At 39.1% G+C, this 57,671-nt stretch carries 46 protein-coding genes (2 of these 46 only partly in view); 16 read left to right on the top strand and 30 right to left on the bottom strand.

Features of this window, described 5'->3' with window-relative positions:
- The 4 genes from A9P82_RS13235 to A9P82_RS13220 all read left to right on the top strand — a co-directional run.
- Positions 1-1,423, top strand: partial view of a POTRA domain-containing protein gene (locus A9P82_RS13235; protein WP_066208576.1) — the 3' portion only. 353 nt of this gene lie to the left of the window's left edge; only the last 1,423 of its 1,776 coding nucleotides appear in the window; its start codon lies beyond the left edge, outside the window; the stop codon is at positions 1,421-1,423.
- Between the two features lie 104 nt (positions 1,424-1,527).
- Positions 1,528-2,202: a hypothetical protein gene (locus tag A9P82_RS13230; RefSeq protein WP_066208575.1), complete on the top strand. Its 675-nt coding sequence runs from the start codon at positions 1,528-1,530 to the stop codon at positions 2,200-2,202.
- Between the two features lie 87 nt (positions 2,203-2,289).
- Positions 2,290-4,395 (top strand): ATP-dependent DNA helicase RecG, encoded by a 2,106-nt coding sequence (gene recG, locus A9P82_RS13225; RefSeq protein WP_066208574.1) that lies wholly within the window; start codon positions 2,290-2,292, stop codon positions 4,393-4,395.
- A gap of 72 nt (positions 4,396-4,467) precedes the next feature.
- Positions 4,468-6,036, top strand: coding sequence for a CotH kinase family protein (locus tag A9P82_RS13220; RefSeq protein ID WP_066208572.1), 1,569 nt, complete (start codon positions 4,468-4,470; stop codon positions 6,034-6,036).
- A gap of 3 nt (positions 6,037-6,039) precedes the next feature.
- Here the strand turns inward: A9P82_RS13220 and bshC are convergent, their stop codons facing one another.
- From bshC to A9P82_RS13205, 3 genes are all read right to left on the bottom strand, one after another.
- Entirely contained in the window at positions 6,040-7,644 is a 1,605-nt protein-coding gene (gene bshC / locus A9P82_RS13215; RefSeq protein ID WP_066208570.1) for a bacillithiol biosynthesis cysteine-adding enzyme BshC, read from the bottom strand.
- Between the two features lie 289 nt (positions 7,645-7,933).
- On the bottom strand, positions 7,934-9,241 hold the full coding sequence (gene rimO / locus A9P82_RS13210; protein WP_066208569.1) for a 30S ribosomal protein S12 methylthiotransferase RimO: 1,308 nt from the start codon (positions 9,239-9,241) through the stop codon (positions 7,934-7,936).
- An 83-nt stretch (positions 9,242-9,324) separates the two neighbouring features.
- Positions 9,325-9,729: an OsmC family protein gene (locus A9P82_RS13205; protein WP_066208566.1), complete on the bottom strand. Its 405-nt coding sequence runs from the start codon at positions 9,727-9,729 to the stop codon at positions 9,325-9,327.
- Between the two features lie 90 nt (positions 9,730-9,819).
- On the opposite strand from A9P82_RS13205, the gene A9P82_RS13200 reads away from it, so the two are divergent.
- Complete coding sequence (locus A9P82_RS13200) at positions 9,820-10,404, top strand: YdeI/OmpD-associated family protein (protein ID WP_066208564.1); 585 nt, start codon at positions 9,820-9,822, stop codon at positions 10,402-10,404.
- A 14-nt stretch (positions 10,405-10,418) separates the two neighbouring features.
- Here A9P82_RS13200 and A9P82_RS13195 read toward each other — a convergent pair whose 3' ends face one another.
- Positions 10,419-11,345, bottom strand: a complete 927-nt coding sequence (locus A9P82_RS13195) for a helix-turn-helix domain-containing protein (RefSeq protein ID WP_066208562.1) — start codon at positions 11,343-11,345, stop codon at positions 10,419-10,421.
- A gap of 393 nt (positions 11,346-11,738) precedes the next feature.
- Between A9P82_RS13195 and A9P82_RS13190 the strand changes: the two genes are divergently transcribed.
- Both A9P82_RS13190 and A9P82_RS13185 read left to right on the top strand, forming a co-directional pair.
- Complete coding sequence (locus A9P82_RS13190; protein ID WP_066208560.1) at positions 11,739-13,289, top strand: aldehyde dehydrogenase family protein; 1,551 nt, start codon at positions 11,739-11,741, stop codon at positions 13,287-13,289.
- A gap of 160 nt (positions 13,290-13,449) precedes the next feature.
- The gene (locus A9P82_RS13185) at positions 13,450-13,830 is read left to right on the top strand and encodes a DUF779 domain-containing protein (RefSeq protein ID WP_197492176.1); all 381 of its coding nucleotides are present in this window, start codon (positions 13,450-13,452) and stop codon (positions 13,828-13,830) included.
- A 42-nt stretch (positions 13,831-13,872) separates the two neighbouring features.
- Here A9P82_RS13185 and bglX read toward each other — a convergent pair whose 3' ends face one another.
- The 7 genes from bglX to A9P82_RS13150 all read right to left on the bottom strand — a co-directional run bounded on the left by bglX (position 13,873) and on the right by A9P82_RS13150 (position 28,838).
- Complete coding sequence (gene bglX, locus A9P82_RS13180) at positions 13,873-16,155, bottom strand: beta-glucosidase BglX (RefSeq protein ID WP_082915352.1); 2,283 nt, start codon at positions 16,153-16,155, stop codon at positions 13,873-13,875.
- Between the two features lie 91 nt (positions 16,156-16,246).
- Positions 16,247-18,031 carry a family 43 glycosylhydrolase gene (locus A9P82_RS13175; RefSeq protein WP_066208558.1) on the bottom strand — a complete coding sequence of 595 codons (1,785 nt, stop codon included), beginning with the start codon at positions 18,029-18,031 and terminating at the stop codon, positions 16,247-16,249.
- Complete coding sequence (locus tag A9P82_RS13170; RefSeq protein WP_231891163.1) at positions 18,031-19,401, bottom strand: glucoamylase family protein; 1,371 nt, start codon at positions 19,399-19,401, stop codon at positions 18,031-18,033. Before A9P82_RS13170 ends, A9P82_RS13175 begins: the two co-directional genes overlap by 1 nt.
- A gap of 2 nt (positions 19,402-19,403) precedes the next feature.
- Entirely contained in the window at positions 19,404-21,062 is a 1,659-nt protein-coding gene (locus A9P82_RS13165; protein WP_066208556.1) for a glucoamylase family protein, read from the bottom strand.
- 60 nt (positions 21,063-21,122) lie between these two features.
- Positions 21,123-22,643, bottom strand: a complete 1,521-nt coding sequence (locus A9P82_RS13160; RefSeq protein WP_197492175.1) for a RagB/SusD family nutrient uptake outer membrane protein — start codon at positions 22,641-22,643, stop codon at positions 21,123-21,125.
- 22 nt (positions 22,644-22,665) lie between these two features.
- A complete protein-coding gene (locus A9P82_RS13155) occupies positions 22,666-25,704 on the bottom strand; it encodes a SusC/RagA family TonB-linked outer membrane protein (protein ID WP_156522696.1) in 3,039 nt (1,012 codons plus the stop codon).
- Positions 25,705-25,976: 272 nt separating this feature from the next.
- Entirely contained in the window at positions 25,977-28,838 is a 2,862-nt protein-coding gene (locus tag A9P82_RS13150; protein ID WP_066208552.1) for a ligand-binding sensor domain-containing protein, read from the bottom strand.
- Positions 28,839-28,959: 121 nt separating this feature from the next.
- Between A9P82_RS13150 and A9P82_RS13145 the strand changes: the two genes are divergently transcribed.
- The 4 genes from A9P82_RS13145 to A9P82_RS13130 all read left to right on the top strand — a co-directional run bounded on the left by A9P82_RS13145 (position 28,960) and on the right by A9P82_RS13130 (position 36,424).
- Complete coding sequence (locus tag A9P82_RS13145) at positions 28,960-29,847, top strand: cupin-like domain-containing protein (protein ID WP_082915351.1); 888 nt, start codon at positions 28,960-28,962, stop codon at positions 29,845-29,847.
- 191 nt (positions 29,848-30,038) lie between these two features.
- Positions 30,039-31,271: an ROK family protein gene (locus A9P82_RS13140; protein ID WP_066208546.1), complete on the top strand. Its 1,233-nt coding sequence runs from the start codon at positions 30,039-30,041 to the stop codon at positions 31,269-31,271.
- 43 nt (positions 31,272-31,314) lie between these two features.
- A complete protein-coding gene (locus A9P82_RS13135) occupies positions 31,315-34,461 on the top strand; it encodes a SusC/RagA family TonB-linked outer membrane protein (RefSeq protein ID WP_066208544.1) in 3,147 nt (1,048 codons plus the stop codon).
- A gap of 19 nt (positions 34,462-34,480) precedes the next feature.
- A complete protein-coding gene (locus tag A9P82_RS13130; RefSeq protein ID WP_066208542.1) occupies positions 34,481-36,424 on the top strand; it encodes a SusD/RagB family nutrient-binding outer membrane lipoprotein in 1,944 nt (647 codons plus the stop codon).
- A 74-nt stretch (positions 36,425-36,498) separates the two neighbouring features.
- On the opposite strand, the gene A9P82_RS13125 is transcribed toward A9P82_RS13130, so the two are convergent.
- From A9P82_RS13125 to A9P82_RS13080, 9 genes are all read right to left on the bottom strand, one after another.
- A complete protein-coding gene (locus A9P82_RS13125) occupies positions 36,499-37,035 on the bottom strand; it encodes a hypothetical protein (RefSeq protein WP_066208537.1) in 537 nt (178 codons plus the stop codon).
- A 55-nt stretch (positions 37,036-37,090) separates the two neighbouring features.
- Complete coding sequence (locus A9P82_RS13120; protein ID WP_066208535.1) at positions 37,091-37,606, bottom strand: hypothetical protein; 516 nt, start codon at positions 37,604-37,606, stop codon at positions 37,091-37,093.
- Between the two features lie 99 nt (positions 37,607-37,705).
- Positions 37,706-38,101: a hypothetical protein gene (locus A9P82_RS13115; RefSeq protein WP_066208534.1), complete on the bottom strand. Its 396-nt coding sequence runs from the start codon at positions 38,099-38,101 to the stop codon at positions 37,706-37,708.
- A 147-nt stretch (positions 38,102-38,248) separates the two neighbouring features.
- Positions 38,249-38,665 (bottom strand): hypothetical protein, encoded by a 417-nt coding sequence (locus A9P82_RS13110; RefSeq protein WP_156522695.1) that lies wholly within the window; start codon positions 38,663-38,665, stop codon positions 38,249-38,251.
- 304 nt (positions 38,666-38,969) lie between these two features.
- The gene (locus tag A9P82_RS13100) at positions 38,970-39,368 is read right to left on the bottom strand and encodes a hypothetical protein (protein WP_066208528.1); all 399 of its coding nucleotides are present in this window, start codon (positions 39,366-39,368) and stop codon (positions 38,970-38,972) included.
- Positions 39,355-39,726 (bottom strand): hypothetical protein, encoded by a 372-nt coding sequence (locus tag A9P82_RS13095; RefSeq protein WP_066208526.1) that lies wholly within the window; start codon positions 39,724-39,726, stop codon positions 39,355-39,357. The genes A9P82_RS13100 and A9P82_RS13095 overlap by 14 nt, the downstream gene beginning before the upstream one ends.
- A gap of 24 nt (positions 39,727-39,750) precedes the next feature.
- Entirely contained in the window at positions 39,751-40,023 is a 273-nt protein-coding gene (locus tag A9P82_RS13090; RefSeq protein WP_066208524.1) for a YtxH domain-containing protein, read from the bottom strand.
- A gap of 164 nt (positions 40,024-40,187) precedes the next feature.
- Complete coding sequence (locus tag A9P82_RS13085) at positions 40,188-41,183, bottom strand: beta-ketoacyl-ACP synthase III (protein WP_066208522.1); 996 nt, start codon at positions 41,181-41,183, stop codon at positions 40,188-40,190.
- A gap of 247 nt (positions 41,184-41,430) precedes the next feature.
- On the bottom strand, positions 41,431-43,062 hold the full coding sequence (locus tag A9P82_RS13080) for a beta-N-acetylhexosaminidase (protein ID WP_066208521.1): 1,632 nt from the start codon (positions 43,060-43,062) through the stop codon (positions 41,431-41,433).
- Positions 43,063-43,222: 160 nt separating this feature from the next.
- On the opposite strand from A9P82_RS13080, the gene A9P82_RS13075 reads away from it, so the two are divergent.
- From A9P82_RS13075 to A9P82_RS13065, 3 genes are all read left to right on the top strand, one after another.
- Entirely contained in the window at positions 43,223-43,786 is a 564-nt protein-coding gene (locus A9P82_RS13075) for an RNA polymerase sigma factor (RefSeq protein WP_066208519.1), read from the top strand.
- A 118-nt stretch (positions 43,787-43,904) separates the two neighbouring features.
- Entirely contained in the window at positions 43,905-44,546 is a 642-nt protein-coding gene (locus A9P82_RS13070) for a hypothetical protein (RefSeq protein ID WP_156522694.1), read from the top strand.
- 11 nt (positions 44,547-44,557) lie between these two features.
- A complete protein-coding gene (locus tag A9P82_RS13065) occupies positions 44,558-45,346 on the top strand; it encodes an outer membrane beta-barrel protein (protein WP_066208516.1) in 789 nt (262 codons plus the stop codon).
- 49 nt (positions 45,347-45,395) lie between these two features.
- Here the strand turns inward: A9P82_RS13065 and A9P82_RS13060 are convergent, their stop codons facing one another.
- The 5 genes from A9P82_RS13060 to A9P82_RS13040 form a co-directional block, all read right to left on the bottom strand.
- Positions 45,396-46,382, bottom strand: a complete 987-nt coding sequence (locus tag A9P82_RS13060) for a glycoside hydrolase family 43 protein (protein WP_082915350.1) — start codon at positions 46,380-46,382, stop codon at positions 45,396-45,398.
- A 65-nt stretch (positions 46,383-46,447) separates the two neighbouring features.
- Entirely contained in the window at positions 46,448-47,569 is a 1,122-nt protein-coding gene (locus A9P82_RS13055) for an endonuclease/exonuclease/phosphatase family protein (RefSeq protein ID WP_066208514.1), read from the bottom strand.
- 21 nt (positions 47,570-47,590) lie between these two features.
- On the bottom strand, positions 47,591-48,640 hold the full coding sequence (locus A9P82_RS13050; RefSeq protein WP_066208511.1) for an LLM class flavin-dependent oxidoreductase: 1,050 nt from the start codon (positions 48,638-48,640) through the stop codon (positions 47,591-47,593).
- A gap of 102 nt (positions 48,641-48,742) precedes the next feature.
- Positions 48,743-50,209 (bottom strand): RagB/SusD family nutrient uptake outer membrane protein, encoded by a 1,467-nt coding sequence (locus A9P82_RS13045; protein WP_066208510.1) that lies wholly within the window; start codon positions 50,207-50,209, stop codon positions 48,743-48,745.
- Positions 50,210-50,228: 19 nt separating this feature from the next.
- The gene (locus A9P82_RS13040) at positions 50,229-50,699 is read right to left on the bottom strand and encodes a hypothetical protein (protein WP_066208508.1); all 471 of its coding nucleotides are present in this window, start codon (positions 50,697-50,699) and stop codon (positions 50,229-50,231) included.
- Positions 50,700-50,960: 261 nt separating this feature from the next.
- Between A9P82_RS13040 and A9P82_RS15510 the strand changes: the two genes are divergently transcribed.
- Entirely contained in the window at positions 50,961-51,134 is a 174-nt protein-coding gene (locus A9P82_RS15510) for a hypothetical protein (RefSeq protein ID WP_231891162.1), read from the top strand.
- Positions 51,135-51,442: 308 nt separating this feature from the next.
- On the opposite strand, the gene A9P82_RS13035 is transcribed toward A9P82_RS15510, so the two are convergent.
- From A9P82_RS13035 to A9P82_RS13025, 3 genes are read right to left on the bottom strand one after another with little or no spacing between them, the layout of a single operon-like run.
- Positions 51,443-51,661: a hypothetical protein gene (locus A9P82_RS13035; protein ID WP_066208506.1), complete on the bottom strand. Its 219-nt coding sequence runs from the start codon at positions 51,659-51,661 to the stop codon at positions 51,443-51,445.
- Positions 51,658-51,906 carry a hypothetical protein gene (locus tag A9P82_RS13030; protein WP_066208504.1) on the bottom strand — a complete coding sequence of 83 codons (249 nt, stop codon included), beginning with the start codon at positions 51,904-51,906 and terminating at the stop codon, positions 51,658-51,660. Before A9P82_RS13030 ends, A9P82_RS13035 begins: the two co-directional genes overlap by 4 nt.
- A gap of 56 nt (positions 51,907-51,962) precedes the next feature.
- Positions 51,963-52,994, bottom strand: coding sequence for a DUF932 domain-containing protein (locus A9P82_RS13025; protein WP_066208502.1), 1,032 nt, complete (start codon positions 52,992-52,994; stop codon positions 51,963-51,965).
- A 670-nt stretch (positions 52,995-53,664) separates the two neighbouring features.
- Here A9P82_RS13025 and A9P82_RS13015 point away from each other — a divergent pair.
- A complete protein-coding gene (locus A9P82_RS13015) occupies positions 53,665-56,676 on the top strand; it encodes a lantibiotic dehydratase (RefSeq protein WP_066208498.1) in 3,012 nt (1,003 codons plus the stop codon).
- Between the two features lie 5 nt (positions 56,677-56,681).
- Here the strand turns inward: A9P82_RS13015 and A9P82_RS13010 are convergent, their stop codons facing one another.
- Positions 56,682-57,401, bottom strand: a complete 720-nt coding sequence (locus A9P82_RS13010) for a LytR/AlgR family response regulator transcription factor (RefSeq protein ID WP_066208497.1) — start codon at positions 57,399-57,401, stop codon at positions 56,682-56,684.
- On the bottom strand, positions 57,398-57,671 hold the 3' portion of the coding sequence (locus A9P82_RS13005) for a sensor histidine kinase (RefSeq protein ID WP_197492174.1). It continues 572 nt past the right edge of the window; 274 of the gene's 846 nt are visible here — the last part of the coding sequence; its start codon lies off the right edge, out of view; its stop codon occupies positions 57,398-57,400. Before A9P82_RS13005 ends, A9P82_RS13010 begins: the two co-directional genes overlap by 4 nt.

The following is a 57,671-nucleotide window of genomic DNA, read 5'->3' as shown; positions in this document are numbered from 1 at the left end:
TTTTGATAATCAAATCATCATCAATCCGCCGTTTGAAAATACATTTAATACGATATTGAATTATTATTTGGACAATGGTTATCCGTTTGCAAAAATTTCTTTGGACAGTGTGAATATCAATAATGACGCTGTTTCCGCCGTACTGAATATTGATAAAGGTTTTTTATATAAAATGGATAGCATTCATGTTGAAGGCTCTGCCAAAGTTTCGGAAGATTTTCTGCATCGCTATTTAAACATCACGAACGGCGAAATTTATAATCAACAAAAATTACAATCGGTCGATAAGCAATTACAGAATTTACAGTATGTGCAAATAACGCATCCTTCGGACGTAAAAATGCTGAACCAAGGCGCCGTGCTTGATTTATATATTGACAAAAAACCGACGAATGAAATCGACGCTATTCTTGGCTTCCAGCCGAAGAACGGCGAAACGGGCGGTAAGCTGCAACTCACGGGACAAGTGAATCTGAATTTGTCCAACGCTTTTGGCAACGGAGAAAATATCGGCATCAATTGGCAGCAGTTGCAACCGCAATCGCCGCGCATAGACTTGCAGTTTCAAAAGCCTTATTTGTTCAAGTCGCCATTTGGGCTTGATTTTTCGTTCAACCTCTACAAGCAAGACTCTGCCTACGTTACAGTAAACGGCAACATTGGAACAACGTATCAATTATCGCAAAATCAAACAGGCAAAGTGTTTGTAAATTTTGCTTCGTCGCACTTGTTATATGTAGATACTTTGCAAATTATTTCAACAAAACAATTGCCTGCAATTATCGATGAAAGTGCTATAAACATTGGCTTTGGCTATACTTTCAACAATACCGATTACAAATACAATCCGAGAAGAGGAAATGAATTATCGGCAACAGTTTTGGTTGGCAATAAGCACGTGCAGAAGAACAATACGATTACGCAAATTCATGCAGATACATTTGATTATGCGAGCTTGTACGATACTGTTCCGTTGAAAGGTTATCAGATAAAAATTCAAACGAATGCGGCGCATTATTTTCAGTTGGGAAAATTTTCTGTGCTGAAACTCGGCGTGAATGCGGGCTTGTATCAAAGCCCTTCGATTTATACGAATGAAATGTTTATGCTCGGCGGATATCAGTTGTTGCGCGGGTTTGATGCGCAAAGCATTTACGCAAACGCTTATGCAGTCGGCACTTTGGAGTACCGGTATTTGGTGGCGCGCAATTCTTTTTTCTTTGTGTTTTCCGATTTCGGCGGAAGTCAGTTTAAAAATAATTCCACCAAATACAACGACGGATTTTTAAGCTTTGGTTTTGGAATGGCGTTTGAAACCAAAGCGGGCATTTTCAATTTCAACCTTGCTTCGGGCAAAGACCGAAACAACAATTTCGGTTTGAACAATGCTAAAGTGAATATCGCTTATACGGCGTTGTTTTAGCGGGTTTCACGCGAATGTTTTTTCACGCAACGAAGCAAAGGAGCAAAGACGCAGATTTTTTGTTTGAAAATTAATTGAATAAATTTGAGATAAAATAAAGCGATATGTTTTTCTTTTTCTTCTATATTTTACCATTCATACTGATTTTCTTTTGTTTTTGGCTTCCATATAAAATCGGGAAGAAAAATATTGGAATTGGAATAAGTTCAACGCTTTTAATTATTACACTATTGGGTCTTCGAGCGGAGTTCTTTTTTATCTTCATTTGGTTATTCATCGTTGCTGTATCAATTGTTGTGATTACATACAGCGCTTTGTTGTATTTTAAAAAACCGAATACTGCAAGAATTGTTACTGTAATTCTTTTATTATTGATTTTGCTTGGCATATTAAGTCCTTGGATAAGTGATTGGACGTTTACAGGAAATGATGCAAGGAAAATGTTGAAAGAACGCGGCTTTGTATTGAGTGATAAAATAAAAATTCTTTCAAATGAAAGCGGCGGTTTGAGAGATTATTCTCACACTTTTTCTATTTCGGTTTCAGATAATGATTATAAGAAAATTAAAAATCTAATTCTATCTCAACATAATTATTTAGGCAAAGCCTCTTTTGAAGGTTATCCGCAACATTCAGATAGTGCTAAAAATGATATTATTACTTATGAAGATGAGAATTTTTATAATTGGGATGAAATTTATAATGGATACATAACTCATTATTTTATACAATTAGATAAACACAAAAATCAATTATCTTTTGATGAAGAGGATAATTAAATCATAATTCATAAATAATCTCTGTGCTCATTTACTCCATGCGCTCTGTGTGAAACATCAAACTCTTTTATCTTTGTTTCTGCAAAGATGAACACTTCCGTTTTAGATAATCCCATTGAATATCTCAAAGGCGTTGGTCCTTTGAAAGGCGACTTGCTGCGCAAGGAGTTGAACATTCATACTTTCGGCGATTTGCTCAATCATTTTCCGTTGCGGCATATCGATAAAACACAGGTCAGTAAAATCAATGAAATAAAATTCGATACCGATTTTGTGCAGGTCAAAGGTCGCATTACCGAACATGAAATTCTCGGCGCAGGCAGAGGAAAAAGATTGGTGGCGCAACTGCACGACAACACGGGAAACCTTGAATTGGTGTGGTTTCAGGGCATTCATTGGATTGAAAAATTGTTGGAAAAAAATGTGGAATGGCTCGTGTACGGCAAGCCGGGTTTCTTCAACGGCAAACCACAAATGTCGCATCCCGAAATGGAAATTGCCGCCGACGTGCAAAGCGAAGGCAAGCCTTTTCTCGAACCCATTTATCCATCCACAGAAAAATTAAAAGCGCGCGGTTTGAACGGAAGGCAAATAGGTAAGCTCGTGTACAACTTGCTGCCGTTAATTTCCGTGAAAGATTTGCCCGAAAATATTCCGCAACACTTAATTGACAAATTAAAACTTACACCACGATTACAAGCATATAATCAAATACATTTTCCAAAATCAGTTGAATCCTTTAATTATGCTCTAAGAAGATTAAAGTTTGAAGAATTATTCATTGCACAAATAAGGCTGAACATCACAAAAGTCAATCGCAATCGACATTCCAGAGGAATACGATTTGAAAAAGTGGGCGAATTGTTCAATGATTTTTATGAAAAATATTTACCCTTTCAACTCACGAATGCACAAAAACGTGTGCTGAAAGAAATACGAAACGACACTGCGCACGGGCATCAAATGAACCGCTTATTGCAAGGCGACGTTGGCAGCGGAAAAACGATTGTGGCTTTGTTGGCAATGTTGTTGGCTGCGGACAATGGTTATCAAAGCTGTTTGATGGCGCCGACCGAAATCCTTGCGCAGCAACACTTTCAGGGCATAACGAGTTTGTTGAAAGATTTGCCTGTTGAAATAAGATTATTAACGGGAAGTACCAAAGCAAAAGAAAGAAAAATCATTTTGGAGGAGCTGCAAAACGGCTCAGTGCAAATGGTTGTAGGCACGCACGCTGTGATTGAAGATAAAGTTCAATTTCAAAATCTCGGTTTTGCTGTTGTGGATGAACAACATAAATTCGGTGTGGCGCAACGCGCAAAATTGTGGAGCAAAAACGAAGTGCCGCCGCATGTGTTGGTAATGACTGCAACGCCCATTCCGCGCACGCTTGCGATGACTGCGTATGGCGATTTGGATTACAGCGTAATGGATGAATTGCCGCCCGGAAGACAGCCCGTTTCAACGGTGCATCGTTATGAAAATTACCGAATGAAAGTGATGGAATTTGTACGAAGCGAGATTGATAAAGGGCGGCAGGCATATATTATTTATCCGTTGATTGAAGAAAGCGAGAAGTTGAATTATGAAGATTTGATGCAGGGTTACGAGCAAGTGAAATCTTATTTTCCTGAGCATAAATATAAAATCAGCATGGTGCATGGCCGTCAGCCTGCGGAACAGAAGGAAGAAAATATGCGCCGTTTTGTAACGGGCGACACGCAAATTATGGTAAGCACCACCGTGATTGAAGTGGGCGTAAATGTGCCGAATGCAAGTGTAATGGTCATTGAAAGTTCGGAAAAATTCGGGCTTTCGCAGTTGCATCAGTTGCGCGGGCGTGTCGGGCGCGGCGCGGAAAAAAGCTATTGCATTTTGCTCACAGGGCAAAAACTGAGCAACGATGCGCGTGAAAGAATTAAAATTATGTGCGCCACCAACGATGGATTTAAAGTTGCCGAAAAAGATTTGGAACTGCGCGGTCCGGGCGAGATTGAAGGCACGCGGCAAAGCGGCGCATTGAATTTTAAATTGGCAAGTTTAGTGAACGATAAAGAAATGTTGGAAGCCGCCAAGTCTTATGCAGAGCGGATTGTAGAGGAGGATGAATTTTTAGAGAAAGAAGAAAACGCACCTTTGAAAAATTATCTGATGCTTGTGAAAGGCAAAACGCCGTGGAGTAAGATTTCGTAGAAATATTGAAAATGTAATTCATGCTAACGTTTATCCTTTATTTTTTAAGTTTTATTAAACTAAAATCCTGTTATGAATAAATTTTGGTTATATGTTACTACGGTTTTTATCCTTCTGGCAATTGGTTCAGGTTGTAAAAAGAAAGTTCCGATTAACCAAATTCAAACAGTTCAACCTTCGCTCCAATCTTTTGAATTTATTCCTAAAGATAATACAGGCAATCTTTCCGACTCCGTTATTTGTACTATTCAAAACGATACCATTACGGGTTTTTATCCTTTAAATACAGATGTGACCGAGCTGGCAGCCCGCTTTAGCACTAATGAGCAAGGCGTAGATGTTACAGTCGATAATATTTCTCAGGACAATGGTGTAACGCCCAACGATTTTTCTCGTCCCGTAACTTATACTTTGGTTACAAGCGATAATGATCTGTCGCAAACTTATGTGGTTATCTTAAAAAAATTCACAGGACTTCCTATTGTTTACATCAATACAAATAATCAGTCAATAAACAGTAAAGACGTTGGTGTGAGTGGCACGTTTATTATTGATTCAAATGATGTGAGATTTAGCAGTTATTCAGGAGATGCTGCTTTTTATCTTCACGGAAATACCACTGCTTCTTATCCGAAACGTCCTTACAAAGTAAAGCTTTCATCCAAGGCTTCATTGCTTGGAATGCCTTCGGGCAAAAAGTGGATTTTACTTGCCAATTACGTCGATAAAACTTTGCTTCGCAATTATCTTGCGCTTAGAATCAGCCAAATGTTCGGGATGTTTTATACACCGCGCTCACGGTTCGTGGAATTGGTATTAAACGGTACTTATGTAGGAAATTACCAACTGATTGAGCAGATTAATATTGATAAAAACCGCTTAAATATAAAAGAAATGGATGACGACGATATAAGCGGAAAATCATCAACCGGCGGCTATTTAATAGAAGCGGATAACAAAGATGAAGATAATGACCATATGCGGTTTACTACTTCTTTGGAAAAAAATAGTTTTATTATTCACGACCCTTCGGACAGTATTGCGCAGCAAACAGCCTACATAGCCAGTTATTTCGACAGCACGGAAAACGCTTTGTATGCAAGTAATTTTACAGACTCTGTAAACGGTTACAGAAAATATTTATCTCCTGCAAGTTTTGCAGAATATTTTTGGGTAAATGAGCTGACGAAAAACAATGATGCGGGCTTTTGGACAAGCACTTATCTATATAAAGACAGAAACAGTTTGCTGAACATGGGACCCGTTTGGGACTTTGATATTGCAATAGGAAATACCGATGATAACAATAACGGTAATGCGGAAGGATGGTGGATTCGCAACCAGGCGTGGTTTTCCAGATTGTTTCAGGATTCATCTTTTACCGAAGTAACTATTGCGGAATGGCAATCGATTAGAGACTCTTTGAATTCGCTGAATAATACAATTGACAGCATGACTGACTATTTGCATCAATCGGAAGTTGAAAATTTTAAGAAATGGGACACTATGAATCAAAGTTTCGCCCCTTTGGGAGCAACTGAAATTGCCGGAAGCTATGACGGCGAAATTACTTATATGAAAGACTGGTTGTCGGAACGAATCACTTGGATAGATGATAACCTGCAAACGTTGTATCAATAATAATTATTGAATAAAAATTATCCCAAACTTACTTTCAATCGTCAAAGAATTTTCTAAAATAGTATCGAAGATTTTGCTGCCATACGTCGCGTAAAAACCTGCAATATTTTCAACACGCTCCTGCAAACTGTTTTTAGGGAAAAGGTCGGATTTTAATTTTTCGATTTGAGATTTTTCGGTTGTCAATTTCTTTCTTTGCGCAGAAGAAATTTTCTTTTCTAAATTTTCAATCCGCTTGAAAGCCTTTATGAATAAGGCTTCCACGTGCTGCATTAAAGTTGTATCGGCTTTATTTGCTTTATTTTTTAAAGATTGATAAGTAGATTTTATTTCATCCAATTCTTTATCCAAAGAAATTTCCCGATGCTCTGCTGCAAGAATTTCATTTAAAATTTCGTGTTCTTTTTTAAATAAAATTTCAAACGAAATATGTAGTTTTTGGATGATTTCTTTTTGCCTTTCGTTGATGAATAAAAAAGAATTTCTCAGCAACAACATTGGGTAAGGAACATTTGCATTCGCAAAAACATTTTTCAATTCTAACCAATAAGCTAACTCGCCGCCGCCGCCGACAAATGCAATGTTCGGCAAAATCGTTTCCTGAAAAACGCCGCGCAGCACTACGTTTGCACTGAATCTGTCGGGATAATTTTTTACTTCATTAATAATTTCTTCTTGCGAAAATTGTAGGTTCAGATTACGTACAACATACAAACCATTTTCAATTTCTATGCGTTCTCTTTTATCATTCAGCAAATAAAAAAGATTGAGCTCGCGACCTTCGGTTTGCGCATGATAATTTTTCTCTGTAAGCGCTGAAACTGTTTGCTGTAAAGCCTTGTGAGAAAATTGTTGTTTTAATTCTTTTACAATAATCGGCTCAAACAATCTTTTCAAATTCGCATTATCGGGAATGATAATCAGCAAACCATATTTGCCAAACGCGGCATTTAAAAATTCAAACGTTGCCTGCTGAATATTTTTTCCTTGTTTGTAAGCGGATTTTAAAATGTCAATCCATTCGTTACCGAACGACTCAACGCCAATCTGCGCCTGCATTTCATCGATTAACGATAATAGATTTTTATCGATACACATTCTGCCGACTGCACCTGTTTGCGTAGTATGCCAAACATATTTTTTGCCGTTAATCGTGATGTTGTTCAGTTCGTCCAAATCCGCGTCTTCGCTGCCCATATAATAAACGGGAACAAAATATTTATCTGAATATTTTGTGGAAAGCTCTTGCGCAATTTTTACAACGTGCAAAATTTTATAAACAACATACAATGGTCCGCCGAAAATATTCGGCTGATGCGCCGTTGTAACCGTAAAAGTATTTTGATTTTTTAGAGAAATAATATTCTGCTGAACAGTTGATGAAGTCTGTATTTCAGCGTATTGATGTTGCAATTCCTCAACTAAAATATTTCGATTATGTTGCGGAAAATTTTCTCTTGCTTTGACAGAATCTTCAATTCCTTTGTAAGAAACTTCGTGCAAGAAAAACGGTTGTAAGTCTTCTTTCTGTTCAATATAATCAACGGCTATTTTTGAAAAATAACCTGTGTTTTTATAATCGATAAAAGTACAATTGCCTTCGCTCATAAAATATTTATCTTATCGAATTTTGAGATTGCTTCGCTGCGCTCGCAATGACGGCGCAAACGTGTTCTTTTTCTTCAATCCTCAATTTGCTTTGTAAAAATCTGAAAACCTTTGCCGTCATGCTGAATTTATTTCGGCATCTTTTATTATGCGTTTTTTATACTTTACCAAGAGATGCTGAAACAAGTTCAGCATGACGTGCGTGTGTGTTCTTATTCTTTCCTTGTGTTCCTTTGTGTCTTCGTGCCTTTGTGGTTCAAAAAATCTTTTCATTCCCACAAATCAAGACTCAGACAACTTCTCCCTCCAAATCATAATCATACGCCTTTGTGATTTTTACGTTCACAAATTCGCCGATGGTTAATTTTTTAGTCGAATGAATAATTACTTCGTTATCCACTTCCACACTGTCAAATTCCGTTCTTCCCAAATAACGTCCCGCTTCTTTTTTATCAATCAATACACGGAAAGTTTTGCCTACTTTTTCCATGTTTTTTTCCAGAGAAATTTCCTGCTGCACTTCCATGATTTCCTGCGCGCGGCGTTGTTTTTCTTCCGCAGGAATATTGTCTGAAAGGCTGTATGCGCTTGTATTTTCTTCATGCGAATATTGGAAAATACCTACGCGGTCAAAACGCGTTCTTATTAAAAAATCTTTCAGTTCTTCCACGTCTTCCAAGGTTTCGCCGGGAAAGCCTGTAATCAATGTTGTACGCAAACATATACCGGGATTTTTCTCGCGGATAGTTGCAATTAGTTCTTCCATTTCCTGCCGCGTGCTTTGGCGTTTCATCGCTTTCAGCATATTGTTGCTCGCGTGCTGCAAAGGCATATCAAGATAGTTGCAAATATTTTTTCGCTCGCGCATCACGTCCAGAACTTCGAGTGGAAATTTGTTGGGATAAGCATAATGCAAACGAATCCATTCAAGTCCTTCAACGTTGGATAATTTTTCCAATAAAGTTGCAAGGCTTCTCTTTTTATACAAATCCAAACCGTAATAAGTAAGTTCCTGTGCAATCAGCATAATTTCTTTAACGCCGCGCCGTACAAGGCTTTCAGCTTCTTTAACCAAATCTTCTAAGGGTCGGGAAACGTGTGTGCCACGCATCAACGGAATGGCGCAGAAAGAACAAGTACGGTTGCAACCTTCACTGATTTTTAAATACGCATAATGTTGCGGCGTGCTTAAAAAACGCTCGCCGAGCAATTCGCTTTTGTAATCCGCTTCAAATTTTTTCAGCATCAAAGGCAATTCCATGGTGCCAAACCATGCATCCACTTCGGGAATTTCGCTTTCCAAATCGCCGCGGTAGCGCTCGCTCAAACAGCCTGTAACATAGACCTTATCAAGCTTTCCGCGTTTTTTCAAATCGACTTGTTCGAGAATCGTATTAATGCTTTCTTCTTTTGCTTTATCAATAAATCCGCAAGTGTTTACAACAACAATGTTGTGGTCGAGTCTTTTGTTTTCATGGAGAACATCGATATTATTGGCGCGCAGTTGTCCGCTCAAAACCTCGCTGTCCACAAGGTTTTTGCTGCATCCCAGCGTGATGATGTTTACTTTATCTTTCGTAAGCGTTTTTGCCTTCATAATTTGAGATGGCAAAGGTAGGATTTAACGAGGAATGAGAAATGTATAATGTGTAATGATGAATTTTTATTACATATTACTCACTAATAATTAAACGAAATCGTCTGCACCAAATCCGAATGTAAACTTTGCGCAACGGGACAAGTGTAGGCGATACGTTCCAAAATCGTTTTTTGCTTGTCATCTGCATTCAGATTTTTCGGGAAATAAATATCCACTTTTATCTCGCCGATGCGGCGCGGTTCGGCATTCATAATTTTGGTTACTTCGAGTTTTGTGCCCGACAAATCAATGTCCCAATCTGCGGTTTTAATCGCCATGGTTGTAATGATGCAACTGCCCAAAGCCGTCGCTACTAAGTCCGTAGGAGAAAAACGTTCGCCTTTTCCTTTGTTGTCGGTAGGTGCGTCGGTTTCAATAATAGTGCCGCTTTGCAGGTGCGTGCAATCTGTGCGGAGTTCGCCTTTGTAAATAATTTCGGAAGTCATTTTATTTGAGATTTATGATGTATGATTTTTGAATTTGAGAGTAAAGATATTGGTTTAATTTTGTAAGAAAGAGTGATTAAAATGAAGTCTATGAAACCTCCCGATAAAAAAGAATTGCCCATACTTTCTTTCGCTACGCAAAAACATTTTGCAGATTGGCTTGCAAAAAATTTTGATAAAGAAAACGGTTTGTGGTTGCGCTTTTTCAAAAAAGATTCAGGCGAAAAAACCATTACTTATGCACAAGCGTTGGACGAAGCGCTTTGCTATGGCTGGATTGACGGGCAACTGAAAAAATTTGATGAGAAATCTTATATCCAAAAATTTACGCCGCGCCGCGCAAAAAGCGTTTGGTCGAAAAGAAATATCGAACACATTGAACGCCTCACTTCGCTCGGAAAAATGAAACCTTCGGGCGTTGCAATGGTTGAAAAAGCCAAAGACGATGGCACTTGGGAAACGGCTTATGACTCGCCGAGCAAGATGGCTGTTCCCGAAGATTTTTTGACAGCACTTGCAAAAAATAAAAAAGCCGAAGCATTTTTTGAAACATTAAACAAAGCAAATAAATATGCCGTTGCATGGCGACTGCAAACCGCGAAAAAACCAGAAACAAGAACTAAAAGAATGGCTGCAATTTTGGAAATGCTTGCAAAAGAACAAAAGTTCCATTGAGTGATTTTTGGAATTTAATTCTTCCTGTTCACATTCCGCTGAAAGCATTTCGGCGTTATGCCTTCCACATCTTTAAATGCTTTGATAAAATAATTGGTATCCGAAAAGCCTGTTTGAAAAGCCGTTTCCGAAATGGGAGTATAATTTTGCAGCAGCATTTTTGCCTTATCAATTCTTTCCTGTAAAATAAACCGGTTGGGCGAAATGCCGAACTCTTGCTTAAACGCGCGAAAGAAATTTGACTTGCTCATATAAGATTTTTTCGCCAGCAAGTCCATCGAAATTTTGTCGTGAATATTGTTCTTTATATAATCGATTACGGCGGCAAAACGGTTGCTGTTTTTGTATTGCAGATAATTCGTTTCAAAAAATTTCCGCGCCTGCGTTTGCATTATTCTTATCAACAGTTCTTTCAGCGCAAGGTCTGTAATAAAGTCTTTTGCGCTGTTATCTTCCGTCGCGATGCGCAGAATATTATTTGTAGCAGAAGACAAGGACGCGCTGTTGAATAAGTAAAAATGTTCGTCGGAAAATTTCCATTGCGATTCGTTATCTGCTTTCGGAAAATTTCCGTTCAGATAATCCACCGTATTTTTAATAAAATCCTTGCTGATAGAAAGTGCGAGGCATTGCGACGGCTGCGTGTCCGCTTCGGGAAAATCAATAAGCATTTCTTCGCCCGGCAGCATTATCACGCTTTCGCCCGGCAAGTATTCAAACTTTTCACTTTTGTCCGTAATCTTCAGTTCTTTTTTGCCGCGAATCATGCTTGTAAATGCAAAATCACTGAACTTGAGCGACACGTTTTTTACCGATGTATGCGTTTCATAAATATCCAGTTCGCAATCGCGGAACGAATAGCGTTTTCGGCTCTCGACTAAAGTGTCCAAAGTACGAACGGGGCTGAGTTGCAGCGGTTTTAATAATGCTTTGCGCGACATGACTTGAGATTAAATTTTTACGCAAATCGGTTTACATACAAATGTAAGGTTTTATATTTCTTTCCAAATATATTTCATCTGTTAATTTTGAAACAATTGTAACCACATAGAAACATAGTTTATAGATAAAAAACACTTTGTGTAACTCTATGAAATCTTAGTGCAACTCTGTGATACAGCTATTCCACAAAGAAGCTCGAAGTAAACACTAAGTTGCACAAAGGTTTTCATCAAAGATGAAAATTCTATGTTTCTGTGTGGTTAAATATTGCTGTACTTTTCATCGTTTTGTTTACAAAAATCTAATGCGATTATTCTGCTATTTTCCTGCATTTTTTTACTATTTATACAACCAAATGTTAGGTAGCTTTGAGCAAACAAAAAATAAAGATTATGTCAGACGTATTAGAAAGTCCGCTTGTTGAGGACAAAAAAGAAGCAAATAATCATATTGCATTTCCTTCATTTAAGGAAAAATACAACAATTATATCGGCGGAAAATGGACTGCGCCCGTAAACGGAAAATACTTCGACGTAGTTTCGCCCATCAACGGAAAAGTGTTTACGCAAGTGGCGCATTCTTCCAAAGAAGATATTTCGCTCGCCGTTGATGCCGCAACCGAAGCGTTCAAAACGTGGAAAAATACTTCGGCTACAGAGCGCAGCATTATGCTGAATAAAATCGCAGACAGAATGGAACAAAACCTGCAAAAAATTGCCGAAGTGGAAACTATCGACAATGGTAAACCCATACGCGAAACGCTGAATGCAGATATCCCTTTGGCAATTGACCACTTCCGTTATTTTGCCGGCGTTATCCGCGCGGAAGAAGGCTCTGCAACAGAGTTGGATAAAGACACGGTTTCTTTAATTATTCAAGAACCTTTGGGAGTTGTAGCACAAATTATCCCTTGGAATTTTCCGATTTTAATGGCTGTATGGAAACTTGCACCGGCGCTTGCCGCAGGCAATTGCGTAGTGTTGAAACCTGCCGAAAGCACGCCTGTTTCCATTATGGTTTTGATGGAACTGATTGAAGACTTGATTCCCGCAGGCGTTGTCAATATTGTGAACGGTTTCGGTGCGGAACTCGGTCGTCCGTTAGTTACAAATCCGAAGGTGGCAAAAGCTGCGTTTACAGGTTCGACTGCAACAGGTCGTTTGGTTATGCAATATGCGACGGAAAATATTATTCCCGTAACATTGGAACTCGGCGGAAAATCGCCCAACATTTTCTTTAATTCTGTAATGGATGCCGATGATGAATATCTGGATAAAGCCATTGAAGGTGCAGTTTTATTTGCATTGAATCAAGGCGAAATTTGTACTTGTCCTTCGCGCTTGTTGATTCAGGAAGATATCTACGATAAATTCATTGCGCGCGTGGTTGAACGCGTAAACAAAATTAAAGTAGGCAATCCGCTCGACCCGACCGTGATGATGGGCGCACAGGCATCAAAAATTCAGAAAGACAAAATCATGTCTTACCTGAAACTCGGTAAAGAAGAAGGCGCGGAACTATTGACAGGCGGCGATGAAAACCGGCTTGGCGGCGAACTCGAAGGCGGCTATTATATCCAGCCGACTTTGTTCAAAGGCAATAATAAAATGCGCATTTTCCAGGAAGAAATTTTCGGGCCTGTATTGGCGGTAACCACTTTCAAAACAGTAGAAGAAGCCATTGAAATTGCAAACGATACGATGTATGGTTTAGGTGCGGGCGTTTGGACACGCGACGCGCACGAATTGTACCGCGTACCACGTGCTGTGCAGGCAGGAAGAGTTTGGGTAAATCAATATCATTCTTATCCCGCAGGCGCGCCGTTCGGCGGTTACAAGCAATCGGGCATCGGAAGGGAAAACCATAAAATGATGCTCGGTCATTATCGTCAAACGAAAAATATGCTGATTTCTTATAACAAACAGAAACTCGGATTTTTTTAGTTGAATAACTTTTGTTGAGATTCCTCGCTACGCTCGGAATGACGTTGCAGGCGTGTTCTTTTTCTTTAAGATTGATGACGATTTGAAAAATTAATCAAACTCGCTATCGTCATTCCGAACGAGGTACGAGTGAGGAATCTCAACAAATACTTTTATAAAAATGACATTGGTAAAACGATTAGACGCAACAGAAAAAGCTTTGGAAATGATAAACATTCTTTCCGAAGAGCACGGCGATTTAATGTTTTATCAGGCAGGCGGATGTTGCGAAGGCACACAGCCGCAATGTTTTGAAAAAGGTGGCTTCTTTCCCCGAACGAATGATGTGTGCATAGGAACGATTAAAGGTTTTGAATTTTGGGTGGACAGAGATTTGTTTGAATACTGGAAATATTCACACTTTACGCTGGATGTTCTGGATGGTTTCGGTCCCGGCGGCTTTTCGCTGGAAACGCCGCACGGCAAAACTTTCAAAATTCATTATCGTCTTTTCACGGAAGAAGAGCTTGAAAATTTAGAGCCTGTGAAAAGAATGGAATAATCGTTATGCAGAACAGTACTTAGTTCTCTATAATGATTATGTTTATTTGTTCCACTCAATCATTTGAGATTGCACGTCTTTAGCGTTTGAGCCAATCATAATATTGAACTGACCGCTTTCCCAATCGTACTTCAAATCGCTGTTATAGAACTTTAAATTGTCAACTGTAATATTAAATGTTACAGTTTTAGTTTCTCCTGCTTTTAAAAATATTTTTTGGAACCCTTTCAGCTCTTCTACAGGTCTTGCAATGCTTCCAACCATATCTCGTATATAAAGCTGCACTATTTCTCGCCCATCATACTTTCCTGTATTGGTAAGACTTACAGAAGCTTTCAGTGTTTGATTTCCTTTCAAAATTGTATCGCTCAATTGCATCTTTCCATATTTAAAAGCTGTATAGCTCAATCCGTATCCGAAAGGATAAACAGCATCGTTGGAAACATCTAAATAATTGGAACGGAATTTTTCAAACCAATGTCCATCAGCCAACGGACGACCGGTATTGAGATGATTGTAATATAAAGGAATTTGTCCTACATTTTGTGGAAATGTCATAGTTAATTTTCCGGAAGGATTTGACTTACCGAACAGTGTTTCCGCAATAGCTTTACCTGCTTCCGTTCCGCCAAACCAAACATCTAAAATCGCAGGAACATTTTTTGCTTCCCAAGAAATTGTAAGCGGACGACCATTGAACAAGAGCAACACAACGGGCTTTCCTGTTTTCAACAATGCTTTCAGCAAATGCTCCTGAACGTGCGGTATACCTATATTTGAACGACTGCTTGATTCGCCGCTAAATTCTGCACTTTCGCCAAGCGCGGTAACAATAATATCGCTTTTATTCGCCACATTCAGCGCTTCATTCAATAACTCAGCATCGCTTTTGCCACCTCTGCTTATCGATTTACCAAACATGGTTACTCTCTCTTGCATCACAGAATCTTCTACTAAATTTGAGCCTTGCGCATATAACACATTGCCTTTTGTACCAACATATTTTTTTATCGCCTGATAGACAGAACCGTAATCATCCAAATTGGCTGCCACGCTCCATGTACCGCCCATTTGATTGGCGGCATCCGCCAAAGGTCCAATCACGGCAATATTTTCCGATGCTTTTAAAGGCAAAAGCTGATGAGCATTTTTCAATAAAACCATACTTTGTTCTGCAACCTGTTTTGAAAATTCTTTATTTGCAGGTGTAAAAATTTCTGTTTTTGCCCTTTGTTCATCGCAATATTTATAAGGATTTTGAAATAATCCCAATTTATATTTGGCTTCCAAAATTCTTTTGCAAGCATCATCAATATCTGATTGACTAATTTTTCCTTCCTTCAATGATTTTTTTAGTGTAGTCAAAAAACCTTCGCTTACCATGTCCATATCTAAACCGGCTTTTAAAGCCAATGCAGACACTTGTTGCAGGTCGCCTAAGCCGTGTTGGGTCATTTCCATTACGCCCGTATAATCTGAAACCACAAAGCCTTTAAACCCCCATTGTTTACGCAGCACATCTGTAAGCAACCATTTATTGCCCGTTGCGGGAACGTAATCGACAACATTGAATGATGCCATAATGCTGCCAACGCCCGCATCTACCGCAGCTTTGTATGGCGGAAAATAATCGTTGTACATCGTGATATGGCTCATGTCCACCGTGTTATAATCACGCCCAGCTTCAACGCCGCCATACAACGCATAATGCTTTACGCAAGCCATAATATTTTCGTTGGAAGAATAAGTTCCGTTTCCCTGATAACCTTCAACCATGGCTTTTGCTATGGCGCTACCGAGAAAAGGATCTTCGCCCGACCCTTCCGCAACGCGCCCCCAGCGCGGGTCTCGAGCAATATCCACCATCGGGCTGTATGTCCAGCAAATACCATCCGCACTTGCTTCCCGCGCAGCAACCTGCGCCGTTTTTTTGATTAAAGCCGTATCCCAAGAACAGGACAACTGTAGAGGAATCGGAAACTGTGTTTCATATCCGTGAATCACATCCATACCAAAAAGTAAAGGAATTTTCAAACGGCTGTCTTCAACAGCGATGTGCTGAATATCTTTGATTTTAGCGACAGATTTTATGTTGAATAATCCACCGACTTTCCCCTCTTTAATGCTCTCACCAATATTGGAATTTTTCGCCTGCCCCGTTGTAAAATCTCCTGCACTCGGCAAATTGAGCTGACCGATTTTTTCGTCAACCGTCATCTTGCTCATCAAATTATCGATGAATTTATTCATCTGCATATCGCTATTTTGTTGTGCATAAGAAACTGTAATAAAAAAGGAACAGATTGGGAAGAGGATTCTTTTCATTATCATATAAATTTTACTTACAAATTTTTGAGATTGCCACACTGGTGTCTCGCTCGCAATAACGCATGTTCATTATCAAATTATCACATCATCAATCAACTTTAGTAACTTTCGTTCTTTCCGAAACACCGCTTTCATTAATCGCTTCTATCTGAAAATAATAAGGCATTTCCAAGTCCATTGTTTTCAACCAATATTGATTGTCGCCATAAACCATTATACAGTTATACAGCTTATCAGGTTTTGTTCCATAATAAATATTATAGGCGTAAGCATCGGCCGACGGTTTCCATCTGAGCCATGCGTCACGCTTATCTTTTTCTGTTCTTAGGACAACAAAACCCCCGACAGGCTTGGGTTTTGTGCCATTTACATTACCAAACACACGCAGCCCGCTAATGGCAAATTTTCCCGAAGGAACGTGTATATTTTCTAACTTGATAAACCTTGCTTTTACAGGTTTTTGCAGTTCTACATAGTCGTGCGGCACATCGGTTTTATTGTTGGATTTGTCAGCTAATATTTCCCAATTTTTCCCGTCAAGCGAATAATATAATTTGTACCGGATAAAAATATCTGTTTGCTTTCCTAAGAACTTTGCGTCCTGATCGGCATAATTTATTTGAACTGCGTTCACGGTCGAAACATTTCCCAAATCCGAAACGATATATTCGCCTGCATTTCCTGTTGCCGCGCTCCAATAAGTTTGTATGCGTTCATCAACCGCATAGTTCGGTTCATAATTGCCCAACGTTGAACTTACAACAACAGGCTTGTCGTAATTCAACAGCATCCAGCCCGTGAAATAAGATGAATCATAATTGCCGTTACCGGATAATTTTTTTTCGGCAGGAAGATAATGCGGGTAATCGCCGAACGAAGTATTGCACCACATCACATTGTCTTTATCAAAACCCGCACGCCAAATACCGATGCGGCGTTCAAAATTATTTTTCACAGCGATTGTCATAGTGCTTACGTGCCAATAGTTTCCGTTGTTGTCCTGAAAGGTTGCACCATGTCCCGCGCCGCGTGCAAAACCACCGGCTTTCATGCTCAACGGGTCGGACTGCGGCGTGAAACCGCCAAGCGGGCTATCGCCGACAATCACGCCGTCGGCATACCCGCTGAACTCCGTTCCAGGCGCGGCGTATTGATAATAATATTTCCCGTTATGCTTCGTCATCCAACTACCTTCGATAAACGGGTCGAGAAAAGAATTATCATAATATTCGCCGAAACGCTGCCAGCCGTAACGCCAATCTTCCAACGCATAAATTTCTTTTCTGTAACCAATCGGCTGCAATGTTTTTCTGTCCAACTCAATACCGTAAGTCGGGAAGCGGTTGCTGCTGCCATTATACATATATAACTTACCGTCATCATCCGTGAAAAATGCGGGGTCCCAACCGCCGATAGTAAACGAATCTACCAAAGGTTTCCATTCGTTGGCTTTTGGATTGGTGCTCATCCAAACTGTAAAATTACTTGTGTAAGTGGACCCGAAAACAATCATGGTGTCGCCGATAATGCCAACTGCGGGCGCGCATAAATCGTCATAAGTGCCAGTGTTCCAAGGACGGAGAAAACTCTTTGAAATAAAATGCCAGTTGCCCATATCGTTACTCCACCAGTAACCTTTTTGGTTCGTAGAAAATAAATAATAATCGCTTTTATAATTCACAATTACAGGGTCGGCGGTTGCCCTGTGATGCCCCCATTTTGTAAAATCGGGAATGGGCGTATAGCCGTAATCAATGTTGATTGGGTTACAGTAAGTAGCCCCCTTCCAATTTCTTCCAACAGGAGAAGAGCTTTGTGCAAATAATATTTGCGATGATAAAATGATGATAATAGATAAAATTAATTTTCGCATCAGTTATTTGTTTTGTTGTAATGAAATCCAAGCTTATTTAAACCTTGTTGTACTTCGGGACAACTCATAAATAATTTCCACAACAAGCCGCTTCTGTAATTTTCTATCATTGGCGCTATTGTACCTTCGTCAATTGCCAAATATTTTTTTGGATACCAGTTTGCCGTTTCGCTGAAAGCATCGTAAAACCCGTATTTACCCCAGATTTTATTTCCTAAATCATTATAAAAATATTTCAATGCTTTCATCGATTGTTGCGGCGTGTAAGGGAAAGACGAAAGCGCAGCAGTCGGCGTAATTACCCCCAAATCGCTTTGCATATTCGGCGCGTGCGCTGTATAACCATCGACAGAATAGCTCGCCGTCAAGCCCCAGCAACTATCACTATAACCCTTAAAATTTTTGGGATTGTCTGCGCACCATTGCTCGTTGATGAGCGCCATGTTTTTTGTTTGTTCATCATAGCTTCCATATTCATCTCGCAAGCCGTTCGGATTTAGTCCCAGAAAAGAATATTGCGTCCAAAAGATTGGTCCTCCGTAAGCCGGATTCCCCTGCTGGTAAAACGGGATGGAAATATTTTTGTAAATGGAGGTGTGTTTTATTTTTCCGTTCATACACCACCCTTCAACATACACTTTTTTATCAATCGAATGTGCAGGCGAGGAAGCTGCCAAAATGTAGGCAATCAAGCATTCATTAAAACCATGAATGGGAAAATTCATTTGCCAGCCGTAATCGGGACTCCAGTGCCAGTACAAAACATTTTTCCCATGCGTGTACCAAGAATAATCCGCATTTTTCCAGATTGTATTAATCCTATTGATTAGATTGTTTTCATTTTTAAAATTTGTTTTCAGATATTGCCGCACGCAAAGCAATCCCTGCAACAAAAAACTGCTTTCGACCATATCTCCGCCGTCATCTTTCTGCCCGAAAGGTTTTGTATGCCCGTTTGGATAATACCAATGCGAAAACATTCCATGATATTTCTCTGCTTTCTCTAAAAAAACTATAATCTTAGTTATTTGATTAATAAATTCTCTTTTAGTAATAAAACTTCGTTCACAACCTACAATCAAATTCATCAAACCGAAGCCGCTTCCGCCTGTCGCAATAACATCGGAATCATGTTCCGGGTATATATCATCTGCATGAATCCGTTCGAAAGCCATACCACTTGCGGGTTCTGAGCCTTTGTAGAAATAATCGAATGTGCGTTGTTCCACTAAAGTAAGTAATGCGGAATCGGATAAAATTTCAGGACGTTCAGTTATTGCACTGCTTTGCGCTTTTGCTGTAAATACACAAAGCAAGAGAAGAAAAATAATCAATAATTTATTATTTAGTTTATAATATAAATTCATCATTGTTAATTAAGATAATTTGCGCGAAAGCCTAATCTTTTCATTCCTCGTTTTACTTCGTCACAGCTTGTAAATAAACTCCACAACAAACCGCTCCTGTAATTTTCTATCATCACAATTTCAGGTCCTTGGTCAATCGCCAAATAAGAATCCGCAAACCATAAGTCCTTCAAGGAAAAAGCATCCACAAAGCCATAATTTCCCCAGAGTTTGTTACCGAGTTCATAATAGAAAAATCGCAGCGCATTCATTGATTCCGTTGGTGTGTAAGGCAATGAAGCAATTGCCGCCGTAGGCGAAATAACACCCACATCATTTGTTGGCGAACTGACATTGTAACCACCATTCTGAATGTCGCTTGCCGTAAGTCCCCAGCAAGTGTCGCTGTAACCGAAATAGCCGTTGGGATTGGCTTTGCAATACGCATGATTAATCAATGAATGGTTTTTTGTTTGCAAAGCATAATCTGCATAGGCATCGCTTAAACCGCTTGGATTGATACCTAAGAAAGAATAATGCTCGTAGAATAACGGACCGCCTAAATTTTCGCCCAAAGGCAACACGATTCCGTAGGAAGTGTTACCGTTTTTTATAGCGCCGTTGCGTGCCCAGCCGTTATCATAAACCGACTTTTCAATCGCATGATTGTTGGACGACGCTGCCAATACATACGTAATTAATGCTTCGTTCCAACCTTGCACTTGTGTATTGTTTTCCCAACCATTATCATTACTCCACAACCAATACAAAACATTTTGATTGTTCTCATACCAAGTCCAATCAACGTTATTCCACAAAGTATTAATGTCGTTTCGCAGTGTTGTTTCTTCGGTTGATGAGGCGTTAAAATATTGCCGCACACATAGCAAGCCTTCCATTAAATAAGATGTTTCCACAATATCGCCGCCATCATCCTGCGAGTTGAAAGGAACAGTTGCTCCCGTACTTCCGTTAATCCAATGCGAGAAGGTTCCATGGTAAGCTGTGCAATTATTTTTCAGAAAACTTACTATCTTTTGAATGCGCATAACAGCGTCGTTTCGTGAAATAAAATTTCTTTTTACGGCAACAATCATCGACATAATGCCAAAACCCGTACCGCCTATGGTTACAATATCGCCACTTGTGTTTCTTTCGCGCGCCATACCACTTGTTGGATGAGCAAAATCCCAAAAATACTTAAAGGTTTGCTTTTGTACCAAGTCCAATAACTCGCTGTCGCTGATGGATGGAAATTTTGGTGTGGAATCGATTTGTGTAATCAAATTAATCGCCGCCGCCGCTTGCAATGCGCCACCGCTTTGCGACTGCAATGTTTTGAAAACTTTAAGCGTATATTTTGATAATGGTTTCAACACTTGCTGCGGTTGAATTGTAACGGTACTATCGTTATTGGAATAAGAAAAATCCAGTGCTGAATTTACATTAGCGCTATCGACCAATATGATAAAATTATTGATTGAAGAATGATTAACCTTATCTGAAAAAAACAGCTTTATCACAGGATGAAAATTGATATAATAAACATCGTTTGAATTTGTTCCATTTACCCAAATAGATGAAAGGGAAAATGTTTCCGATGACGGTTTAGCAACATTGCCACTATTTGTTTTGGAACAAGAAAAAAGGGCAACAAAAATTAAGTATAAAAAATGCTTTTTCATTTATTGTATGCTCTCAAAATAAAAGAGGCTTCCATGCAATTCCAGCCCCTTTTATTTTTATTAATATCCGGGATTTTGTGTAAGTACACCGCTGCTGTTATCTATTTCTGTTTGCGGAATTGGCCATACTTCGTTTTTATTGGCTTTCCAGCCTAACGGTCCGAAAACAGTTGCAGCACGTCCTTGACGAATAACATCGAAATAGCGGTCATTTTCCATTGCCAATTCCACTCTGCGTTCATGCCAGATAGCTTCACGTAATTCTGTTTGGTCAGTAGTTGTAACTTTTGGCAAAACAGAAGAATTGCTTCCGCGTGCACGCGCCCTTACCAGCTCCAGTGAAGCCAATGCTGCTGCCGTATTTCCCAATTCATTATTGGCTTCAGCATTCATCAGCAATACTTCTGCATAGCGAATGACACGTACATTTTGGTCTGCGCCTTGGTTGTCTGCCAGCGCTACCGAAAACGGTACGTAAGCTTTCATGTTGTACATGGTGGGCGAGCCGGCTTGCGCAGCAGGTACAACATCTCCACTTGGCGTAGTTGTACCTGCCATCATTACGGTTGCCGCTAAGCGCGGGTCGCCGGTTTCAAATGCGTTTACCAAATCCTGCGTAGGTACGTTAAATCCCCAGCCCGCGCCTGCATCACGATTACCTTGGACTTGCGCGTATTGACTATTGCTGATATCACTATTGCCATCTACATAATTGCATTGAATTTCAAAAATAGATTCCGAATTATTTTCATGGGCGATTCTGAATAGCTGATAAAAATCGGGATACAAACTATACACCCCCGAAGAAATGACCTGATTGGTATAATTCAGAACGTCGGACCATTCTTTTCTATACATAGCGACTTTGGCATGCAAAGCAAGCGCTGCGCCTTTAGTGGCTCTGCCGGCTTCATCGGCAGAAACCGTAGTAGGCAAGTTGGCTGCCGCATCCGTCAAATCTTGCTCAATTGCATTATATACAGAATCGGCGGAACTTTGCGGCGGATTCAATTCCTCCTGTGTTGTGGGAACGTGTAACACCAAAGGAACGCGCCCGAATGCTCTTACCAAACGGAAATAGGAATAAGCGCGGATAAATTTTGCTTCAGCAAGGTAACGCGCTTTTGTGCTCGCATCTACAGTGGTCATCGTGTCCACGTTATCCAACACCTGATTGCAGAAATTGATGTTCTGATATTGTCCTTGCCAAAAGCCGTCTCCCTGCCCCTCAGTTGCTGTTACCGTGAAATTGTCGTACAAATTAATATAGGCAGCATCGCTGGGAACACTGCCTTTGGCGGCATCATCAGAACCAATATTTTCCAGAATAAGAGATGCAAAAGCTACATTATTCCAACTGCGTAAATTGCCGTAAATGGAATTAACGGCGGCTTGTGCGTCTGATGCTGTTTGCCACAATTTTGTTGCTGCCGGCTGTCCTTGCAAATTTGCATCGGCACTGATAAACGATTTGGAACACGAACCCAGAAACAAGACAGATACAACTAAGCACGCAAGCATTATTCTTCTATTAAGACCGGAATCCTTGTGTTTTCTTGTATTGATATTATTGAATTTCATAATAGTAATTTTTGTTTTGCTTTTAGAAAGTAAGATTTACTCCGAAAGTATAGGTAGCATACGTTGGGTAAACATTGTAATCGATACCCATGTTGCCGGGTGATTCGCCGCTTATTTCAGGCGTAAATCCTTTGTACTTTGTAAAGAGGAATGGATTTTGTGCATTTACATAAAATCTTAAACCTTGCATATGCCATTTCTCAACAAGGTTTTCGGGTAATGAATAACCCAACTGAATATTGCGTATTCTTAAATAACTGCCGCTTTCCACATAATAAGAATTAATGTAATAATTTTCTCTGCCGCCTATATCGGCAGAAGAAGTTGTATTAGATGTTCCTTCGCCATGCCAGCGGGTTTTATAGAAGTCTTCGGTATAGTTTTCATTGCCATAGCGTAGGCTTTGATTGCCATTATATATATCTACGTCTGCTACGCCGGTAAGGTCAATAGACAAATCCCATGTTTTATACCGGACATTGGTATTAACGCCGTAATAATATTTGGGATTGGGGTTGCCAAGTACGACTCTGTCATTTCCCGAAATGGGACCTACGCCTGTTGTGCTGAGATATTTAAAATCTCCGGGTTTTGCATCAGGTTGATATTGGTTTCCGTCTGCATCTTTGTAATTATCAATTTCCGCTTGGTTTTGAAAAATACCAATGACTTTATATCCGTAGAAAGCGCCGAGTGGCAATCCCACTTTGGTAATGGTTGCCAATTGTCCGCCGGTAGAAGCATTTGCACCTGAATATAACGCAGCAAGCGGTATATAAGATTCGACAAATTTATTACTGTTGGCAGAACCGTTAACACCGATGCTGTATGACCAGTTTTCGCCGACATTATCATGCCAGTTAAGCGTTACTTCTACGCCGCGGTTGCGTACTACTCCGGCATTTTCTAACAATGTGGAAACCGTAGTTCCGGAAGATGCCAGAACACCAACAGGAAATACCAGACGTTCAGTCTTTTTGTTATAATAATCTGCCTCGAGCGTAAGCCTGTTTTTCAAAAAAGCTGCTTCGATGCCGGCATTTGTTCCAACGCCTAATTCCCAATTCAATGGTGGCGGTACTAATGATGCAAGGCTTTGGCTCGGGGAAATAATACCTGTATTGCCATAAATTATTGAGCCGGCTGTTGTGGTTGTTTGTGAGGCTACATAAGCCGGAATACCACTATTTCCTACTTTACCCCAACTTCCTTTAAATTTCAATACATCAAAAATCCGTTGATTTTTCATAAATGGTTCATTGGACACAATCCATGCAGCACCAATAGACGGCAAAGTTGCCCGTCCGGAGTTGCCCGTAAATTTACTGTCGCCATCGGAGCGCAATGTGCCGGTAATGCTGTAACGGTCTTTATAGGAATATGAAACTCTGCCGAAATAGGAGCTTTCTTTTTCCAAAGCAGGGTAAGTTTGTATGCCGTTCACAGACGGCGTTACATTATAAATGCTTCCGGGCGTGCCGGCATTAAAATACCATGTTGCCGGGTCGGAAGACAAAGAACCGTCAACGGCTGTAGCATGAGATTCGCCATAAAAATTGCGGTAAGCCGATTGTCCAAGTAAAATGGTCAATCTATGGTCGCCAAACATATTGGAATATGTCAATGTGTTTTCCAACTGCCAGTTCTTCGTATTTAGTTTGCCCTCAGTTAAAGTATTGTGTGTACTGTATTGTGTCGATGTTGCCTGATAGACCGGCGTAAAGCCTTGTTGGTCAACATCAATATAAGTTCCGCCTACAGAACTGTGAAATACAAAATGCTTTGCAAAATTTATTTCTACATAAGCATTGCCGCTCAAATTATAAGTCTGCGTAGTTGCATGGTTGTAATCCATTACTACTTGCGGATTCACTACGGATTGTCCTAAACCATAAGTTCCGGGATCGCCATAAGTGCCGTCTGCATTCTTAGGGGAAATAATTGGCGGTGCCGTATAAATGTCTCGCCAGATCGCACCGGGTGCATCGTGAGATTTGCTATAACTGCCTACGATATTATAACCGAATTTAAAGTGGTTGGAAATTTTAATATCATTATTAAAACTTGCCGTGTATCTCTTGAAGTTATTGGTTTTTAAAATGCCGTCCTGGTCAAGATAGCCGAGCGAAACGTTGTAAGTAGATTTATCTCCGCCACCATTTACCGAAATCTGATGATTGGTAATCAGTGCATGGCGTGTTTCAATATCAAACCAATCTGTACCGGCACCGAATTGCGATACATCTAATAAATCAGTTCCATTATTAAGCTGGGTCAATTCATTATACAGGGTAGCATATTCGGTTCCGTTCGCCATTTTAGGAACATTTTGTGCAATTTGTGTTCCTACCGAACCATTATAATTTACAGAAATTCCTTTGACTGCACCTTTCTTAGTTGTAATCAGTACAACACCGTTGGCACCTCGCACACCGTAGATAGCCTCACTGGAGGCATCCTTTAAAATACTTACATTGTCGATATCCGACGGATTAAGATAATTAATATCTGTAACCCATACGCCATCCACAATATAGAGTGGGGCTGTGCTTCCATTAAACGACCCTAAGCCTCTGATAAGTACTTGTGGCGAAGCTCCGGGACTTCCGTTATTTGTTATCTGCACACCGGCGACCTTACCTTGTAAGCCGCTGAGCGCATTGGTTACACCTTGCTTGGCAATTTCTCCACCTTTAATTTGTGCGACCGAGCCCGTAACATCAATTTTACGTTGCGTACCATAGCCGACCACTACTACTTGAGATAGCTCATTGGCAGAAGATGCTAAACGAATAGTAAAAGAGGTTTCAGTACCAAGTGTATATAATTGCAAATTATACCCCACACTACTGATTTGTAGTATGCTTCCCGGTATGGCAGATATGGTAAAATGACCGCTTGAATCGGTAGAAGTGCCTTTGGTGGTTTGCTTTACAAATATAGTGGCTCCATTCAAAGGATTTCCTGTGGCAGAATCCACTACCTGCCCGTAATATTCGGTTTGCTGGGCAAACAGGAAAGCCGGAAACAGCAGAAAAAGAAAAACTTGAATTTTTTTCATACAGATGTGTTTAATTTAAAAAAACGCTTGACTTATGTCCCTCCAAAAGTACTTTACAAACAATTGTTATTCATAAATCATTAACACATCTCAATTACATCAATCTTCGTTTTTTCAAGATTTTTTCTTTCTCATATATACTTCATTATAATTTAATATTATTGGTAATAAATTTATTATCAATAAATTAAAATAATTTCAGAAATCTTTACAGAATACTAATATTTGTTTGTACAAATTTTGTGATGTACTCCCATAGTTACGGCAAAAACCTACATATTCATAAATTTTATCATAAAATCGTTCAGGTTTTCATGTTCTTCCAATTGTATTTTTTTGCGGAGACGATAGCGTTTTATTTCCACACCGCGTGTAGAAATGTTTAAAAGCGGCGCAATCTCTTTGGTGGAGAGGTTCATTTTTAAATAAGCGGCAAGACGTAAGTCCTGTGCCGTTAATTCGGGGTATGTTTGTAAAAGTTTATCAAAAAATTCTTCATGTACTTTATTGAAACCGTTGTCGAACAAATGCCATTCGGTTTCTTCATCTTTTACGTGCTTGTCCAGTGACTTGGATAAGCGTTGGATTTGGCTGTGAATTTCATCTGTGCTACTGAATTTTTTCAACGAGTCAAGATTATCTTTAAATTTCTTCAGCACATTTTTCTTCTTGATTAAATCCATTGCCAATTTTGCAAGGTCTTCACTTTTGTGAACGACTTCTTCGGAAAGCTGCGCTTCCTTCAAGCGGAGAATTTCATTTTCACTTTTTTGTCTTTGTAATGCCACTTCTTCTTTCATTCTTTTTGTCAGCAGCAATTGTTGTTTTGCCAGCCTGTGCCTGTGCCAGCGAACAGCAAGCAGTATTATCAACGCGAAAAGCAATACATACATTATTTTGGACCAAACCGACCAATACCAGGGACTATTTATGACTATAAAAAATGTAATGGTGTCGTCCGAAAGATTGGTTTTAAGTCGGAAAGTGTAGTTGCCCGGCGATAAATTAGGAAAATCTTTAAAAGAAGTGTGTGTCCATTCACTCCAAACAGCGTTGTCATCTTTGGAAAGTGAATAACTATATGAAACATTTGCTGCATAATTCAGCGATGAGAAATGGATAATCAACCCATTTTGCTTATAAGGCAGCACTATTTTATCTGTTCCGTCGAAATATGAGCTGTCGATTACATGGTAATGACCTTTGTCAAAAATATCTATCTCCATAATCGTTGGTATAGAAGCGGCTGAGCTTCGATAACGGTTACGGTTGATAACGGCAAAGCCTTCTTCGCCGCAAATAAAACTTTGCGATGAACTATATGGAATGATATTTTCAAATCCCGATACAAGCGCAAAAATTTTCGAGTTAAAAGTAAAAGAGACAGCATTAGGAGCTTGATTGTCTTTATATACAACACCATCGTCGTTATTGATAAACCAAAATCCTTTGCCGCTGTCGGGAATAATGGTACGTGAATAAAAGTATTCTCCTAAATCTTTTTTAAGTGAATCCAGTCGGTGTAAAGTATTGGTCGAAAAATCATAATCGAAAATGCCCGCTTCCGAATTTGCCAGCACGTTGCCGTTTTTTTCATTTTCATAAAATGAGAAGTTATTGTCTCTAGGTGCTCCGGATGCTTTGTCTAATTCTTTTATGGCAACAATGCCGGTAAAATCTTTCGAAGGCTGAAATACAAATACACCCTTATACGCATGCTTTATCCAAATAAGCCCGCTTTTATCTATACGCAGTTTATTCACAGGCATATTATCTGTTCCTGAAATAATATTGGAAAACATCCATTGACCGCCTGTTTTTTTGTACACGGCAACACCGTTATAAGTACCTTCCAGTAAAATACCGGGATTATTTTTCAAAGGCTCAATATCCCAACCGGCAGAGGAATCGAATAATGTCCGTACATTATTTCTGTTGATGAGTACTGTGCTTTTATTGTTGCCGCAAAAAAGCTGATGGTCAATAACCTTTAAATCCCAAACCTGACCGGTCATACCGCCGAAGCGCGTTAAAGCATTTTCGTCAAAAGCTTCCAGCGATGTAAACGGCGCACGAAACAGCCCGTGGTTGGTTGCCGCATACAGGTAATTCTGAAAAATAGCAATAGAATATACCGTACCTACTTTTCCTTGCAAATCTCTGAAATAACTGATGTTGGAGTTGAGTACAATCTGTGCAATACCTTTGTCCAACGCCAGCCAGCAATTGCCGTCAGCATCTTTAAAAATATTTAAAACGGTATTGTTTTCCAATCCGGAGTTCCGGTCAATTTTGCCTACTGTTTTTCCCTGTGCATCCATCAGCAACAGCCCGCCGGAAATTGTACCAATCGCAAGCAGGTTGTCATTTATCCAGGTGCCGTTGTTGATTTCATTGGTTTTCAGGTAGGCATCGTCTGCGCAGGGAAAGGGGCGGTAATTTTTGCCGTCAAAAATAAAAATGCCGTTTTTTTCGGTACCTACAAGCATTTCATTACTTCCATAAGGAAGAATAAAATAGACGGAGTTGACAGCCGAATCGGAAGAGACAGCGACAAAATCTCCGTTTTCATCAATAGTAAAAATCCCTTTGTTTAAAACGTTTACATAAAAGCGGTCTCTTACCCGGAAAGGAAACATGACAACGCCGGGCGGAACAATGGTTTTTATCCGGTTATTTCTCAAAAGATACAGCCGCGAAAAGGATTGAAACAAAGCCTCATCCGGCGTGGCAATTATTTTCCAGATTTCTTCATTTGGGAAAAGTGTATCAGTAATTAAGTTGTCCAGCGAATGGTAATGATAACCGCCATACAAATTCTTTTGCCAATAGCCAACTTCGCCAAAACCTCCTGTATAAATTTTTCCTCTCCCGTCGGCAGATACGCCTCTTACAATCTGTTGCTTGGGCAGAGAATATGTTTTCCATTCTTCGCCATTAAAAACCAACAATCCTTTGTTATTGCCAAAATAAAGAACATTATTCTCGTCCTGTGTTACTGACCAATTTTGTCCTTCGGCATTATAAATATTTTTGGGATAATTAATGATTTCGGGTTTGATTTCGTATTGCCCGGATATAATATTCGAGCATAATAAAACGACAATAAAAAGAAAAAAGCTACGCTGGTTCATTCCACAAAGATTTTCTTGCGCCTGTACCGCAAGTCCGAACAAATTTAGTAAATCGGCAGATATTTCTGTATATCGGAATTATTTGCGAAATCGTATTTTTGCGCATTAAATTTCTGTTATCATGCAGCTGAAACAAGTTGATGTAGTTGAAAATATAAGTTCGGAAGACTTTAAAACAAATTATTACGATACTCGCAAACCTCTTGTCATTCGCGGACTTGCGAAGCAATGGGCTGCATATCAAAAATGGAACTGGGACTACTTTAAAGAAATTGTAGGACAAAAAGAAGTAGGCATTTACAACAATGTGAAAAGCGATGCTTACACACCTGTAAATAAAGCAGACGATTACGTAAAGTTTGGCGAATACATAGATATGATTCGCCAAGGTCCGGCGCAATGGCGCATATTTTTGTTCAACATTTTCAGTCATGCACCACAATTAGCAGACGATTTTGCTTATCCTACGCATTTGATGAAAGGCTTTGTAAAGCGTGCACCTATGCTGTTTACCGGCGGACAAGGCGCTGTAACACACATGCACTTCGATATTGACTTGAGTCATATTGTTCACACACAATTTATCGGCAGGAAAAGAGTATTGCTATTTCCTTTCGAAGAGCAGCACAAGCTCTACCGCAAGCCTTATGAAGTGTTAAGCCTGGCAGATTATACCAATTATTACGATGCTGAAAAAAGCAAACTGGACTTACAAAAATTTCCCGCCATTAACTACACACGTGGTTACGACATTATTTTAGAGCACGGCGATACATTGTTTATGCCCGCGGGATACTGGCATCATATGGAATACCTCGAAAGCGGATTCGCCATGAGCCTGCGTGCGCTGAACAATTCTTTTTCGGGCAAGATGAAAGGCTTGTGGAACATTGTTGGAATGCGCAATATTGATACACTTATGAAGAAAGTACGTCCGCAACAATGGTATAACTGGAAACAGAAAAAAATACTCGCCGATGCAGCAAAAGAAATAACAACAGCACAGTAAATTTTGATTGAATAAAAAATTCATTAAAAAGAGCGGGACATATTTATCCGGCTCTTTTTCTTCATTCCGCTTTACTAACAAGTTTTAATTTTATAAAAAAATCTTAATACTTTTTGTATTTTTTAAAAAGTATTCTCTACTTTAGCTCTAAATTATTAACAAAAATGTAATCTTTTTGTTAGCTAAAGTTAATGTCGCCTAAAAATATATCATACAGAAAAAGCATTCTTAAAGAACTGTTATCACACCAAACGCTGGCTTGTGCAGATATAAGTGCAAGCATAGGCAAAAGCGTTGTGCTTACAACACGAGTGCTGAACGAAATGATTACCCATGGCATTGTTGAAGAGAAAGGTTTAGCGCCATCGAGCGGCGGCAGAAGACCGGCAACTTATTCTATAAAACCCGATGCTGTTTATCTCGTGTCGGTAGCAATGGACCAGTTCGTTACAAGGATAGCATTGCTGGATGCCGGCTTAAACCCCGTAATTCCGGAAACCAAAATAGAACTGCCGCTGGCAAATAATGAACACGCATTGGAAACGTTGACCAATACAATAAGCTCCGTCATAAAAAAATCTGGAATAGCCCCAAATAAAATACTTGGAATAGGCATTGCAATGCCGGGATTTATAGACGCCAAAAAAGGAGCCAATTATACTTTTCTCGGACATAATACAGCAGCCTTTATTAAAACGCAAACCGGTTTACCTGTATTTATCGAGAATGATTCGTCGGCAATTGCATTAGCAGAATATAAATTCGGCATAGCGAAAGGCGAGAAAAATGCCATGATTATTAACATCAGTTGGGGAGTAGGTCTGGGAATGATTATAGATAACAAGCTCTTCCGGGGCGATAACGGCTTTGCAGGCGAGTTTAGCCATATTCCTTTGTTCATCAACGGGAAACTATGCAGCTGCGGCAAAACAGGATGCCTGGAAACAGAAACCTCACTCGGCTTCATGCTGGAACAGGCTATTGAAAAAATTAACCACGGCAGAGCATCGGTATTAAAAAAAATGCTAACCGACGCCAAGGACCACGAACAAAAGTACCAGGATTTTATTAAGGCAGCCAATATTGGCGATTCATTGGTGGTGGAAATTATTTCTGATGCAGGATACAATATCGGGAGAGGCATTGCGATACTTATTCACTTACTCAACCCCGGAAAAATAGTCATCAGCGGTCGCTGTGCTGCCGCCGGAAAAATATGGCTTGCGCCCATACAAAGAGCTATCAATGAATTCTGCATACCGCATTTGGTAAGTAACACAAAAGTAGAAGTATCTACACTTAATCACAAAGCGGAAATTATAGGAGCAGCCGCATTATTAATAGAAAATATTCAGCACTCTACTTTCGACAGGAATGAAGCAACATCCAATAACAATTCCAGGCAAGCGGTAACACACGCTTAAAACAACCAATTAATTTTTTTCACTTACCCCAAAAATGAGAATTATGAACAAACGAAACATTCACTATTTAAAATCGCTGCTGATAGCGATTGTGGTCTTATGCGTTCACAAGACGTCTTTTGCGCAAGACCAAAGCCAGATTACAGGTACGGTAAAAAGTACTGCCGGAGCGCCATTGGGCGGCGTTACGGTAACAGTTGTAAACGGCAAAGCCCACGATATAACCAAAGACGACGGAAGTTTTTCCATCAAAGCGGCTATTGGCGCTACACTACGATTTGCTTACATTGGTTATGCAACGAAAGAAGTAATTGCATCAACTTCTACATTGAATGTAACGCTTACGCAAAGCGATACTGCAAGCGCAGGCAATGATGTGGTAGTAACGGCATTGGGTATTAAAAGAAAGAGCCGCGCGTTGGGCTACGCCGTCCAGGAGGTAAGCGGACAAACTTTAGCTGATGCAAAAGAGCCAAATCTTGTAAATGATCTTTCTGGTAAAGTTGCAGGGTTACAAATCACTCGTTCAGGTAATGGACCCGGTGGTTCTTCTCAAATTGTTTTAAGAGGAAATAATTCAATATCAGGATTAAGCCAACCGTTAATTGTTGTAGATGGTGTTCCATATGACAATTTCACAGGAGCATCAAACAACGACTTTTGGAATCCATCTTTGGATATGGGTAATGGTTTGAGCGACATCAGTGCAGACGATATTGCTTCACTTACTGTATTGAAGGGTCCCGCAGCAGCCGCACTTTACGGCTCAAGAGGTGGTAACGGAGTAATTATGATTACCACTAAATCGGGTAAAAAGCAAAACGGATTAGGTATATCTGTTTCATCTTCGATAGGCATTGAAAGTATTTTTGCAAACCCTAAATTACAGAAGGATTTTAGTGCCGGTTCATCAGGCGTTTATAGCCCAACTGCAAGTACAAGCTGGGGTGCTCCAATCGATGGACATTTAGTTGAAGATGCACAAGGAGATAGCGTTCCGTTAAGGGCTTACAACAATGTTGGTAATTATTTTGGCGATGGCATTATTTCTAACCAAAGCATTTCATTCCAGCAGCAATTTAACAATACTTCTATCTATACTTCTTATAACCGTATGGATGATAAAAGCATTATTCCAGGCGCAAAACTAACAAGAAACAATATTACAACAAGAGCCGTAACTAAATTTGGTAAGGACAATAGATGGTCATTTGATGCGAAAATTCAATACATTAATTCTGTAGCCAAAAACAGACCACAAGGAGGTGCTGCAGTTCAAGGAAACAATACATTTTTTGCGACCTATCTTCTTCCGCCGTCAATTGACATTACCAGTTATAAGAAAGCGACTGATGAGAATGGTAATATGATTTGGTATGCCGGTGGTAACGCACAAAATCCTTACTGGGCAGCTAAATATCGTCTAAACAGCGATGCAAGAGACAGATTTTTAATGCATGGAACATTAAAATATCAGTTCAATGATTGGTTAAGCGCCCAAGTTGAAGGCGGCTCCGACATGTACACAACCAATACCGAGAGTAAAACATACGCTGGCAGCCCAGCAAGTACAACAGGGAATTATGGTGTAGGAAAATCTACTTTCCGTGAAACAGATTATAGCGCTTTGGTAACTGCACAAAAAGATGATGTGTTTGGAAAGTTAGGAGGTACTGTTTCTGTAGGCGGCAATCTAATGTCTCAATACAGTTCTTATTTAAACTCAAGCGCAGGGCTCTTAGTTGTTCCAAACCTTTTTACACTTGGCAACGCAAGTGGATATCCAACGACAAGTTCAGGCTATACGAATAAAAAAATTAACTCTGTTTACGGTACACTGGAATTGAACTATGATGATTATTTGTATCTTACTGGTACCCTCAGAAATGACTGGTCATCAGCGTTAAGCTCTGCAAATAGGTCATACAGGTATCCATCTGTAAGTTTATCTTATGTATTTACTGATATGATTAACAAGGTCGGCGGACACTTACCTTCATGGATTAGCTATGGTAAATTACGTGCATCATATGCGTCTGCAGGTAATGACCTTCCTGCATACCAGCTGTATAATACATATAGTATTGGCAAAGACCCTAATGGTAATACCACCGCTCAAAGAGGAAGTGTGTTGTACAATCCCGACATAAAAAGTGAACTAATGAAATCTTATGAAGCAGGTCTGGAAATGCGATTTTTCCAAAGCCGTGTAGGATTTGACCTTGCTTTGTATAAATCAAATGCAACAAATCAAATTTTCAATTTACCATTGGATCCATTAAGCGGATATAGCTCAATGAAAATAAATGCTGGTAATATTCAAAATAAAGGGGTTGAGTTGGTGGTCGATGCAAAGATACTAGACAACCCAACTGGATTCGGTTGGACAATTACCGGAAATTATTCCACAAATAACAATACGATTAAAGCATTATATGGAGATATTCAAAAATACACATTGGGTGGTTATGACAATTTATCTGTAGTTGCAGAAGTTGGTAAAAAATATGGCGAAATTTATGGAACATATTTTGACCGAGTAACTGATAAAACCAGCCCATATCATGGTCAACTGATTGTAGATAATGTAGGCAGACCTCAGGCTGCAGACGGTTCAGCAACCAAAGATTTGGGAAATCAACAAGCCAGTTCGCTATTAGGCATTACTAATGGTTTTACCTACAAGAACTTCAGCTTATCAGTTCTGGTGGACGCTCGTTTCGGGGGCAAAATGTTTTCAGCTACTTTAACGTCCTTAGAATTAAATGGAACATCAGCTTTGACTGTTGTAAACGGCAGAAGAGATTCAATGGTTGTTGCCGGCGTGGTTGATAATGGTTCCGGCAGCTATGCTCCTAACACCAGCAAAATATCTACACAGCAATATTGGACAGCGGTTGCAGGTTCCGGTAACCTAGGCATAAATGAAGCCAACTTATATGATGCATCTAATATTCGTATCAGAAATATTCAGTTAGGTTATAGCTTTAACCATAAAATGTTAGCAAAAACACCATTTCAAAAAGCCGTGTTGTCTGTATCAATGAACAACGTATGGCTAATCTCCAGTCATATGCACGGCATGGACCCGGAAAGTGTTTATGCAACCAGTACAAATGCTGTCGGATTTGAAAACGGTGCAGCACCTACAACGAGAACATTCTATATCAATTTAAACTTAGGTTTCTAATCTAAATAATCTTTAAATTATGAAAAAGACATTAATAAAATCATGCGTAGTTATTGCAAGTAGTCTTGCATTGGCAGCATGTAGCAAGTTTGACGAGCTAAATACCGACCCCACCGCGGCAAGTACCGACCAGGTGCAGGTAGAGTATTTTATTGACAATTCCATTATACACAATCAGCAAAACCCGTCCGTATCTGAAAGAGCCTTTATTTTGTATTGGCAGGCTGCTGGACACCAAATTGCAGATGCAGATGGAGAAACATTTTCATGGGGCAGCTACGGCGACGAGTGGATTGGCGAGTATTATGATGAAATATCTAGCTCATTAAATTACATCAATAGTGCAGTAGATGTCGCTAATCAGCAGATAACCGCAGGTACACAAAAACCATATACAAACAATTTACTGCAAGTTGCAAGAATATGGAGAGCATATCTCATGAGTGAAATGAGCGACTGCTTTGGACCAATTCCTATTGACGGATTTCAAGGAACAAATCCAACTTTTGTGGATGTAAAAACTGTTTATTATTATTTATTGGATGAGTTGAAAGACGCAAGTTCAAAAATTGATGTAAGTGTAGATGCCTCAGATATTAAAGATGAAGACCCTGCTTTTGGTTATAATTTTACAAAATGGCAGAAATATGCTAATTCCTTGCGTATGCGCCTAGCAATGAGGCTGTCGGAAGTAGATGAAGCCAAAGCACAATCTGAATTTGAAGATGCGGCAAAAGGAAGCTTATTAACAGATAATGCAGATATTTTCCAGATTCAAGAAAAACCGGGATGGGATGATTTGTCTGGCGTATACACACGTAGTTGGTATGTATTGCCAATAGGTGTTACTCTAAATAATTTATTTCTCAATCTTGGTGGGGTTAAATCAAAAGATCTATTACCAAGTGTGATAAGTGATAATTTGGATTCTGCTCAGGGAAATATCAAAGCGGCAAATTATATTGGGCAGAAATTTCCAAACCAGTTTTCTACTATGACGAATGACCCTTCTGCAGGATATTGGTTGGATGGATTACCATATACGATAGATCCCCGCGCATATCAAATGTTCTATATTCCAGGCAATTTTAACAGTCCCACGTATCCGAGTGCAGGTGCTGTTAATACTACTACAACAGGACGTTTAAGGGACGTAAATGGCAACGTAGTGAAAACTATTAACGCTAAGTATACATGGAATCCCGTACCGGATGGCGATTTAGGTACTAAAGGCGGACCAGCTAATACCAATGATTTAAATAATATATATGTTGCTGCAAACGGTTTTGTACCAAGTTTGGTAAATTCATTTAGAACACAAACTGCGGAACGAGTATTTTTCGCTCCTTGGGAGACATATTTTCTCTTAGCAGAAGCTGCAGAAAGAGGTTGGTCTGTACCAATGAGTGGTCAGGATGCTTATGAGGCAGGTATCGCAAGTAGTTTCCAATATTGGGGTGTTTCACAATATTTGGGAACATATTTGGCTTCTACGGATTACAACAGAGCAGGTACTTCTGTAAGCTGGAATCACACAACTGAACCTGGAGAGGCTCACACAATGAACTATGTTGATGGTATGACAGGAGCTACAGGTACTGCTTCAATAAAATATCCGGTAAATAACTTGTATAAAAACGGAAGTGTGCGTAATGACCACCTTACAAAAATTATTACGCAAAAGTTTATAGCACAAACACCTTGGTTACCATTAGAAGCTTGGAGCGACCACAGAAGACTTGGTTTACCATTTTTTGAGAATGTGGTTATTGAGAATCCAATTCAAACTTTACCAGCTTTAACTTCTTCGAATTATATGACATCAAATGTGAAGTTTTTCCCACAAAGAGAACCTTATCCGTCAAGCTTGAAAAATAGTAACGCCACAGGTTATGAGCAAGCTGTATCAGCCTTAGGTGGTAACGATGCAGTTTTAACACCGCTTTGGTGGGCGCAGCATTAATCTTGATTATTTACAAATAAAAAAGCTGTCTCAAAATTTGGGACAGCTTTTTTATTTTAGTCTAGTATTTATTCCTACAACTTCTCCCCACTCTTATCTTCCATAAAATCTTTGAAATTTTCCAGCAACCCGGTGCTGTAATCTTTTAGCGAATTCCAAGTATCTGGATAAAGCGCATCTGTGCGGGCACGCATTTGTTGCTGCACCCGGTAATTAATATCGACAACTTCTTTGCGGTTGTCTTCCGTAGTGTATTTTAAATCATGAAATTTAAACCGGATAATCCCATCAATAAATTTAAGGGAAACCTTTGCTGTATAGTTTAGCGGTTCTTTTATATTGGCATCATCAATTTTGAATCTGATATAACTTTCCAGTTCTCCCGCTTGCTTATTATCAATATCGAATTTGTTTACATTAAATGTTTGCGCCAACCACTCCTTGCCGTAAGCATAAAAATCATTTTTAGTCAGTTTCGGCAAAGTGTCGAATTGCAGAAAAGCAATTTCATTTTCTACCACAGGCAAATCAAACTTGTTGTTTCTCAAATTTTGCGAGAAAGAAAGTTGTGCCGATAATAAGAACGCAGCAATGCCCGTTATTTTTTTCATTAGATAATTAACTGTTTTAAGGATAAAACGTACGGCAATATCAAATTATTGTCTTTTAGTAATATCCACCGTAGCCACCGTAGCCGTAACCACCATAACCATAACCGCGATTCATAGGGCTGAAATTACTTTGGTTTTCTTTGTCTTTCCGCTCTTTTTCGGCAGCCTCTGCCGCCGCTTTTTGACGTTGTTCAAAAGCCTGAAGGCGCTGCAATTCGTCCACGGAAAGTATAGCGCCGAGTTGCATATACATATCATCGTCGAGCATTCCGTTTTGCACATCTTTATCTTCCTTTGCCACAGACTTATCTGCATTGACTTTCATTTTCTTTAGAATATTTGCCAACTCTATGGACGCAACCGTATCTCTTTTTGCCAAAGGAATATTTACGGAATCTCCCAGCATTTTTTTCAGATACGTTTTATAGCTTTCCTGCTGCGCCATGGTAGGCATGGTAAAACCGTGTTTTTTCTTTTTCCTGTTTTGTGCGAATGAGCCAACGCTTGTTATAAGTAGTAAACAAGTGAAAATAAGAGCAACTACTTTTATGCATGTATTCTGACTTTTCATCGGAGTAGAGTTTTCTGAGGAGTAAAAATAAAAAAAGCATTGCATTCTTCAAAACATGTTGAAATTGCAATGCTTTTCTTTTCGGAAAAAGTTAAAATATTACTGTTGTCCGCCGCCGTTGCCGCCGCGAGGTCTTCTGAAACGCTGCATTCTTTCTTTTTGATAAGCATCCCATTTGGTTTGCTGGTCGGGAGTAAGCAGCGCTTTTTTCTTGTCGTTTGTTTCTTTCATAATGTCCATGAAAGCTTGTCTGTCGCCGCTACCGCTTTGTCTGATAGAATCCATTTTAGCAAACTGCGCTTTGTCCAATGCCGCAAATTGCGTTTTTTGGTCATCTGTCAAATCCAAAGCTTTTGCTTCGGCAGCTTCCTGTCGCTGAATCATTGCTTCACGGTTCATTCTGCCACCGCGGGGAGTTTTCGTATCTGCGCTTTGCGCATGTGTTGTTGCTGCAAAACTTAATGCTGCAAAACTTAAAAAGAGAATCTTTTTCATCTGTTTATTTTTTATTGTTTTTTAATGGTCAGATGGAATTCGCCAAATAAACATCGCTTTGAGTATGCAAAGTTCTTATGGCTCATTTCATCTGTTTACTTTTTTAAATTGTCAAATTATTGATTTCCGGTTTAGAGAAAATAATGTTTAATCGACTGACGCGCTACCGTTGCCTGTAGCCTCTTTTTTATGTCCTTTGTGCGCTTTCTTTTTTGCGTGGTCTTCTTTAATCAGCGCTTTTTGTTCGTCGGTATAAATTGCCTGGCGCTTGTTATAAGCATCTTTGTTCAATGCTTTCAGTTGTTGTTTTTTCTCGTCGGCGCTCAGGTTGCTGTTGTTTTTGATGGCTGTGGCTTTTGATTTTTCGTCGCCTTTAATTGCCTTCAATTTTGTTTGCTGGTCGGCAGAGAGATTTAATTTTTTATAAAAATCTGTATTGCCTTTTTTAGAACGTTTTTGCCATGCTTTGTGCGCGTGATGAATTGCCGTAGTATCGGCGCTTTGCGCATGAGAAGTCGCTGCAAAAAACAATGCAGCAAAACTTAATAAAAGAATCTTTTTCATCTGTTTATTTTTTATTGTTTTTTAATGGTCAGATGGAATTGCTTCGCCGAACTCCGTTTCGCCAAATAATCATCACTTTGGATATGCAAAGTTCTTACGGCTCATTTCATACTTATATTTTTTATTTTAAACAATATTCGATTTTGTGAATACGAATGTATGAGAATAGATTCTACGAATTAAGTTAAGTTTATTTGAACAAGCTGCTTTTCGGTAAAAAAGATATTTTAACAGGCGGACAATTATTGTTGCGGAAGTTTAGGCTTGTATGGTTTCGGTTCTTTTTTAAAAACTATTATTGCATTCAGGATTGCTCATTTTTATCGGCTTTCTTCTTCTTTCCCCTGAACAGTTGGAAGATAGCTTTAACCGTTTCGAAAAAACCTATTTGCCTGAAAGTATCGGCGACACCCTGCTTGAATGATGTGCCGTTGCTTCTAGCATTGAGCAGCGAAGCTATGATACCTCCTATCAAAGTTTGTATTGTGCCAAAAGCCGCATCTGCAATTTTTGCCTTGGCGAACGTAGGTAATATAGAACCGATTGTTGATTTTACTGCTTCGACAGGAATTTTTTTCGCATTGTTTTTGATTACTGCTTCATTGGTACGGACACGCGCTTTTACCTTCCGGATTTCAGCATCAAGGTCGGTTATATTGTTGATATGAGAAAGGTTGATATTTTTTCCGCTAAGCGACTTCATCTTCGTCTTCGTTTTTGTCCAGGAGAATGTCTATGATAAGATTTCCAAAGAATTTACTTTGTATCTGTTTGCGTTTTACAATCATGATAACCAACGCGATAATAAACAAGCCGGTAACGGTTCCAAAACCTGCAAACTCGCTGTCGAAAAGTCTTCCGAGCAAAAAGCCGAGCATTACGCTCAAAAAGAGAAATATCAGCAGGCACAACCCCATAATGATAGCAATGCACATTAACTGCCCCATAACCTGTGATATTTTCTTTACGGATTTCAGCCGCAATAAAAGCAATCTGTCGTCGATATATTCGGTTATTTTATTGCCATAATCTTTGAAAAAATCTTCTTTTTGCTCTTCCATGCAAGTGTTGTTTAGCGGTAAGATTTATGAAAATATTTCCTCGTAATCATATACGTCTTCTTCATTATTTTTTTTGCGGATTTCATCTATCAGGCTGCGTCCTTTGTTGACCCATTTTTCCAAAGTGGTATCAATGTTTTCGATGCTTTCCCGCAAGTCGCCGGCTGCATCTTTAAGATTGCTCTTCACATTTTTTACAAGTGCTTTGCCTTTTTCTCCCTGTAAAAACGTGGTAATTACCGCTCCCGCGGCTGCACCTAATATAAAACCTGACAAAAATTTCTGACCGTCTTTCATAATCTATCAATTTATTCATTTGCAAAAATAAATACTCTACAATGAACAAGGTTCGTACCAATCAATAAATTTAGCATGATAATACCGAATAAAAAAATAAGCGGCTGTTTTCTTTATGTAAAACAACCGCTTTTTATCGTTTTATTTGGTAACCTAAAGACTAATTAATTGTTATATGCCCATTTCAAATATGCCGCGCCCCACGTAAAACCGCCGCCGAAAGCTGCCATAATAATGTTGTCGCCTTTCTTTAGTTTGTTTTCCCATTCCCACAAGCAAAGCGGGATGGTGGCTGCGGTTGTATTGCCGTATTTGTGAATATTAATCATTACTTTTTCCTGTGGAATACCTATGCGCTCGCGTGTGGCTTCAATAATTCTGAGATTTGCCTGATGCGGCGCCAGCCAATCGATATCATCTCCGGTCAAATGATTTTTTTCCATTAATTCCTGGCTTACATCTGCCATGCCGGTAACGGCGTATTTGAACACGTGTTTTCCGTCCTGATACACATAATGCTCTTTGGAGGTAACTGTTTCCAGGCTTGGCGGTTTAAGTGAACCGCCGGCTTTCATATACAACCAGTTTCTTCCTGCTCCGTCGCTTTTTAGAATGGCGTCTTGCAGCCCAAAATTTTCTTCGCCGGCTTCTAATAAAACGGCACCTGCTCCATCACCGAAAATGATGCAAGTCGTTCTGTCGGTATAATCGATAATGGAACTCATTTTGTCCACGCCCACTACAATTACTTTTTTGTAGCGACCGCTTTCAATAAAAGATGCACCAACGGTTAAAGCATATAAAAATCCGCTGCACGCTGCTTCCAAATCAAAGCCGAAAGCATTTTTGGCACCAATCTTATCACTGATAATATTTGCCGTTGCAGGAAAAACCATATCGGGCGTTACAGTTGCACAAATGATGCAATCAATTTCCAGCGGGTCAAGATTTTTTTTACGAAGAATTTCCTGAATGGCAGGTACAGCCATATCGCTGCTTGCTGCGCCGGGTGTTTTTAATATTCGCCTTTCTTTGATACCGGTTCGCGTAGTAATCCACTCATCGGTTGTATCAATCATTTTTTCTAAATCGCTATTGGTAAGTTTGGTTTCCGGTACGTATCCGCCAACAGAAGTGATGGCTGCCCTTACTTTATTCATTCGTATATAATTTTCGTTTGCAGCTTTACTGCGAATTTCTTTTTGCCGAACGGAACACCTTTACCTTTCACACATTTTTAAATGATAAAAATAGACGGATGTTTCATTCAAAATAAATTTTAATAAATGAGTTTCACAATTACATAAAAAGTAGTGGGCAAATGTAATTTAATTCGTCGGAATATGAAAAAATTAGCCGTCGTGTATGTGCGACGGCTAATGCTTATTAGTTTATAAAAATTTTGTCCTATTTTGTATCAGGCTGGTTATCCCATTTGGTACAATAATTTACGCCCCACAATTTATAGCGCGAAATTTCATCCTGCAAACGGGTTTTAAAATCGTTGTAATTTTTATTAGCAAGTTGTGTCCAGCCAACTTCGGCAACTGCCGCCATGCGAGGGAAAACCATGTATTCAACTTTTGCCGGATTGGACATATACTCTGTCCACACATTTGCCTGTACGCCTTCAATATATTTGTGTTCATCGCTTGTAAGTTTTGCAGGGAAAGGATTGTAACTATACACACGCTGAATAGGCAAATATCCGCCGATAGTCAAAGAATCTTCATGCTTCATTTGCGAATGGTCAATATACATCCAGCCACCCGGCGACATTATTACATTGTGATGTTGCTGTGCTGCTGCAATTCCGCCATCTTCTCCGCGCCAGCTCATAATAGTGGCATTCGGAGCAAGACCACCTTCAAGAATTTCGTCCCAACCAATGATTTGACGCCCTTTTGAGTTGAGGTATTTTTCTACTCTTTGGATAAAATAACTCTGTAATTCGTCTGCATTTTTCAAGCCGAGATTTTTCATCAACTGTTGGCAATAAGGCGATTTGTTCCAGTAATCTTTCGGCGCTTCGTCGCCGCCGATGTGAATGTATTTTGACGGGAATAATTTAATCACTTCATCCAACACATTTTCGACGAATTTGAAAGTATATTCCGTAGGTGCATAAATATCGGGATAAACTCCCCAAGATTGCTGCACCTGTTTTCCGGTTCTCGGACCACTCCAAACTTTTGCCTGAATTTCTGTTGAAGAATCGGGAAAACAACTTAATTGCGGATACGCAGCAATTGCCGCCGAAGAATGTCCGGGCATTTCAATTTCGGGAATGATGGTAATATAGCGGTCGGCTGCATATTTCACAACATCTTTAATTTCTTTTTGTGTGTAAAATCCACCGCTTCGTTCATCATCGTTTCCGGTTCCGGGATGATGCCCGATGATTGTTCCGTTGCGCCACGCGCCTACTTTCGTAAGACGCGGATATTTTTTAATCTCGATGCGCCAGCCCTGATCTTCCGTCAAGTGCCAATGAAATGTATTAAACTTGTGTAAAGCAAGATAATCGATATATTTTTTTACAAAATCAACAGGCATAAAATGACGACCGCAATCGAGCATCATTCCTCTGTAAGCCAGTCGCGGTGCATCTTTTACAATAACGCCGGAAATTTGAAGAGTTGATGAAACAGTTGTCGGTAACAACTGAATCAAAGTCTGCATTCCGTAAAAAAGTCCTTGTTCGTTACCGGAAGTAATGACGATGGAATCTTTGGTAACATCCAAAGTATAGCTTCCGACAGTATCTGTATTTGGCGCTAAACGAAAAGCAACATAATTTATTTTCGCAGATTTATCCGGCAAAGAAAAACTGTAATATTTTTTCAAATAATCATTCAGATAAGTTGTTGTTTTTTCTGTTTTTGATTTGTCGGAAACAATGATATTCGTATTCGCAGACAAAGTAAAAGTTGCCTGCACAGGCGTTACGCTTTCCGGTTCGGGAATGATGTGAATGCCTTGCGCAAAGGCACTATTCCCGACACAAACAGCCATTACATAAAAGAAGAGTTTCTTCATAAAAGTATTTTTTTGAGAATGATTTTTTGAGTGGATAAATGTAAGCAATAATTCTTTTGCAACTGCAAGTTGCGAAAACGATTGCGGAGCTTAAGCATTAAAAAAATTTTCTTCTTCATGCAACCTTTTATCATCAATCATCGTCTTTATTTGCAGAAGCATGAACAGAACGACGAACAATTCCTTTGAAGCTGTAATTGAAGAATGCAGGAAGCGAAATCCTGCGGCGCAAAGGCAATTGTACAACGCATATTCGGCGAAGATGTTTATGATTTGTCTGCGTTATGCGAAGAGCCGAGAAGATGCAGAAGATATATTGCAGATGAGTTTCATAAAAGTGTTTAAGAACATTGATGCGTTTTCAGACACAGGTTCTTTTGAAGGCTGGATGAGAAGAATTGTGGTAAATACGGCAATTGAAAACTACCGCAAAAGCATTCACACATTTGAAATTGTAACAAACGAAAATGCAGTAGCTGAAGTGAAAGATGAATCGGTATTCGACAAATTACAAATGGAAGATTTGATGAAGCTGATTAACCAATTGCCCGACGGTTACAGAATTGTTTTCAATATGTACGCGATCGAAGGTTATTCGCACAAAGAAATTGCCGAAGCGCTGAATATTTCGGAAGGCGGAAGCAAATCGCAACTATCAAGAGCCCGGCAAATATTGCGACAGGAAATTAAAAAAATGGAGAACATGAATTATGCAAAACGATAACGAATTTGATAACAGGTTTAAACAAATCTTCCACGATGCGGAAGCAACGCCGCCTGCGGATTTGTTTGAAAAAATCGAAACAGAAATTTCGGGCAAAAAGAAAAAGCCTTTCGCCTGGATGGCAGTCGCAGCAAGCATTGCAGCGATTGTTTCAATTGGCTTATTTTTAAAATTGCAAGCTCCAAAAAATGAGGCGAACGTTGTTGCCGTTAATGAGCAAAAGCGTATTCCGCACAAAGATTCCCTCGTTGTCCCGGCAAATAAAGTCGCTACTATTAAAGACATCGCTCCACCAAAAAAAGAAAATGATGCGCCGAAAAAATTAGTCCATCGTGTTGAACAAAAGCAGGAAGAACAAATAAAAAATACAGTTGCTTTGGTAAGTGTAAAAAAAGAAGATCCTAAGGAAAATATAGTTGCAGCAATAGATTCATCGATTCAACCTAAAACAATAGTTATCAAAAAGGCAAATTCAGTTGCTTTAAACAATTCATCTTCTTCTGATGTTCAAAATCAGCCTGAAAACATAAAAACAATTGAATCATCAACTGAAGTAAATAATACTGAAAATACAGTTGCCATTAATAGTCAGCCGCAACAAACAGCCGATAAAAAAAGAAAAGGGTCATTCTTCTCTAAAATGCTTTCATCTATCAAAGACAAGGCAAAGGATGTAAGTGAATCTGTTTACAACGAAGATGAAAATTCAGCCACAATCAACGTAGGTTTTGTGTCTATTACAAAATATAAAAAACAATAAAAAATATACGAATGAAAAAACTGTTTATCCTCTGCAACATAATTGCAGCAAGCATTTGCGTAAATGCACAAAGTAAATTGATTCATAAGGACACGACGAATGATGATGCACTTTTCAGCATCAATAAACCCGATTCTGCAAATCATACAAAGTCATATTCCTACAAAGTGGGTTTCAAAAGCGACAGAGCATACTTTGGTGTGCAGCCTGCGCTCGGTTTCGGCTGGAACAGGTTTATGGACAACGGGCATATTGGCGTATCTTCTTCAAATGCAGATTTAACTTTGAAGAAAGGTCCCGAATTTATTTTATACGTCATCGGCGGATATGTTAAGCTGGACAAACACAAGCAATGGCAGTTATCCACGTCGCTCGGCTGGGACTGGAACACGTATCATTTTGAAAAAAATATTACGCTGAAAAAAGGACAAGATCAACTCACTTACACCATTGATGACAGCAAGAATTTTTCTAAAAACCTGTTGCGTTCCACTTACCTCACAATGCCGCTGACATTAACTTTCAAACCCGTAAGAGGTTCAGATTTTTCCATTGCGGCGGGCGTTGAAGGCGGATTATTATTAGGCGGAAAAACAAAGCAAATCAGTAAAGAAGACGGCAAGGTAAAAAAGACAGGGACATTTAATCTGAATCCCACGCGTGCCGGCTTGTTTTTCGGAATCGGCTATAACGATTTCGGCTTATATGCCAAATATTATTTGTCTGATGTTTTTGCCAACGGACAAGGACCCAAAGGTTTAAAAACCGTTGCTATCGGGCTTAGTTTCGGATTGTTTTAATTTGGTTTAGTTCTGTCGGGTTTACTGAACACCTGACAGAATTTTTATTCTATTTCAGAGAGTACGCTTTAACGCCCGTCATCGTCATTTTTACGGGAATAATTTTACCGTCTTTATCAAAATGCATTTCATCGATACACGTTACTCTGTGATTAGCAGCGGTTTCTCCCAACGGACGGCGATGATACACAATATACCATTTATCTTTTTTCGGAATTTGGATAATGGAATGATGCCCCGCACCTGTTGCAACAGAACTGTCCTGTTGTAAAATAACGCCAATCCGTTGAAACGGTCCTGTGGGCGAATCTGCCATTGCGTAAGCGACACGATAATCCGGACCGGTCCACCCGCCTTCCGACCACATGAAATAATATTTCCCTTTTCGCACAAACATTACAGAGCCTTCCACGTAACCTTTGGGCGTAATTTCTTTGTATAATTTTCCGTCTTTCATTGGTTCAATTCCCGTAAAATCGTTTTTTAATTTTACCACATTGCAATGTCCCCAACCGCCATAATACATATAATAACTTCCGTCTTTATCTTTAAAAACAAACTGGTCTATCGGCTGAGCGCCGTTTACAATTTCATTAATCAAAGGCTTACCCAACAAATCCTTGAAAGGTCCGTCAGGCTTTGATGCAACTGCAACGCCAATGCCGCCGATTTCGTCTTGATGTACATCGTTCGCACCAAAAAACAAATAATATTTGCCGTCTTTTTTCAATGCGGCGGGCGCCCACACGGCTTTTTTTGCCCATTTTACATTGGCTGTATCCAACACTTTTTCGTGCTTTGTCCAGTGAACCAAATCGGGCGACGAAAAAGCATCCACAAAAACCTGCTCTTCATATTTTGCGGAATAAGTGGGATAAACCCAATATTCGTTCCCGTAAATTTTTGCTTCAGGGTCGGCATACCAACCGGGAAATATCGGGTTGCCGGACGTCGGATTATTCTGCGATTTCGCAAGATGAACCAAGAAAATAAAGCAAATAAGGAAAGCAAGTCTTTTGCATAATGATTGATACATATTAAACTGGATTTTATAAAGAGGCAATAAAAATAGGACAGAATCTTTTTTTGAGAAAAAATGATTTAGTGCAATTGAACATCGCTCACGAGCATCAGGTGGTCGCTTAAATCTTCGTCCACAATATCAAACTGATTGACAGAAAAATTTTTATCGGACAAAATATAATCGATACGCAATGTAGGTGCAATGGAATAATACGTGCGACCAACACCCCAACTTTTTTTAAGAAAAGCATCTTGCCTGTTGCCGCGAATCTTAAAGTACGCATACGAACCCGGCACATCGTTAAAGTCGCCGCAGATAATGCTTTTGAACTTTGTACTGTCGCTGTATGTGCGTATTTCATCGGCCTGAATGCCGCGCCGCGCATAAGCAAGCTGCATCTTATTCATAATGCTGATGGAAGCCTTTATGGTAGAATCGGATTGCTGTTTAATGGCGGCAATATCTTCATAATCCTGCTGCGAAAATTTGTAAGATTGTAAATGAACATTGAATACACGAAGCGTATCTTTATTAAACAAAATATCTGCATAAATAAAGCTCTCGGAAATACCTTTGGGATAGTTGATTTTAGCGGAATCAATCATTGGAAATTTTGAAAAAATAATGCTGCCCGATTGATAATAACCATTTCTTTTATTCAAATCTTTTGAGTAAAAATGATGAGGATAATCTTTTGAAAACAGTGCAATATTATCTGCTTCTTTTCCCTGCGTTTCGGAATTGCTGAATTCCTGCAGGCAAATAATATCGGGCTGTAAGCCAAGAATAGTATTGGCAATTTCTTTCCGGTCGTGTTTTTTATTATTTTTATTATCGCTCAAGCCATACATGCTGCCTACGTTCCAGCTTACAATACGAATCGAATTTGCAGCTTTTTCTCCGGTATGAAACGAGTTGAAAACATGATAAGAAAATACCACCGAAATCTGTCGCCAGCCAATCATCAGTGCGAGCAAAGGAATGAACGAGAAAGACGGTTTTGCGAGCAGCCAAAAGATAAATGCAAATACCAACAACAATATCAAATACGGCAACAACAAACCAAGAAAACCTACGAACGACCAGCTTTTCGGATTGAGCTCGGACGCAATGCAACTCGCAATAAACAGCAGCGCCAACAAAATGGTAGGAACAAGTAGAATACTGCGTGTAAGCCGTCTGAGAAACTTAAAAGGCATTGTGTAAAGTTACACAGAAAATCAGGATTTTGGTTCAGATTTCTTCAATGCTTTTCGTACTTCCGGTGCAACTTTTGTCCCGAATAATTCTATTGATTTCATCAGTTGTTTATGTTCCGGTCCGCCAATGTCCATGTGTGCTACAAAACGCGTCAAGCCAAACATTTCGCATTGATAAATTATTTTTTCGGTTACTTCCGAAACATCGCCCACGAGCAATGCGCCTTCAAAACTTCTGCCTTTATCATACTGGGCACGCGTGTATGGCGTCCAACCTCTGTCGCGCCCAACAGCATCCATTTGCGCAGCGTAACCGGGAAATAAATAATCAGCAGCTTGCTTGCTGTCCTCGCCAATAAAAGTATGCGAGTGTACACCGATACGCATTTTATGCACATCGTGTCCGCTCTTTTGATATTCATCTTTATACAAACGAATTAACGGATTAAACTGTGCAGGATAGCCGCCGATAATTGCCACCATCAACGGTAAACCTAATCGCGCTGCACGTACCACAGATTGGGGCGTTCCGCCAACAGCAATCCAAATATCCAGCGCATTATTTTTTGCTCGCGGCAATACTTTTTGTTTGTACAACGGCGCACGAAATTTTCCTGACCAAGTAATTTCTTCCTGTTGATTGATTTGCAAAAGCAGGTTCAGTTTTTCTTCAAACAGAGCATCATAATCTTCCAAATCGTAACCGAACAAAGGAAACGATTCAATAAAACTCCCTCTGCCCGCAACAATTTCCACACGACCGTTTGAAATTAAATCTGCCGTTGCAAAATTCTGATAAACACGTACCGGATCGGCGGAGCTCAGCACCGTTACGGCGCTTCCAAGTTTAATGTTTTTGGTAACAACAGATGCTGCGGCAATAATTATTTCAGGAGCAGACACCGCAAAATCGGGACGATGATGCTCGCCGATGCCGAATACGTCCAAACCTACTTCGTCCGCTAACTTTATTTCTTCGAGCAATTCCTGTAAACGTTCCTGTGCAGGCTTCCTTGTGCCCGTTTCTTTATTCAATGCAAGGTCGGCAAACATACTGATACCTAATTCCATAATGTTTTGTTTTTGCGATAAACAAAATTAACGGTAATGAAATTAGCGTAAAACAAAAAGAGACTATCCTTAATGACAGCCTCTTTCGTTTAAATGACTTTTTTAATTAACTCCGTCATATCCGTCGTTTTGTGTCAGCGAAGGATTTTTTTGTAACTCTTTTAAAGGAATAGGATATAATTTCGCATAAGATTTCCAGTATTCCGATTTGACAGCAGATATTACGGCGTCCACAATACCTGTGCGCTTGAGTGTGAACCACCTGTCAGCCCATTCAAAGCACAATTCCAAACGCCGTTCATTGATAACATCATTGATTACTTCTGCACTGTTGCTTGAATTGGATAATGGTGTTGCCTGCGCTCTTTGACGGACAACATTTATGTCTGCGATGGCGGCAGACAATTTACCTTCTCTTGCTTCCGCTTCCGCTCTTATTAAATATTGCTCTGCAAGCCTTAGCACAACTGTCGATTCCGTATGACCATCTGTAGCCTGCACGCTTCCGTTTATTTTGTATTTATAATCGATATATATGGAATCGCTGCTGCCGTTTTTTTGATAAGAGATATAATTTTTTGTTCTCAAATCATTGCTGCTGAAAGCACTAACCAAATTATTTGTACCAGAGTCCATTACGGCATAAACACAAGATTTACTTTTCGAGGGAAGCGTTTGCGTAGCAATTTGTGCATAACCATACAAAGAGCTGATGCCTAAAATGGTTTCGCTGCTGCCGTCGTAAAATACTTTGCCGATGGGCGCTAAGGAATATTTGCCATTGCCAATTACTTCCGTTGAATATTTTTCTGCATCAGCCCAATTTCCCGTAAACAAACTGACACGTGCAAGCAAGGACCTTACAGCGCTTCGGGTTACGCGGTAAACTTCATTGGCGCTTATATCGTCGCTCATCAAAGAATCTGCGGTTGTAAGGTCGGATACAATTTGTTGATAAATGGCGCTTGTGTCTGTTCTTGCAATTTTTGAACTAATCTCATAGTCGCTTGTTGTAATCAACGGAACGGGGCCATAAAAGTTTACCAAATAATAGTAATAATAAGCACGCCAGAAAAGTGCTTCGCCCATGTATTGATTTTTGTATGGGACAGTCATTCCTGTTGAACCTTGTATGCCTTCTATGATAGAGTTCGCCTGATAAATAAAATTGTAAAATCCTTCCCAATAATAATTGCTTACGGTAAAATTTGAACCGGGCAACATGGAATATGTATACATATTAGAATAGTCGTGAGAATACGAATTTGCCAAGCCTAATGCAGGATATGCTTCATCCGCAGAAAAAGAAGAAGCCACCGGCACGTCCAACAAAAATGCCTGTTGGTAGGAATTCGTTGCACCGTCGCCCATGCTTCCATATAAGCCAGCCAGCGCATAATTTGCCGAGTCGTTGTTGGAAAATATTTTTTCCGGTGTGAGAATGTATTTCGGCGCAGTGTCTAACAATTTGTTGCACGACGTTGCAGAAATCAAAAAAACGATTGCCGAAATTATCGGTAAAATTTTTATCGTCTTTGAAGAAAGATTATTTGAAATTATTTTTTCCATTGTCAATGATTTAGTCAAATTAAAAATTTGTTCTTATGCCGAATGTAAAGCTGCGTAGCGGTGGCGTTCCGTAAGGAACATCGGGATCCATGCCGGCGAAACTTGTAGAAGTAAACAGATTATTGCCCAACGCATAAACCTGCAAAGTGTGGAACGGCGATTTTTTGAGCCATTTTGCAGGAACATTGTAACTCAGTGATAATGCTGCAAGCCTTATGTAAGAATTGTGAAAATAGCTGCGTGTCGAATTATAAAGATAATACCAACTGCTTTCATCATCTGTAGTAGTATATTTTGGAAAAGTGGTGTTGTCTCCGGGGTTTTGCCATCTGTCCAAAACAATCGACGGCTGATTATACATAGATCCCGGGTAATTGTAATAGAAACTAAGGTTTCCGTTGTCCTGATTTTTAAATGTAAAGAACGCGTTGAGGGTAAAATTTTTATAGCTTATATCTGTGCCAAATCCGCCGAAATATTTGGGAAGCAAATTTTTTAAATATGGTACCCATGTACTTCCGTTCGCAAGCTCAATATTTCCGGTTTCCGTATTAAGCGTTGTCGCATAGCCGCCGACAATACTGATAGGCGCGCCTATCTGAAAAATATTGGCGTAAGAAGAACTAGCTAAATCGGGAAAATTCAGTAGCTTGTTTTTATTAAAAGAAATATTTCCATTGACTGACCATTTGAAATCTTTGGTCTGAATAATATTTGCATTGGCAGAAAATTCCCAACCGCTGTTTTGCTGATGCTCGCAAAGATTATCGAGGAAGAAACGGGCAAAACAGAAACAAGGGACGGTGTGCTTTCCGTCATGGATAAAGAAATGACTGATGAATTAAAAAGTATTGCCGAAAATTTGTTGGATAAAGGCGGCTTGAGTGAATTGAACGAAAAGCTTGGCTCTCTAAAATTACAATGAAATGTTGTTTTGCGTTTCCTTTGGAATTAATTAACCGAAAGTTTCATGGATAATAAGTAAGCAACGGTATGTTTGCTCCCGCTTTAATACCATTCAAAAGACCGCGATAATTACGATATAACCAAAGTAATTATCGCGGCACTATTTTGTGCCAAACCATACGCCAACCGCAGGTTGCCATCCGGCTTTAGCGTTTTTCTTTGGTTGCTTTCTTTTTGTGGCGTTTGCAAAAAGAAAGCGCGTAGGGTATAGCGCGCTGCAAAGCATGATGAATGCTTTAAACAAACATAAAAATAAAAGATTGCCGATTAATCGGCTGGTTGATACGGCTTACTGTTTTTGCCCTGTCTATGCACCACACGAAAACCGTTGCTTTCAACAATGCCTTTCAGTAAATTTTCGGCGGTTCTCGCATCGAATGCGTCTTGTGCTGTCATGTGCAGATAATACAGCTTTTCAAAAAGTATTATACATTCCGCTAACACGGCGATAACCTTTTCTTCGGTGTGTTGTGATAAAATGCTCATAGAAAAAGTTTTAAATTTTTAGCTTCTTTTTTATTGCTTTCATGATAGGGTTGCCAATCGTCCGCCATTGTACAAAGGATAGCATAAAAAATAATTTTCGGCAATCTGTAATCTGCTGCGGGTTCGGCTTGTATGTTCAATGCCCCGCAATCCAATGCTTTATTAAACAATTCTGCTATCGTGTTATGTATCGGATTTGCATTGAGCAATTCCGTAAATCTTTTTGCTAATTCTTTATGTGTCATCGTATTTTATTTTAACTGAAAAGAAGTTAGGGCGGAACAAGCCCGCCCTGTAAGGATTAATTTAATTGCAATACTTCATTACCGTTCTTTGCAAAGGCTGAACACAAATTAAAAGCTGCCTGTGTCTTCTGCATGGTTGTACCAAACAAAATACTTTCCAATTTGCTTTCTTCGTCCTTGTATTGGCGTACATTCTGAAAATAGCCTGTAACCGCATTATATGCGCCGAACAACGTACCCTTTGTTGTTTCTGTTTGTTGGGTTGGGCTTGTCATGGCATACATGAAAGCATCGTTGCAAACATTGTTGAACACAGTTGATAATTCCCCGCCTGTCTGCACGGCTTTTAAAACTTCCTTGCTCGGGGCTAATGCCTGCTGTATCAGTTTCAATATGTCTTTATCCGTGATACGCACTTTTGCCCACCTGTTAAATATGCCGTCCAGTTCTTCGGACAGCTTATTTGCAATGCCCATGATTTTATGCGCTTCCTTTAATTTTTCCTGTGCGTTTGCCGTATGGCGTATGCGCACCACGTTTGAACAGTTGCGCAAAGCTGCATTCAGTGTATTTTGGCAAACGATACGGACGGGCGTAAACGCTGCGGTAATACTCCCGCTGCCATCGTGCGAGGTCGTTAAAAAAATGTATTTTTCAATCACATCATCGCTGCCCACTTTGATATAAGACGGCAGTTTTGCCGTAATAAAAATACGTTCGCCGTTGCCTAACGCGCCTGCGGTTTCATACAAAATGCCATCCCCGCCAACAATGCTGTCAAAGAAAGTAAAGGCTTCCGCATTTTGTACGACTTCATAATCTGCACTTAGCTTATCGCCCAAAACTATATTGTTGTCAGTACGATAGGTAAAGAAAGAATTATCCGAAACAATTTCTGTAATACCGTCAGCCAGACGGTGTATGTTCGGCAGCTTGCAGACTTCATAATCCAGTCCCGCAAATTGTATTGCTTCCCTGCTTGTTGGGTACTCGGTTACTACCAATCCCAAATTGTGCCATGCTTTTTCCTTAACGGAAAAAAAGCTGTGCTGTCCTGTTTGCTCATTAAAAAAAATGTTGTGTGCCATTGCTTAAAATTTTAAATGATAAATAAAAAATTGTTTGATAAACTCACTCGGCTTACGCCTCGTTCATTAACCTCGTAGCAACTGTATCCTTGTTGGCGAAACGGACAATAACAAGGTTTTGCGAAAGAAAATACGCTTTCACGAAACACATTCCCGACGAAGTCGGGGCTAAAACGAAAGGAAGATTTTGTTTTGCAAACCTTCGGCAAGCCGCAGTTTACGAAGGCGCAGACCTTGTTTTGGGCGGAGCGACAATAAGACTTTCGCGAAGAAAGGAGAATGACGAAGGGAGAAAAATATATTGCTGACGAAAAAGAATATCGTATTTAAAATATAGTTTAAATAGCGACCCAAAACAAAGCATTAAAACAAAATGACTTGTATAGCAATTGCATTCTTTGGCAATTCGGGATGTATAATTTCCGTCTTTGGAAGTTCTTCGCATTTAAAAATTTTCAGATAAGGAACTTCTATTGATGAATTTTTTAATTGTGCATGGCTTCATTTCAGACTATTAAAACCCAATTTGAGCATTCCTAAGACGCACTTCATCCAATATTTTTTCATCAAAGATTTATTTACTTATTTGTACAAAAAACATCATTGATTGCGCATAGCAAGAAATCCTGTATGAAATATTTTTTAATGAAAATAAAGCTTGTAGAGACCGATGAAGATTAGCAAAAACAACCTCTTTGAAGAACAGTCTAGTTCAATTTATTCTTTTCACAGCGATGTTATATTACGTACGCCAACGCTTAGTTTTAAACAATATCCGTCAGATAATATCAGCGAACTTCTGCAAAACAGCACATTTAGGATGTCGATTTTTCTTGCAAGTAAAAGCCTATACTATAATCTCAAGAAGAAAAATTTTGAATACCAATCTTTTAGTGAAAAAGAGAAAACAAGCCTACATAAATACTTCAACCGAATGTCTTATAGAACAACTCCTTTTGGCTTATTCGCTGCTTTTTCAACCTTAAAATGGGGTGTCGCAAATAATGACATTCAGTTGGGAAAAATATGCCTGCATACGGCATTGGACTTTGCCGAAGTAATTGAATTAAATGAAAAAAGCGATTCTTTCGATAATACTGAAACAGTATATCACAGCAATCCTACATTTTATAAAATAGGGACTAATTTCCGATACCTGTGTTTTAGAAACAACGGATTAAATGGTAAAAACTTTTTCATTAATGAAATCGAACAGATACCTCTTGTTTTAAAAATAATAGAATTCTGTAAAAACCCAAGAGACAACAAAGAAATATTGACTTGTCTGTCTAAAGAGTTACCCAATTTTATTGACTATGTCGGATTATTTAATCAACTGATTGAACTAAAAATCATACTTCCCGCAACATTACAGGGTGTTATAGAGCCGGATTTTGCGAATAGGATAAGCAGTGCCGAATATGAATATCTGCAAAATATTCAATCGGTAACTGATATTGAATCATTAAATAAAATTACACAACTTGATCCATCTCTATCTCTATGTGTAAATGCAGAAAAAGAAATGATAAAAGGCGATATTTCAAATCAATTTCAAGATGCTATCAAAGATGGAATTTTCATACTCAATGCATTGTGTAATCAAAAGGTTTCCATACCTCAAATAGATGATTTTATTGTTCAATTTAATACTAAGTTTGACAGACAATGTATCCCATTATTACAGGCATTAGACCCGGATGCAGGAATTAATTACAATAGCCTCGCATCTCAATGTGAAAATTCTTCCTTAACTCAAAATGTCGTCTTCAATAAGCAAAATGCAGGTTCGGGTTTAACATCCATTGAACTCGACTCTATCCGTCATTTGCTTTTGCAAAAATGGATTGAGCAAAGCGGCAATAAACAAGTTATTCAATTACAGCAATCGGATTTAGAAAAATACGCCAACACAATACATGACAACAATGATAAACTGCCGCCAAGCTTTTCTGTAATGTTCAGAATTATTGACGACCACCAAGTATTTATTGAATCCGTCAGCAGCGCTACGGCGACTTCTCTCATCGGGAGATTTACTCCCTTTTCGGAAAAAATAGCAAGACTGGCAAAAGATATAACACGTATCGAAAGAGATTCAAATCCTCATGTAATATTCACAGAAATAAATAGCATCAGCGATTATAAAACGGCAAATATCGAGAGGAGGATTTCTGTCAGAGATTATGAAATACCCATTTTAGTAAGTTCCACAAAAGAGCAAAGCAAACAAATACGATTATCGGATATTTGGATTGAAATAAAAGAAGGCTCAATTCTACTATGGTCAAAGAGCCTTGGCAAACGAATAATTCCCCGATTAGATTCAGCATATAATTATTCACGTGCTGATTTAGCGATATTCAGATTCTTATGTGATGTACAGTATCAGGACATACATCCTATCTTGCCTTTTTCTTTGAGCCAATTTTTTCCGGGATTTCAGTATTATCCACGAGTAGCATATAAATCCACAATCCTATGTCTTGCGGAATGGCATATTAGCCGCGAAACATGGGAATACTGTTTAAAGAATAATTCAAACGATTCTATCCAACTAATAAGGGAAATGCTGATTAAATTAGGTATTTCAACACATTTTGCCTACACGCAGTTCGACCAGCAATTGGTTTTTAATCTTCATATAGATTCTGACATGTTGCTTTTATCAGACATTTTACAAAAGGAAAAATATCTTATCATCAAAGAATTTCCTTTTGTTTCTAATCAACAATTTGCAGTGAAAGACGAGAATAAATTACCGTATATCAGCCAGTTTATTACACATCTATATCGATGCGATGAAGTATATAAAGAAACAAATTGTCCCGTCTTTTCTGACCATACGATAACCCAAAGAGAATTTATTCCTTGTGAAGATTGGATATACTACAAAATTTATTGCCACAGCAGCCATTCGAATGAAATAATCGCAGAGATTATTTATAACATCGTAAATGAATTGTATGCTGAAAATCTCATAAAAAAATGGCACTATGTAAGATATTTAGACCCCGATAATCATTTAAGATTGCGCTTTAATTTTAATGGAGAGAATTTGCAGAAAATTCTCAAAATTGTCAATAAATATTTGTCTATTCTCAAAGAGAAAAGAATTGCCCAAAACGTAATTATTGCAGAATATAAAAGAGAGCTTGAACGATATGGTTCGGAAAATATAGAAGACGTTGAAAATGTTTTCTGCACGTGCAGTAATCTAATTATGAACTTTCTTCATTACAACAAGCCTTCTCCAACCGAGCAGAAATATTTTTCTCTCTCGTTTTATATCATTGATACCATTACAACCACAATGGGATTGACAATTGAAGAAAAATGTTCTTTTCATCAAGAGATGTTTGAAGCCTTTCAAAAAGAATTAAATATTGAAGACAAGATTTACATTCAGTTGCAAAAGAAATACAGAGAATTTAGACCGACTATTCTTGACGCAGATAAAGACGTTAAATTCTTTCGGATTGAAAGAGAAGCTATATTATTAGTTACAGAAATTAAAAAACTATCAAAAAAGATACAACAAAAATCATCGGTCTTCATTGATATTATTCATATGCATCTCAACAGATTGTTTTCTCATGATTTCAGGAAACAAGAAATGATAATGCATTATCTTTTGTGGCGGCATTATTATTCAATAAAAAGTGTGAAAAAGTACGCATAGCAGTTTTAGCCCAGCAATTGTTTTTTAATGACTTCAAGAAGACTTTCTTTGTACAATGAACCGCAATTTATCGGCTCTTTGAGCGATTGTAAATAAATCATATTGCCTTCTATTTTCTGAATTTTTTTAAGATTAACGATATAAGACCTTTGTATCCTCAAAAATTTATCTTTTGGCAAAGCGCCCTCTATTTCAGCAAGGCTCATATAAATGGTTTGCTTACTACCATCCGATAAATACAATACGGCGTAATTGTGTGATGATTCAATATATAGGATATTATCCAAATCAACACGTTCTACTATCCCTTTCTTATTTCCTTTAATAAAAAAGAAATCATTTATCGCCGATTCTTGATGATGCTTTACAATCGGTTCATTCAGTCTTCTGATTGTTTGCAAAAAACGTTCATAAGTAAAAGGTTTCTCTAAAAAATCAAAAGCGCCTATATCAAAAGCTTTAACTCCATATTTTGAGTGTGCGGACGTAAACACAACTTTGGTAAATGAAATAATTTGCTTCGCAAGGTCGAGCCCGGTAAGACCCGGCATATTTATATCCAAAAAAACTACATCCGGCTCTAACTGTTTTGTTGATATATCTGCAAATGCATTTAGGGGATTTTTATCGTAGGCTAACAGCGATAATCCCGGCGTTCTTTCAATATATCTTTCCAACAAATCGATACTATGTTGTTCATCTTCTACAATCATGCAATTTATCATAGGTATTCAATTTTCAAAGTAGTTTCAAAGATTTTTGAATCATTAGTAATATCCAATGTAAACTTCTCCGGATAATAGGATTCCAATCTCTGTTTTGCGAACTCAATTCCCGTAGAGTTCCAAGCTTTATTTACAGATAAGTCAATATAATTCTTTTTATTTTTCGTGTAGAAATATAAAGAATTGTTTTTTAAAATGACCTTGATTACCGCAGGTATTAGCGGGTCTGAAAGGTCTCCGTGTGATAAAATATTCTCTACAAGATTGCTC

Origin of the sequence: Arachidicoccus sp. BS20 (genome assembly GCF_001659705.1) — a bacterium.
In the GTDB taxonomy this organism is placed as follows: domain Bacteria; phylum Bacteroidota; class Bacteroidia; order Chitinophagales; family Chitinophagaceae; genus Arachidicoccus.
This window is presented reverse-complemented; position numbering and strand designations above follow the sequence as displayed.

Bases quoted from the DNA above. Each gene is read 5' to 3' on its own strand.
- A9P82_RS13230 (WP_066208575.1), top strand. From the start codon at position 1,528: ATGTTTTTCTTTTTCTTCTATATTTTACCATTCATACTGATTTTCTTT.
- recG (WP_066208574.1), top strand. From the start codon at position 2,290: ATGAACACTTCCGTTTTAGATAATCCCATTGAATATCTCAAAGGCGTT.
- A9P82_RS13220 (WP_066208572.1), top strand. From the start codon at position 4,468: ATGAATAAATTTTGGTTATATGTTACTACGGTTTTTATCCTTCTGGCA.
- bshC (WP_066208570.1), bottom strand. From the start codon at position 7,644: ATGAGCGAAGGCAATTGTACTTTTATCGATTATAAAAACACAGGTTAT.
- rimO (WP_066208569.1), bottom strand. From the start codon at position 9,241: ATGAAGGCAAAAACGCTTACGAAAGATAAAGTAAACATCATCACGCTG.
- A9P82_RS13205 (WP_066208566.1), bottom strand. From the start codon at position 9,729: ATGACTTCCGAAATTATTTACAAAGGCGAACTCCGCACAGATTGCACG.
- A9P82_RS13200 (WP_066208564.1), top strand. From the start codon at position 9,820: ATGAAACCTCCCGATAAAAAAGAATTGCCCATACTTTCTTTCGCTACG.
- A9P82_RS13195 (WP_066208562.1), bottom strand. From the start codon at position 11,345: ATGTCGCGCAAAGCATTATTAAAACCGCTGCAACTCAGCCCCGTTCGT.
- A9P82_RS13190 (WP_066208560.1), top strand. From the start codon at position 11,739: ATGTCAGACGTATTAGAAAGTCCGCTTGTTGAGGACAAAAAAGAAGCA.
- A9P82_RS13185 (WP_197492176.1), top strand. From the start codon at position 13,450: ATGACATTGGTAAAACGATTAGACGCAACAGAAAAAGCTTTGGAAATG.
- bglX (WP_082915352.1), bottom strand. From the start codon at position 16,155: ATGAAAAGAATCCTCTTCCCAATCTGTTCCTTTTTTATTACAGTTTCT.
- A9P82_RS13175 (WP_066208558.1), bottom strand. From the start codon at position 18,031: ATGCGAAAATTAATTTTATCTATTATCATCATTTTATCATCGCAAATA.
- A9P82_RS13170 (WP_231891163.1), bottom strand. From the start codon at position 19,401: ATGATGAATTTATATTATAAACTAAATAATAAATTATTGATTATTTTT.
- A9P82_RS13165 (WP_066208556.1), bottom strand. From the start codon at position 21,062: ATGAAAAAGCATTTTTTATACTTAATTTTTGTTGCCCTTTTTTCTTGT.
- A9P82_RS13160 (WP_197492175.1), bottom strand. From the start codon at position 22,643: ATGAAATTCAATAATATCAATACAAGAAAACACAAGGATTCCGGTCTT.
- A9P82_RS13155 (WP_156522696.1), bottom strand. From the start codon at position 25,704: ATGAAAAAAATTCAAGTTTTTCTTTTTCTGCTGTTTCCGGCTTTCCTG.
- A9P82_RS13150 (WP_066208552.1), bottom strand. From the start codon at position 28,838: ATGAACCAGCGTAGCTTTTTTCTTTTTATTGTCGTTTTATTATGCTCG.
- A9P82_RS13145 (WP_082915351.1), top strand. From the start codon at position 28,960: ATGCAGCTGAAACAAGTTGATGTAGTTGAAAATATAAGTTCGGAAGAC.
- A9P82_RS13140 (WP_066208546.1), top strand. From the start codon at position 30,039: ATGTCGCCTAAAAATATATCATACAGAAAAAGCATTCTTAAAGAACTG.
- A9P82_RS13135 (WP_066208544.1), top strand. From the start codon at position 31,315: ATGAACAAACGAAACATTCACTATTTAAAATCGCTGCTGATAGCGATT.
- A9P82_RS13130 (WP_066208542.1), top strand. From the start codon at position 34,481: ATGAAAAAGACATTAATAAAATCATGCGTAGTTATTGCAAGTAGTCTT.
- A9P82_RS13125 (WP_066208537.1), bottom strand. From the start codon at position 37,035: ATGAAAAAAATAACGGGCATTGCTGCGTTCTTATTATCGGCACAACTT.
- A9P82_RS13120 (WP_066208535.1), bottom strand. From the start codon at position 37,606: ATGAAAAGTCAGAATACATGCATAAAAGTAGTTGCTCTTATTTTCACT.
- A9P82_RS13115 (WP_066208534.1), bottom strand. From the start codon at position 38,101: ATGAAAAAGATTCTCTTTTTAAGTTTTGCAGCATTAAGTTTTGCAGCA.
- A9P82_RS13110 (WP_156522695.1), bottom strand. From the start codon at position 38,665: ATGAAAAAGATTCTTTTATTAAGTTTTGCTGCATTGTTTTTTGCAGCG.
- A9P82_RS13100 (WP_066208528.1), bottom strand. From the start codon at position 39,368: ATGAAGTCGCTTAGCGGAAAAAATATCAACCTTTCTCATATCAACAAT.
- A9P82_RS13095 (WP_066208526.1), bottom strand. From the start codon at position 39,726: ATGGAAGAGCAAAAAGAAGATTTTTTCAAAGATTATGGCAATAAAATA.
- A9P82_RS13090 (WP_066208524.1), bottom strand. From the start codon at position 40,023: ATGAAAGACGGTCAGAAATTTTTGTCAGGTTTTATATTAGGTGCAGCC.
- A9P82_RS13085 (WP_066208522.1), bottom strand. From the start codon at position 41,183: ATGAATAAAGTAAGGGCAGCCATCACTTCTGTTGGCGGATACGTACCG.
- A9P82_RS13080 (WP_066208521.1), bottom strand. From the start codon at position 43,062: ATGAAGAAACTCTTCTTTTATGTAATGGCTGTTTGTGTCGGGAATAGT.
- A9P82_RS13075 (WP_066208519.1), top strand. From the start codon at position 43,223: ATGAACAGAACGACGAACAATTCCTTTGAAGCTGTAATTGAAGAATGC.
- A9P82_RS13070 (WP_156522694.1), top strand. From the start codon at position 43,905: ATGGCAGTCGCAGCAAGCATTGCAGCGATTGTTTCAATTGGCTTATTT.
- A9P82_RS13065 (WP_066208516.1), top strand. From the start codon at position 44,558: ATGAAAAAACTGTTTATCCTCTGCAACATAATTGCAGCAAGCATTTGC.
- A9P82_RS13060 (WP_082915350.1), bottom strand. From the start codon at position 46,382: ATGTATCAATCATTATGCAAAAGACTTGCTTTCCTTATTTGCTTTATT.
- A9P82_RS13055 (WP_066208514.1), bottom strand. From the start codon at position 47,569: ATGCCTTTTAAGTTTCTCAGACGGCTTACACGCAGTATTCTACTTGTT.
- A9P82_RS13050 (WP_066208511.1), bottom strand. From the start codon at position 48,640: ATGGAATTAGGTATCAGTATGTTTGCCGACCTTGCATTGAATAAAGAA.
- A9P82_RS13045 (WP_066208510.1), bottom strand. From the start codon at position 50,209: ATGGAAAAAATAATTTCAAATAATCTTTCTTCAAAGACGATAAAAATT.
- A9P82_RS15510 (WP_231891162.1), top strand. From the start codon at position 50,961: ATGCTCGCAAAGATTATCGAGGAAGAAACGGGCAAAACAGAAACAAGG.
- A9P82_RS13035 (WP_066208506.1), bottom strand. From the start codon at position 51,661: ATGAGCATTTTATCACAACACACCGAAGAAAAGGTTATCGCCGTGTTA.
- A9P82_RS13030 (WP_066208504.1), bottom strand. From the start codon at position 51,906: ATGACACATAAAGAATTAGCAAAAAGATTTACGGAATTGCTCAATGCA.
- A9P82_RS13025 (WP_066208502.1), bottom strand. From the start codon at position 52,994: ATGGCACACAACATTTTTTTTAATGAGCAAACAGGACAGCACAGCTTT.
- A9P82_RS13015 (WP_066208498.1), top strand. From the start codon at position 53,665: ATGAAGATTAGCAAAAACAACCTCTTTGAAGAACAGTCTAGTTCAATT.
- A9P82_RS13010 (WP_066208497.1), bottom strand. From the start codon at position 57,401: ATGATAAATTGCATGATTGTAGAAGATGAACAACATAGTATCGATTTG.